The sequence below is a fragment of the Neokomagataea thailandica NBRC 106555 genome (genome assembly GCF_001598495.1).
GTDB lineage: Bacteria > Pseudomonadota > Alphaproteobacteria > Acetobacterales > Acetobacteraceae > Gluconobacter > Gluconobacter thailandicus_A.
Map to the genome: position 1 here is coordinate 1 of NZ_BCZB01000016.1, position 57,671 is coordinate 57,671.

At 50.2% G+C, this 57,671-nt stretch carries 52 protein-coding genes, 1 tRNA gene and 1 pseudogene; 28 read left to right on the forward strand and 26 right to left on the reverse strand.

The features are described from left to right. Positions 1-423 (forward strand): annotated as a pseudogene (locus NTH01S_RS11875) (glutamate racemase); the annotation flags it as partial. A gap of 1 nt (position 424) precedes the next feature. On the opposite strand, the gene serB reads toward NTH01S_RS11875, so the two are convergent. Further along, positions 425-1,309 (reverse strand): phosphoserine phosphatase SerB, encoded by an 885-nt coding sequence (gene serB, locus NTH01S_RS06655; protein ID WP_068171391.1) that lies wholly within the window; start codon positions 1,307-1,309, stop codon positions 425-427. A 63-nt stretch (positions 1,310-1,372) separates the two neighbouring features. Here serB and miaA point away from each other — a divergent pair, with 63 nt between their 5' ends. The 6 genes from miaA (at position 1,373) to speE (ending at position 7,416) form a co-directional block, all read left to right on the forward strand. Next, a complete protein-coding gene (gene miaA, locus NTH01S_RS06660; RefSeq protein ID WP_068171585.1) occupies positions 1,373-2,356 on the forward strand; it encodes a tRNA (adenosine(37)-N6)-dimethylallyltransferase MiaA in 984 nt (327 codons plus the stop codon). Between the two features lie 34 nt (positions 2,357-2,390). Then, the gene (gene ilvB, locus NTH01S_RS06665; protein ID WP_068171588.1) at positions 2,391-4,214 is read left to right on the forward strand and encodes a biosynthetic-type acetolactate synthase large subunit; all 1,824 of its coding nucleotides are present in this window, start codon (positions 2,391-2,393) and stop codon (positions 4,212-4,214) included. Further along, positions 4,214-4,771 carry an acetolactate synthase small subunit gene (gene ilvN / locus NTH01S_RS06670; protein ID WP_068171394.1) on the forward strand — a complete coding sequence of 186 codons (558 nt, stop codon included), beginning with the start codon at positions 4,214-4,216 and terminating at the stop codon, positions 4,769-4,771. Before ilvB ends, ilvN begins: the two co-directional genes overlap by 1 nt. Continuing rightward, on the forward strand, positions 4,771-5,790 hold the full coding sequence (gene ilvC / locus NTH01S_RS06675) for a ketol-acid reductoisomerase (RefSeq protein ID WP_068171397.1): 1,020 nt from the start codon (positions 4,771-4,773) through the stop codon (positions 5,788-5,790). The genes ilvN and ilvC overlap by 1 nt, the downstream gene beginning before the upstream one ends. Positions 5,791-5,956: 166 nt before the next feature. Beyond that, positions 5,957-6,433: an adenosylmethionine decarboxylase gene (gene speD / locus NTH01S_RS06680; RefSeq protein WP_068171399.1), complete on the forward strand. Its 477-nt coding sequence runs from the start codon at positions 5,957-5,959 to the stop codon at positions 6,431-6,433. A 113-nt stretch (positions 6,434-6,546) separates the two neighbouring features. Next, on the forward strand, positions 6,547-7,416 hold the full coding sequence (gene speE, locus NTH01S_RS06685) for a polyamine aminopropyltransferase (protein WP_068171591.1): 870 nt from the start codon (positions 6,547-6,549) through the stop codon (positions 7,414-7,416). 183 nt (positions 7,417-7,599) lie between these two features. Here speE and NTH01S_RS06690 read toward each other — a convergent pair whose 3' ends face one another. Beyond that, positions 7,600-8,664: a transporter gene (locus NTH01S_RS06690; protein ID WP_068171402.1), complete on the reverse strand. Its 1,065-nt coding sequence runs from the start codon at positions 8,662-8,664 to the stop codon at positions 7,600-7,602. 254 nt (positions 8,665-8,918) lie between these two features. Between NTH01S_RS06690 and ahcY the strand changes: the two genes are divergently transcribed. Together ahcY and NTH01S_RS06700 are read left to right on the forward strand one after the other, a co-directional pair. After that, the gene (ahcY, locus tag NTH01S_RS06695) at positions 8,919-10,214 is read left to right on the forward strand and encodes an adenosylhomocysteinase (protein ID WP_068171405.1); all 1,296 of its coding nucleotides are present in this window, start codon (positions 8,919-8,921) and stop codon (positions 10,212-10,214) included. A gap of 81 nt (positions 10,215-10,295) precedes the next feature. Beyond that, positions 10,296-10,676 carry a DUF3597 domain-containing protein gene (locus NTH01S_RS06700; protein ID WP_068171409.1) on the forward strand — a complete coding sequence of 127 codons (381 nt, stop codon included), beginning with the start codon at positions 10,296-10,298 and terminating at the stop codon, positions 10,674-10,676. Between the two features lie 88 nt (positions 10,677-10,764). Here NTH01S_RS06700 and NTH01S_RS06705 read toward each other — a convergent pair whose 3' ends face one another. Then, positions 10,765-11,385: a hypothetical protein gene (locus tag NTH01S_RS06705; protein WP_068171412.1), complete on the reverse strand. Its 621-nt coding sequence runs from the start codon at positions 11,383-11,385 to the stop codon at positions 10,765-10,767. Between the two features lie 11 nt (positions 11,386-11,396). Then, a complete protein-coding gene (gene mutY, locus NTH01S_RS06710; protein ID WP_068171414.1) occupies positions 11,397-12,452 on the reverse strand; it encodes an A/G-specific adenine glycosylase in 1,056 nt (351 codons plus the stop codon). A 10-nt stretch (positions 12,453-12,462) separates the two neighbouring features. On the opposite strand from mutY, the gene NTH01S_RS06715 reads away from it, so the two are divergent. Next, complete coding sequence (locus tag NTH01S_RS06715; RefSeq protein ID WP_068171417.1) at positions 12,463-12,975, forward strand: DUF721 domain-containing protein; 513 nt, start codon at positions 12,463-12,465, stop codon at positions 12,973-12,975. 9 nt (positions 12,976-12,984) lie between these two features. On the opposite strand, the gene NTH01S_RS06720 is transcribed toward NTH01S_RS06715, so the two are convergent. Next, complete coding sequence (locus NTH01S_RS06720; RefSeq protein WP_068171420.1) at positions 12,985-13,869, reverse strand: NUDIX hydrolase; 885 nt, start codon at positions 13,867-13,869, stop codon at positions 12,985-12,987. Between the two features lie 338 nt (positions 13,870-14,207). Between NTH01S_RS06720 and NTH01S_RS06725 the strand changes: the two genes are divergently transcribed. Next, entirely contained in the window at positions 14,208-15,413 is a 1,206-nt protein-coding gene (locus tag NTH01S_RS06725) for a glycoside hydrolase family 28 protein (RefSeq protein ID WP_169802055.1), read from the forward strand. Between the two features lie 17 nt (positions 15,414-15,430). Here NTH01S_RS06725 and NTH01S_RS06730 read toward each other — a convergent pair whose 3' ends face one another. From NTH01S_RS06730 to NTH01S_RS06785, 12 genes are all read right to left on the reverse strand, one after another. Then, positions 15,431-16,276, reverse strand: coding sequence for a sugar phosphate isomerase/epimerase family protein (locus tag NTH01S_RS06730; protein WP_068171425.1), 846 nt, complete (start codon positions 16,274-16,276; stop codon positions 15,431-15,433). After that, positions 16,273-17,082: an alpha/beta fold hydrolase gene (locus tag NTH01S_RS06735; protein ID WP_068171594.1), complete on the reverse strand. Its 810-nt coding sequence runs from the start codon at positions 17,080-17,082 to the stop codon at positions 16,273-16,275. Before NTH01S_RS06735 ends, NTH01S_RS06730 begins: the two co-directional genes overlap by 4 nt. A 123-nt stretch (positions 17,083-17,205) precedes the next feature. Continuing rightward, positions 17,206-18,378 (reverse strand): Dyp-type peroxidase, encoded by a 1,173-nt coding sequence (locus NTH01S_RS06740; RefSeq protein ID WP_245642245.1) that lies wholly within the window; start codon positions 18,376-18,378, stop codon positions 17,206-17,208. Positions 18,379-18,426: 48 nt separating this feature from the next. Then, a complete protein-coding gene (locus NTH01S_RS06745) occupies positions 18,427-19,587 on the reverse strand; it encodes a YncE family protein (RefSeq protein WP_068171430.1) in 1,161 nt (386 codons plus the stop codon). Positions 19,588-19,594: 7 nt separating this feature from the next. Next, on the reverse strand, positions 19,595-21,001 hold the full coding sequence (locus NTH01S_RS06750) for a carbohydrate porin (RefSeq protein ID WP_245642247.1): 1,407 nt from the start codon (positions 20,999-21,001) through the stop codon (positions 19,595-19,597). Positions 21,002-21,295: 294 nt separating this feature from the next. Then, positions 21,296-22,108: a mechanosensitive ion channel family protein gene (locus NTH01S_RS06755; RefSeq protein ID WP_068171438.1), complete on the reverse strand. Its 813-nt coding sequence runs from the start codon at positions 22,106-22,108 to the stop codon at positions 21,296-21,298. A gap of 242 nt (positions 22,109-22,350) precedes the next feature. Then, positions 22,351-22,426: transfer RNA gene (locus tag NTH01S_RS06760), tRNA-Glu, on the reverse strand. Positions 22,427-22,479: 53 nt separating this feature from the next. Next, positions 22,480-24,273 (reverse strand): single-stranded-DNA-specific exonuclease RecJ, encoded by a 1,794-nt coding sequence (gene recJ / locus NTH01S_RS06765; protein ID WP_068171441.1) that lies wholly within the window; start codon positions 24,271-24,273, stop codon positions 22,480-22,482. Positions 24,274-24,283: 10 nt separating this feature from the next. Beyond that, positions 24,284-25,285 (reverse strand): class II fructose-bisphosphatase, encoded by a 1,002-nt coding sequence (glpX, locus tag NTH01S_RS06770; protein WP_068171444.1) that lies wholly within the window; start codon positions 25,283-25,285, stop codon positions 24,284-24,286. Beyond that, positions 25,282-26,571: a homoserine dehydrogenase gene (locus tag NTH01S_RS06775; protein ID WP_068171447.1), complete on the reverse strand. Its 1,290-nt coding sequence runs from the start codon at positions 26,569-26,571 to the stop codon at positions 25,282-25,284. The genes glpX and NTH01S_RS06775 overlap by 4 nt, the downstream gene beginning before the upstream one ends. Then, a complete protein-coding gene (locus NTH01S_RS06780) occupies positions 26,568-27,806 on the reverse strand; it encodes an LL-diaminopimelate aminotransferase (RefSeq protein WP_068171449.1) in 1,239 nt (412 codons plus the stop codon). Before NTH01S_RS06780 ends, NTH01S_RS06775 begins: the two co-directional genes overlap by 4 nt. A 70-nt stretch (positions 27,807-27,876) precedes the next feature. Next, a complete protein-coding gene (locus NTH01S_RS06785) occupies positions 27,877-28,752 on the reverse strand; it encodes a hypothetical protein (protein ID WP_245642253.1) in 876 nt (291 codons plus the stop codon). A 178-nt stretch (positions 28,753-28,930) separates the two neighbouring features. Here NTH01S_RS06785 and NTH01S_RS06790 point away from each other — a divergent pair, with 178 nt between their 5' ends. From NTH01S_RS06790 to NTH01S_RS06825, 8 genes are all read left to right on the forward strand, one after another. Further along, positions 28,931-29,545: an ATP-dependent Clp protease proteolytic subunit gene (locus tag NTH01S_RS06790; protein ID WP_068171454.1), complete on the forward strand. Its 615-nt coding sequence runs from the start codon at positions 28,931-28,933 to the stop codon at positions 29,543-29,545. A 52-nt stretch (positions 29,546-29,597) separates the two neighbouring features. Beyond that, on the forward strand, positions 29,598-30,620 hold the full coding sequence (locus NTH01S_RS06795) for a ferritin-like domain-containing protein (RefSeq protein ID WP_068171458.1): 1,023 nt from the start codon (positions 29,598-29,600) through the stop codon (positions 30,618-30,620). 22 nt (positions 30,621-30,642) lie between these two features. Continuing rightward, complete coding sequence (locus NTH01S_RS06800; RefSeq protein WP_068171461.1) at positions 30,643-31,506, forward strand: hypothetical protein; 864 nt, start codon at positions 30,643-30,645, stop codon at positions 31,504-31,506. Positions 31,507-31,730: 224 nt separating this feature from the next. Beyond that, a complete protein-coding gene (gene xylB, locus NTH01S_RS06805; RefSeq protein ID WP_084367095.1) occupies positions 31,731-33,266 on the forward strand; it encodes a xylulokinase in 1,536 nt (511 codons plus the stop codon). A gap of 386 nt (positions 33,267-33,652) precedes the next feature. Continuing rightward, complete coding sequence (gene hemE, locus NTH01S_RS06810; RefSeq protein ID WP_084367097.1) at positions 33,653-34,747, forward strand: uroporphyrinogen decarboxylase; 1,095 nt, start codon at positions 33,653-33,655, stop codon at positions 34,745-34,747. Next, entirely contained in the window at positions 34,744-35,442 is a 699-nt protein-coding gene (locus NTH01S_RS06815) for an HAD family hydrolase (protein ID WP_068171464.1), read from the forward strand. The genes hemE and NTH01S_RS06815 overlap by 4 nt, the downstream gene beginning before the upstream one ends. 14 nt (positions 35,443-35,456) lie before the next feature. After that, positions 35,457-35,888, forward strand: a complete 432-nt coding sequence (locus tag NTH01S_RS06820) for a CopD family protein (protein WP_084367109.1) — start codon at positions 35,457-35,459, stop codon at positions 35,886-35,888. A gap of 59 nt (positions 35,889-35,947) precedes the next feature. Then, complete coding sequence (locus tag NTH01S_RS06825; protein ID WP_218015975.1) at positions 35,948-36,751, forward strand: glycosyltransferase family 32 protein; 804 nt, start codon at positions 35,948-35,950, stop codon at positions 36,749-36,751. A gap of 52 nt (positions 36,752-36,803) precedes the next feature. Here the strand turns inward: NTH01S_RS06825 and NTH01S_RS06830 are convergent, their stop codons facing one another. Further along, entirely contained in the window at positions 36,804-37,748 is a 945-nt protein-coding gene (locus NTH01S_RS06830) for an SDR family oxidoreductase (RefSeq protein ID WP_068171475.1), read from the reverse strand. A gap of 4 nt (positions 37,749-37,752) precedes the next feature. Continuing rightward, positions 37,753-38,334, reverse strand: coding sequence for a DedA family protein (locus NTH01S_RS06835; protein ID WP_370664309.1), 582 nt, complete (start codon positions 38,332-38,334; stop codon positions 37,753-37,755). Positions 38,335-38,508: 174 nt separating this feature from the next. Here NTH01S_RS06835 and NTH01S_RS06840 point away from each other — a divergent pair, with 174 nt between their 5' ends. Further along, the gene (locus NTH01S_RS06840; protein ID WP_068171482.1) at positions 38,509-40,419 is read left to right on the forward strand and encodes a S9 family peptidase; all 1,911 of its coding nucleotides are present in this window, start codon (positions 38,509-38,511) and stop codon (positions 40,417-40,419) included. 60 nt (positions 40,420-40,479) lie between these two features. Here the strand turns inward: NTH01S_RS06840 and NTH01S_RS06845 are convergent, their stop codons facing one another. After that, positions 40,480-41,982: a Hint domain-containing protein gene (locus NTH01S_RS06845; RefSeq protein WP_068171485.1), complete on the reverse strand. Its 1,503-nt coding sequence runs from the start codon at positions 41,980-41,982 to the stop codon at positions 40,480-40,482. 187 nt (positions 41,983-42,169) lie between these two features. On the opposite strand from NTH01S_RS06845, the gene NTH01S_RS06850 reads away from it, so the two are divergent. Further along, positions 42,170-43,216 (forward strand): aldo/keto reductase, encoded by a 1,047-nt coding sequence (locus NTH01S_RS06850; RefSeq protein ID WP_068171487.1) that lies wholly within the window; start codon positions 42,170-42,172, stop codon positions 43,214-43,216. 21 nt (positions 43,217-43,237) lie between these two features. On the opposite strand, the gene NTH01S_RS06855 is transcribed toward NTH01S_RS06850, so the two are convergent. Further along, complete coding sequence (locus NTH01S_RS06855; protein WP_068171599.1) at positions 43,238-44,545, reverse strand: MATE family efflux transporter; 1,308 nt, start codon at positions 44,543-44,545, stop codon at positions 43,238-43,240. A gap of 219 nt (positions 44,546-44,764) precedes the next feature. Here NTH01S_RS06855 and flgE point away from each other — a divergent pair, with 219 nt between their 5' ends. The 5 genes from flgE to NTH01S_RS06880 all read left to right on the forward strand — a co-directional run bounded on the left by flgE (position 44,765) and on the right by NTH01S_RS06880 (position 52,103). Beyond that, positions 44,765-46,018, forward strand: a complete 1,254-nt coding sequence (gene flgE, locus NTH01S_RS06860) for a flagellar hook protein FlgE (RefSeq protein WP_068171490.1) — start codon at positions 44,765-44,767, stop codon at positions 46,016-46,018. Positions 46,019-46,039: 21 nt separating this feature from the next. Then, entirely contained in the window at positions 46,040-47,530 is a 1,491-nt protein-coding gene (gene flgK / locus NTH01S_RS06865) for a flagellar hook-associated protein FlgK (protein ID WP_068171495.1), read from the forward strand. 2 nt (positions 47,531-47,532) lie between these two features. Next, the gene (locus NTH01S_RS06870) at positions 47,533-48,597 is read left to right on the forward strand and encodes a flagellin (protein WP_068171498.1); all 1,065 of its coding nucleotides are present in this window, start codon (positions 47,533-47,535) and stop codon (positions 48,595-48,597) included. Between the two features lie 68 nt (positions 48,598-48,665). Next, the gene (gene htpG, locus NTH01S_RS06875) at positions 48,666-50,531 is read left to right on the forward strand and encodes a molecular chaperone HtpG (protein ID WP_068171501.1); all 1,866 of its coding nucleotides are present in this window, start codon (positions 48,666-48,668) and stop codon (positions 50,529-50,531) included. Positions 50,532-50,615: 84 nt separating this feature from the next. Further along, positions 50,616-52,103, forward strand: coding sequence for a tetratricopeptide repeat protein (locus tag NTH01S_RS06880; RefSeq protein ID WP_068171502.1), 1,488 nt, complete (start codon positions 50,616-50,618; stop codon positions 52,101-52,103). Here NTH01S_RS06880 and pqqE read toward each other — a convergent pair. From pqqE to pqqA, 5 genes are all read right to left on the reverse strand, one after another. Next, positions 52,083-53,153: a pyrroloquinoline quinone biosynthesis protein PqqE gene (pqqE, locus tag NTH01S_RS06885; protein WP_068171505.1), complete on the reverse strand. Its 1,071-nt coding sequence runs from the start codon at positions 53,151-53,153 to the stop codon at positions 52,083-52,085. The genes NTH01S_RS06880 and pqqE overlap by 21 nt on opposite strands. Next, positions 53,150-53,440, reverse strand: a complete 291-nt coding sequence (pqqD, locus tag NTH01S_RS06890) for a pyrroloquinoline quinone biosynthesis peptide chaperone PqqD (RefSeq protein ID WP_068171506.1) — start codon at positions 53,438-53,440, stop codon at positions 53,150-53,152. Before pqqD ends, pqqE begins: the two co-directional genes overlap by 4 nt. Beyond that, on the reverse strand, positions 53,437-54,171 hold the full coding sequence (pqqC, locus tag NTH01S_RS06895; RefSeq protein ID WP_068171510.1) for a pyrroloquinoline-quinone synthase PqqC: 735 nt from the start codon (positions 54,169-54,171) through the stop codon (positions 53,437-53,439). Before pqqC ends, pqqD begins: the two co-directional genes overlap by 4 nt. Then, on the reverse strand, positions 54,168-55,094 hold the full coding sequence (gene pqqB / locus NTH01S_RS06900; protein ID WP_068171513.1) for a pyrroloquinoline quinone biosynthesis protein PqqB: 927 nt from the start codon (positions 55,092-55,094) through the stop codon (positions 54,168-54,170). The genes pqqC and pqqB overlap by 4 nt, the downstream gene beginning before the upstream one ends. Before the next feature lie 116 nt (positions 55,095-55,210). Beyond that, the gene (pqqA, locus tag NTH01S_RS11590) at positions 55,211-55,312 is read right to left on the reverse strand and encodes a pyrroloquinoline quinone precursor peptide PqqA (RefSeq protein WP_306307471.1); all 102 of its coding nucleotides are present in this window, start codon (positions 55,310-55,312) and stop codon (positions 55,211-55,213) included. 145 nt (positions 55,313-55,457) lie between these two features. Here pqqA and NTH01S_RS06905 point away from each other — a divergent pair, with 145 nt between their 5' ends. Continuing rightward, positions 55,458-56,747, forward strand: a complete 1,290-nt coding sequence (locus NTH01S_RS06905; protein WP_084367099.1) for an AI-2E family transporter — start codon at positions 55,458-55,460, stop codon at positions 56,745-56,747. Positions 56,748-56,910: 163 nt separating this feature from the next. Further along, positions 56,911-57,537 carry a guanylate kinase gene (gene gmk / locus NTH01S_RS06910; protein WP_084367113.1) on the forward strand — a complete coding sequence of 209 codons (627 nt, stop codon included), beginning with the start codon at positions 56,911-56,913 and terminating at the stop codon, positions 57,535-57,537. Positions 57,538-57,671: the final 134 nt, after the last annotated feature.

The following is a 57,671-nucleotide window of genomic DNA, read 5'->3' on the forward strand; positions in this document are numbered from 1 at the left end:
TTTGCAGCAGATTGCCAACTGATTATACATGGAGCACGTCAGTTAGCCGATCTAGCCGAGCAGGCATTTCTAGGAAAAGAATTGCCCCCGGAGGCTTTAGAGGCAGAGATCACTGCACTTTTGAGCCAGCCGGGTGGAGAGCGCATTGATACTATTGGTTTAGGCTGTACCCATTACACGTTCTTGCTGCCGGCATTAACATCATACGCACCGCCTGAGATGATATGGCTGGACCCAGCGCCTGCTGTAGCGCGCCATGCCTTAACGATTTTAGAAACAGCTCCCCAGCAAGAACGCATCAAATGCCCCGCAGCAACTTTATATTTGACAGCGCCCCCACACGGTGGAGACGATTTCCGTCATGCCATAAAAGGATTGCAGTTTGAGGCGTGGGATCTGTTTATAGACCCCCTGTCACTCTGACCTAGTCCGTAACAAAGTCTAACGCGCGGTAACCTTGAGCAAACAGATGGGCCCGTAGTGATGCAAAGTTAACCTGCGCATCTGTTACTTTGCGTACATTAGGCTTCGCGTGAAAAGCGAGGCCAAGCCCAGCTTCCGTCAACATCGGAATATCATTTGCGCCGTCACCTGTTGTAATACACGCTTTAAGCTGTACGCCACGCTCAGCCGCAAGACGGTGCAAGTGATCAAGCTTAGCGTCCGGCCCCAGAATCGGCCCAGCAAGACGGCCTGTTAATACATCACCTTCAAGGCCAAGAGCGTTTCCATAATGCTCATCAAAGCCGCATAGAGCCGCCACGCGCTGTGTGAACCATGTAAAGCCACCAGAGACGAGGGCCGTCCGTGCACGATGGGCGCGCATCGTCATGACCAACTCGCGCGCACCTTCCGTCAAATGAGTCGCGCTCCATACCTCTTCAAGCACGCTGGCTGGGTGGTTTTCTAAGAGGGCAACGCGCTGCTCAAGGGCTGTATCAAAATCCAACTCCCCATTCATAGAGGCACGGGTGATGGCGGCAACATCCTCTCCAACGCCAAGAATATTCGCCATTTCATCAAGCGTTTCGCTCGTGACGATGGTGCTGTCCATGTCGGCCACGAGAACGGCTTTGCGGCGGCCGCGTGTTTTGATGAGGAGAGCGTCGGTTTTGTATGGCGCGAGTGTTGCGCGAATGGTGGCGGCATTTGCAACGGTTGGAGGGCAGGGAATATCAACAGCCTCTCCCGGTGATAGGGTAATGGGCTTTTCGCCGCGTACGAGAGTGCGCGCAATGTCGATGGCCTCTGGGGCAAGCGGACCATTGCGGCGGTCTGCAACGAGGGTCAAGACATAGGGGAGAGACATGATTAAGCCTTTAGCGGTTGAACACTCTCGCCTGTGGGGCGGTGCATGTGGCAGGAAGAGGGTATGAACGCCTCAAGAATTGCAATTATTGTGGCCGGGCCAACCTGTTCCGGCAAGTCAGCTCTCGCAATGGATATTGCACGGCACCAGAATGGCGTCGTGATTAATGCGGATTCGATGCAAGTCTATCGAGATCTGCATATTCTCACCGCCCGCCCCTCGGTAGAGGATGAAGCACGCGTTCCGCACCGTTTATATGGTGTTTTAGATGCTGCGTCTCCCGGGAGTGTCGCATGGTGGCGTGAGCAGGCTTTAGCCGCCATGGAGGCATGCTGGGCAGAGGAGCATATGCCGATTTTGTGTGGCGGCACAGGGATGTACCTAAGAGCCCTTGTGGAGGGGTTAGTTGAAGTTCCTGATCCCGGGGAGAGTGCCCGGAATGAAGCACGGTATTTGGTTGAGGAGATCGGTCCAGCAGCTTTGCATGCCCGTTTGGCAGAGGTAGACCCCCATACGGCAGAAACCCTGCGCCCAAATGATGCACAGCGTATTGCGCGGGCTTGGGAAGTCTGGCGCGGGACAGGGCGCGGATTGGTCGCATGGCGTGCCGAGCCGGGTTTGCCGCCAGCACCGTGCCGTTTTGTGTCTGTACGGTTGGACCCACCTCGCCCGGAGCTGAGGGCCTCAATTAAAGTCCGTTTTGATCAGATGCTGGCGGCGGGGGGGCTTGATGAAGTGGCCGCATTAGTAGAGCGTGGGTTGGATACCGCTTTGCCAGCGATGCGCGCTCATGGTGTTCCAGAGTTATCGGCCGTTTTACGCCAAGAGCTTTCTTTGGCTGAAGCTGCTGAAGCGGCAGTGTTAGCGACAGGGCGTTACACGCGCCGACAGGCAACATGGTTTCGCCATCATGATCTGGGCCAAAAAGAAGATTCTATGGTTTTATTGCTCAGATACCCGCCAAATGAGCAAGATTCGGAAAAATATAAAGAAAAAATACAGAATTTTATATCAAATCGCGTTGACCTTCAGAGCATAGCATCCTAAACCCGGCACTCTAAACGCCATTGGGAGGATAGTGGTGACGGATCTTGCGGCGCCCAAAGCCGATGAACACACAAAAGAACTGAACACGGAAACGCTGAATGGCGCAGAAGTCCTTCTGCGCGTTCTCAGTGAACTCGGTGTGGAAGTCGTGTTCGGATACCCGGGTGGAGCAGTGCTGCCTATTTATGATGCACTGTTCAAGCAAGATCATATTCGTCATATCCTTGTGCGCCATGAGCAGGCCGCCGTGCACGCAGCAGAGGCTTATGCGCGCTCTACGGGGAAAACGGGCGTTGTGTTGGTGACGTCTGGTCCCGGTGCGACCAATGCGGTGACAGGCTTGGTTGACGCCCTGATGGATTCCATACCGCTCGTATGTTTGAGTGGTCAGGTCCCAACGAAGCTGATTGGCAATGATGCGTTCCAAGAAGCGGACACCACGGGCATTACACGCCCGGCAACGAAGCATAACTACTTGGTACGTACACCCGAAACACTCGCGCCGACGGTGCGGGAAGCCTTCGCGGTGGCACAGGGCGGTCGCCCCGGGCCTGTGTTAATTGATCTGCCAAAAGACATTACCGTTGGTAAAGCCCCACTGGCACCAGCAATGCCAACGCCTGCGATGAAGCGTTTGCAGAAAGTGGCAGCGCAAAATCGTCCAACACAGGATGCGATTGCCCGTACGCTTGAGGCGATGAAAACTGCGAAAAAACCGCTGTTTTATACGGGTGGTGGAATCATTAATTCGGGCCCACATGCGGCAGAATTGTTGCGTACCTTAGCACGGAAAACGGGTTTCCCTGTAACATCAACCTTGATGGGGCTGGGGGCTTTTCCGTCACCTGATCCGCAATTCTTGGGCATGCTGGGCATGCATGGTGCTGTAGAAGCCAATATGGCAACACATGGCTGTGATTTGTTGATCGCACTGGGTGTACGCTTTGATGACCGTGTGACGGGCCGCGTAGATGCGTTCTCACCAAACTCTTTCAAGGTTCATGCGGATATTGACCCGAGCCAGATTGATAAAATCATTCCGGTGGATATCCGTTTGGAAGGCGATGTTGGTGAAACATTGGAAGCCCTGCTGGCAGGCTGGGGTGAGACAGAAACTCCTGACCTGACGCCATGGTGGAACCAAATTGCGTCATGGCGCAGCGTGGACGGTTTTGGCTTTACGCAAGATATGGCGCCTGAAGCGGTGATCCGTCCGCAATATGCCATTCAGCGTTTGTACGAGTTGGTGAAGGAAAGCGGTCGTGACACATTTGTCTCCACGGAAGTGGGCCAGCATCAAATGTGGGCGGCACAGCATTTCCAGTTTGATAAGCCGAACCGCTGGCTGACATCTGGTGGCTTGGGTACGATGGGTTATGGTTTGCCTGCAGCCGTCGGTGCTCAGGTTGCTCACCCGGATGCTTTGGTCATTGATATTGCCGGGGAAGCATCCACTCTGATGAACATTCAGGAGTTAGGGACCATCGCGCAGTATCGTCTGCCGGTAAAAATCTTCATTCTGAATAATCGCTACATGGGTATGGTGCGTCAGTGGCAGGAACTGCTGCATGGGTCGCGCTATTCGCAATCCTATAGCGAAGCATTGCCTGATTTTGTGAAATTAGCTGAATCGTTTCATGGAACGGGTATGCGGGCCACGAATGTCGGTGAGCTGGACAAGGTGATCCGTGACATGCTGGCGCATGACGGCCCCGTGATTGCGGATATCTGCGTGGCCGAAGGGGAGAATTGTTATCCAATGATCCCATCGGGGGCGGCTCATAACCAGATGTTGCTCGGCCCAGATCAGGATTCTGCGGCCGCAGGTCTGACGGAAGAAGGGATGATGTTGGTCTAATGTCTGACACAGCTTCAACAGATATCATCCAGAATTCGGTTATTTCGGTTCTGATTGAGAATGAGAGTGGCGCTTTGGCCCGTGTGGTCGGCCTGTTTTCTGGTCGTGGCTATAATATCTCTAGCCTCACGGTCGCGCAGGTTGATGAACGTCAGGGGCTGTCTCGCATTACCGTACTGACCTCCGGTACGCCGATGGTCATTCAGCAGATCAAGGCGCAGTTGAAACGCCTTGTGCCGGTTCATGCCGTCTCGGATCTCACGGAAGAAGGCGCTTTTGTTGGGCGTGAACTTGCGTTGGTAAAGATCGTGTCTTCTGGAGAAGACCGGACTGAAGCCCTGCGCATTGCGGAATCGTTCCGTGCGCGGCGTGTGGATAGTACGGCGACGAGTTTCGTGTTTGAACTAACCGGTGCGCCGGAGAAGATCGACGCGTTTATTGAGTTAATGCGAAATCTCGGCTTGGCTGACATTTCGCGGACAGGGATTGCAGCTATTGCGCGCGGCCCTGAAGTTTTTGCACCTTTGGTATTTCACCCCAGCGAGGAGACTGTCTGATGCGGGTTTATTATGATCGTGATGCTGACCTGAACCTGATCAAGAGCAAGAAGGTCGCGATTATCGGTTATGGCAGCCAAGGCCATGCCCATGCGAACAACCTGCGCGATAGCGGCGTATCTGATCTCGTGATCGGCCTGCGTCCAACCTCTTCTGCTGTGAAGAAGGCTGAGGGCGCCGGCTTTAAGGTTATGGGACCGGCAGAAGCAGCAGCTTGGGCTGACGTTGTTATGGTTCTGACGCCGGATGAAGGCCAGGGTGCACTGTACAAGGACAGCTTGGAAGCCAACTTGAAGCAAGGCGCAGCACTGGCTTTTGCTCATGGTCTGTCTATCCATTTCCGCATCATCGAAGCACGCCCTGATCTGGACGTGTTCTTGATCGCGCCAAAGGGCCCAGGTCATACGGTGCGTTCTGAGTACCAGAAGGGTGGCGGTGTGCCGTCTCTGGTTGCTGTTGCGCAGAACGCTTCTGGTCAGGCTCTGGACATTGCTCTGTCCTACGCATCAGCTAATGGCGGTGGTCGTGCAGGCATCATCGAAACGTCGTTCAAGGAAGAAGTTGAAACCGATCTGTTCGGTGAGCAGGCTGTTCTGTGTGGTGGTGCGGTTGAGCTGATCCGTGCAGGCTTCGAAACGCTGGTTGAAGGTGGTTATGCACCAGAAATGGCGTATTTTGAGTGCTTGCATGAGCTGAAGCTGATCGTGGATCTGCTGTATGAAGGCGGTATTTCGAACATGAACTACTCCATCTCCAACACGGCGGAGTATGGTGAGTATGTAACGGGTCCACGCATCATCACGGCTGAAACAAAGGCTGAAATGAAGCGCGTTCTGACCGATATTCAAGATGGTACGTTCGTGCGTAACTTCATTCTTGAGAACCAGTCAGGCGGCGTTGGCTTTAAGGCTATCCGTGCCCGCAATGATGCGCACCAGATCGAAGAAACCGGCGCTAAGCTGCGCGCTATGATGCCTTGGATTTCCAAAGGCAAATTGGTCGATAAAGAGCGCAATTAAGACGAAGTATTACAATTCTGGGGTGGTTCGCTGACAGGTTTTTGACAATTCACGAATCATCTCAGAAAAACCTTGCATCCAGGTGGGGAGGCGCTGTATCCAGCCCTCACCTGGCCCAAGGGGGCGATGACGCCCAACAGGCCGTCTACTGGTTTGGGGGTACGTGATGAACGCACTTGCTCAACTGGGGATGGTATCGGAACACCCGAGAGATATCCAGAACAGCGAAGCTCACTCTGTTGAAGAGGAGCGCAAGGACTATTTTATCGAGCGTGACGGCGAACGTTTCGCAGGAAATCACATCTTGGTCGACTTCTGGGACGCGAGCAATCTCGACGATCCGAAGCGCATTGATGAGACTCTGTGTGAAGGTGCGATCGCCGCCGGTGCAACGATTTTGCACAGCCACTTCCATCACTTCACGCCGAATGGTGGTGTGTCGGGTGTTGTCGTTCTGGCCGAGAGTCACATTTCCATCCACACATGGCCAGAGCGTAATTTCGCGGCTGTGGATGTGTTCATGTGTGGTGATTGTGACCCGAATCTGACGATTCCTGTCATGCAGCGCTTGTTCCAAGCTGGCCGCGTTGAGGTTGACGCCGTACGCCGTGGCCGCGTGCAGGGACGTGCAAAAACGGCTTAAGGGCCGGGCGAAGACTATCGCCAATAGATAGCCGGGGTCTTTCATGGTCCCGGCTTTTTCTTATTAACGTCGCCTCAGAGCGCCTCGGATTATTCCGTAAGGAGACGATGATCATGGCCGAAAACTGGCTGAACGAAACTCTGTACCCTGACTGGGGTCAACGTTTCCTCGTGACCCGTGAACTGGCACGTGTGAAGTCTGACTTTCAGGACATTGTTGTTTTTGAAAGCAGCAGCCATGGCCGCGTTTTGGTTCTGGATGGTGTGATCCAGATCACTGAACGTGATGAATTTGTGTATCAGGAAATGCTCGCTCATGTGCCGTTGATGGCGCACCCATGTGCGAAACGCGTTCTGATCATTGGCGCGGGTGACGGTGGTGTTCTGCGACGCGTGTTGCAGCATGACACGGTTGAAAAAGCGGTCATGGTGGAAATTGATGGTGCAGTAATCGAACTGTCCAAAGAGCACCTGCCAAATATCGCTGGCGATGCATGGAATGACCCACGTGCAGATGTGATCGTCGGTGATGGAATCGATTATGTCGCAAAAGCGGCGGATGGCTCCTTTGATGCGATTATCGTTGATAGCACTGACCCGATTGGCGTTGGCGAAGTTCTTTTTACGGATGAGTTCTACAAGAACTGTGCCCGTATCCTGTCGGATGAAGGGATCATCGTGAACCAGTGTGGTGTTCCGTTTATGCAAGCTGATGAGTTGCATGACACCAGCGAACGTCGTGCAAAGTTCTTCCCGCATGTATCCGCGTATGTTGCGGCTGTACCGACCTATGTCGGTGGCTTCATGACCCTAGGTGTGGCTGCTAAGGGTCAATCCCCTAATACGCAGACCATTGAGCAAGTGCGGGCACGTGCGGAAGCGGCGAAAATTCTGGGTAAGACCCGTTATTGGACGCCAGAAATCCACGTTGGCGCGTTTAATTTGCCGCCTTATATTGCTGAGCATCTGCCTAAAAAGGGCTGATATTAAAATATCATCCTTCATAGTATTCAAGAGTTCTTATAAAAAAACTCTTGAATACCTACAATTTATAATTTCATAATAAAATATATCAAACAAATTATGTTTATAACAATCAATAAATACCACCGAGTTGTTTATATTTGTATAGAAAATTTTGATCATACAAATTTTCTAAATAATTCATCACATTAAACGAATAGCCTTAAGAAATAAAAATGTTACGGCCATGGCCGAAAAACATACTGCACCCGCTTCAACAGTTCCCCATGCACCTTGTGCAAGAAACATTCCCCCAGTGTTCATGCCAAAGAACCCTGTCACAAAAGTTGCGGGGAGCATCAATGTTGTACCGACAGAAACGATATACAGACGCCGGTTCGTTTCTTCAGCTTGGCTTGATCCTAGCTCATCTTGCAAAGAGCGCGCACGATCTTGCAGAGCAATAAGGTCATCCAAAGCCGCGTGAACTTGGCGTTCAGCCCGGTCACGCAGCGTATCTTCCGCCCATTCTGGCAGATCTAAATCTTCATCTCGTAAAACACGGTCAATCGGCGTTACGACGCGGCGTAGTTCCGTCGCACGACGGCGTACTTTACCAACAATACCACCCATGTGACCCAAATCAGCACGGTGCTCAATGGTGAGAAGAACATCTTCAGCACGGTCTAATTCATCATCTAGACGGCTAAGCTGCCGACGCACCGTACTGGTAAAGTCGCGCAAAGCACGGTCGATCATGCCTGTAGGGTTACGCGGAATTTGGTCTGCTTTCAAAGAACGGTAGGCTGCTCCAAGAACCGGAATGGGGTTACGCCGTGTCGTAATCAGCAAATCTGGGCTCGAAGCAAAGCGCCAAGCACAAATTTCACGATCTTCTTCTGACAAAGCATCGTCAAATGCAGGGAATGCTCCCCAGACAATGTCTTCATAAGCATCGAGCGTAATGCCATATTCTGTTTCAGCCAATGTCGTGCAGGCATCTTCGGGAAGGATCGGAAGATGGGCAATAAGTGAACGGGCTGAACTATGAACCGTATCAAAATGAAGCCAGTACCACCCTTCAGAGGATGGTTTGCGGTCTTCTTTAAGGAGGGCTTCCACCATATCAGAGGTGAGTGTGGAGACACCTTGCCCGGGAACCGCATGGATGGCCCATACCAGACCATTGGCAAAGGCCGGCGCGCCTTGATCTTGGTGTGCAGGATCAATCACCGTGAAGGGAAAGTTATAAGCTGGCTTTTCAGACACGGCATCCCCCCAGTGATCAAAGGAGTAAGCGCTGCATAGAGCGCTATGAAAACAAAGTCACGTTCATAAAGAACATTTGGTCGCTTGGTTCTGTCAGTTCATACAAAAACTGTAAAATGGTTTTATGCACGCTCTGCCCTACATCCATCATTTTATGGAGGATGTGAGGCTCAGTTTGAGAAGCAGCCCTTTGCGAATGGCGGGGTAATCTCTATACCTTTCCCCGTTATTCTCCCGCAGTAAGGGCATTACTCATGACCGTTCAGGACTATAAAGTTCGCGATATCACCCTCGCAGACTGGGGCCGTAAAGAAATTTCCATCGCCGAAGGCGAAATGCCGGGCCTGATGGCGCTCCGTGAAGAGTATGGCGATAGCCAACCTTTGAAAGGCGCGCGCATTGCAGGCTGTCTGCACATGACCATTCAAACGGCTGTTTTGATTGAAACGCTGGTCGCTTTGGGTGCAACAGTACGCTGGTCTTCATGCAACATCTTCTCCACGCAGGATCATGCGGCGGCAGCGATTGCGGCGGCCAACATTCCAGTATTCGCGTGGAAGGGGCTGTCCGAAGAAGAATTCTGGTGGTGCATTGAGCAAACCGTTCGCGGCCCAGATGGCTGGACGCCGAACATGATTCTGGACGATGGCGGTGACCTGACCGTTCTGATGCATGATAAGTATGCAGATCTTCTGGAAGACGTTCGTGGCCTGTCCGAAGAAACCACAACGGGCGTGCATCGTCTGTGGGAAATGGCGCGTAAGGGTACGTTGAAGGTTCCGGCCATTAACGTGAATGACAGCGTTACGAAGTCCAAGTTCGACAACTTATACGGCTGCCGTGAGAGCCTTGTTGACGCCATTCGCCGTGGTACGGACGTGATGATGGCCGGTAAGGTTGCTGTTGTTGCGGGTTACGGTGACGTGGGTAAGGGCTCTGCTGCGTCTTTGCGCAATGCGGGTTGCCGCGTTCTGGTCACGGAAGTTGACCCGATCTGCGCACTTCAAGCCGCTATGGAAGGCTATGAAGTTGTCACGATGGAAAATGCTGCACCGCGCGGTGATATTTTCGTGACCTGCACAGGCAACGTGGACCTGATCACAATCGAGCATATGCGCGCTATGCGTGACCGTGCGATCGTGTGTAACATCGGTCACTTTGACAGCGAAATTCAGGTTGAAGCGCTGCGCAACTACCGTTGGAACAACATCAAGCCGCAAGTTGATGAGATTGAACTGGCTGAAGGCCGCCGTATCATCCTTCTGTCCGAAGGCCGCTTGGTGAACCTTGGTAACGCAACGGGTCACCCATCTTTCGTGATGTCCGCATCCTTTACGAACCAAACGCTGGCTCAAATTGAGCTGTGGAACGCAAAGCCGGGCCAGTATGAGCGTAAGGTTTACACGCTGCCAAAGGCACTGGACGAGAAAGTTGCAGCTCTGCACCTGGCTAAGGTTGGCGCTGAGCTCTCCAAAATGTCCCAGAAGCAGGCTGACTATATCGGCGTGCCAGTGAGTGGTCCGTTCAAGCACGAAGAATATCGCTACTAATTGGAACAGTTACGACAAAAGCGCGTTTCGGATACGGACGCGCTTTTTGCGCTTCGTTGTTACTGTTTAGGAGTGTGACCCATGGGTCTTTTTAGCTCAATCATGTCCAAGATTTTCGGGCAAGCTGAAGCAGCAACGCCATCTGCGCCCGCAGATGCAGCACCTGCGGCTGCACCAGCGCCTGATGCACCAGCAGCTCCTGCATCCGTTGATGTGAATGCTGTGCTTGCTGACTTGGCTTCTAAGGCTGGTCAACAACTGAATTATCAGACATCAATCGTTGATCTTCTAAAGCTTTTGGGTCTGGACAGCTCTCTGGACGCACGTAAGCAACTGGCTGGTGAATTGCATTATTCTGGCAGCACAGATGACACGGCTACAATGAACGTTTGGCTCATTAAGCAAGTTTATGCTGAGCTAGCCAAGAATGGTGGTAAGGTTCCAGAAGGCTGGGCGCACTAATTTATTAGGGTCCCTTTCTGTAAGAGGGTTGGGCAATATCCCAGCCCTTTTTTGTGCCTTATGTATAATAAAAGTAACCGAAATCGCCTTATAATATCTTCACATAAAATTTTTTATCCGTCCCATCTAATGTATTAAGAGATATCTCTTTGTAATCTCCTAATTGTAAATTCCCAATATCCTCAAAAGTATTGATATTCTTTGACGTATATATGTTGTGTGTATCCATCAACCCAATGTTAGAGCGCGGGTTTATGGTGAGTGGTGCGATGATGCTCCCATGTTCTGATGTGATAGCACAGCGCTGAGGAAGCATAAGCAAAGAAAGGCCACGAAGAGCGGTGGCGGTGAAGGGGATCAACTTTTCCCATCCTTGTACAAATTCCGCCCTGATGGGCGCCTGCTCATGCTGTTCAGGTGCCGGTAAGCAGGTAAGATACCGTTGTCTGTGTGGAAAGAAGAGGGCGACGTACCCGTCTTCCGCATCAACCATGCTGCATGTCGGAAATGGTTTGGGCATAGAAGTATGTTTTATAAAGCGCACTTCTGCTGGCAGAGAACGCGGTGATGGCACTTTGGTTGTTAAGTGCGGCAATAAACCGGGGGTGAAAGGCATCAGCGAAAAGATGTCACGCATCGGGTCATGGCTAAGCAAATGACCGTGCCAATCCATGAAATACAGCGAAATATCGGCGTCAGAAATGTTCATGCAATACCCTGCTATTCTGCTGATGTTTTATAAAGTTTAAGGCATTTGGTCATAATGCCGGGGAGAGCGGCTGTTTTCAGCAGGCGAAACGTGCCGAATTCTGTATCAATCACTTGATTACGGTTTCGGGGAAGGGGAGTTCCGTAGACGGTCACTTTCAACGTGAAATGTGAGAAAATATGTGTCACTTCACCGTAGAGCGTCCAATTCGAGAGGGCAGGGGCGTGATGAAAAGCCTCTTCTGCGCTCCAAGATGTGGACCGCCACTCCGTACCGGGAAATTCATCCATCCCGCCTAAAAGCCCTTTAGTGGGGCGTTGTCGTAGTAAAAACTGCCCCTGATGGTCTGCAACGATAAAATGTACGCCATATCGGGTGGGGCGTGCTGTTTTCGGTGCGCGTTGGGGCAGGGTGGCCGCAATACCTTGAGCTTGGGCTTTGCAAGGCGTGCGCCATGGGCACGGTAGGCATGTCGGGCTGCGGGGCGTGCATATACTCGACCCTAAATCAAACAGCGCTTGCGCAAAATCTGATGGGCGTGTTTGGGCTATAGGGTCATCATTAAGGGTGGCAGCGTAGCGGTGCAGTTGTGGACGTGCCGCCGGAATAGGGTCCTCAACGGCAAAAAGACGTGCTGTAACACGCTCTACATTCCCATCGACCGGGACAACAGGCACACCAAAAGCAATAGCGGCGACGGCACGTGCTGTATAAGCTCCAATACCCGGCAGGGTTTGTAGTTCTTCGACTGTTTGCGGAAAGGCTCCACGCTCCGCAATTTTTTGTGCGCAAGCATGCAAATTACGTGCGCGCGCATAATAGCCTAGCCCCGCCCAGCGTTGGAGCACATCTTCTAATGGCGCAGATGCCAAAGCTTGAACCGTTGGATAATCGGTCAGAAAACGCTCAAAATACGGTATCACCGCTTGCACAGTGGTTTGCTGGAGCATGATTTCGCTCAGCCATACTGCATATGGTGAAGGGCGCTGTTTATCAGAGCCGCGCCATGGCAAGCTGCGACGATGCGTGTCATACCAGCGAAGGAGTTCAGTAGCGTTAAGAATCACGCTGTCTTATATGGAAGAGGATGGGACGCTGAACAAGCGCAAGAATGAGGCTTTTCCTTCAGAGAAAACACCTTTCAAACCAAAAACAACAACGTATGGCACAAAGCAGATTGGTGCGTTTGTAGCGAAGGCAACGCAGCCTGCGTTTAAGAAAAAATCACCTATTCTGATTCGTCTTGCGCTCAACTGGCCTGAGTTTGTTGGCCCTTACTTGGCTCAACAAACTGAACCCCGACGCTTATCTGCTGGAACTTTGACATTAGCCTGTGCCGGACCGGTGGCCATGGAGTTACAGCACCAGAGCACCCAGCTTTTAGAGCGGATTAATACAGCATGCGGATTGCGCGGCGTACACGCCATTGAGCGGTTAAAGTTAGTCCAAGATCATACGTTACGTCCCGTAACGCCGCGTGTGCAAAAACGCTTACCTGCTGTCTCTGTGGAGGGGGTAGAGAATGACGAATTACGCGCAGCGCTAGAGCGACTAGGCGGGCATATCAAACTCAAACGCACACGCCGATAAGAGACTACCTTACGCAACATCCAAGGCGGGAAGAGGCAAGTTCGCTCCCATTAATGAGCATGAAGCATGCTCGATATTGGCCAGTCGATACAGGCGTGCGGGACGCCCCGCACCGGCCATATCATACGTCTCCGTTTCGATGACCAAATTCTGATTTTGGATTAAGCGCCGGAAGTTTTGTTTATGCAGGTACTGTCCTGAAACAGCTTCAAGCGTTTCTTGCAAAAAGCGCAGCGTAAACTCTTCTGGAACAAGCCGGAACAAAGCAGGGGTATAACGACACTTCGCTCTCAAACGTCCAATCGCCGTCGCGAGAATACGGCGGTGATCCCCCTGCATTCCTTGCCCTGCCGAGAGAGGCTCATGGGCATGAGATGCTTCAGGCAAAAGACCTGCCTCCCACATCATTTCATAACGGTCTAAAGCGCGCTCTCCATCCCATTCATATCCATTAAGGCCAAAATGACGGGCCACACGCTCCCTGCGTGATAAGCAATCTCCGGCCCAGCCCTTCAAACGCTGCACAATTGTCTTCAGCAAAACATCTGCTGAAACGGAACGGCGATCTTCCCACGGGAAATACCGATACCACCCCCCCCAACCGACATGGGCCGCCGTCTCACGGGTCAAAGCCATATAGGATACGCGCAGTAAACGCATTTGATCGGCCGTAACTTCATCTCCAAACGTATAAAGCTGCTCTATATGGCCGAGCTTCACGCCTGTTTGACGCTCAACCCAGCTCCGCATTCCTGCCTGCAATGTACGATGTGTTGGCTCCAAGGGGCCAGAAGGAAGAGATGCTTTTGGGCAAACCGTTAAAACCTCAGGTTTTCCACCCTGTACACGCAACAATGCCGCCACAAGTTCAATCTGACATCCTGCCTGCATCATACCTCAACTCTCTGATCTTCTTATTCTTTTTAAACCGATACTGATTTAAACTCTATACTTTTTATGATGTTGTCTCTTTTTGTATTAAGTAATTTTAATTAATCCTTACTCACTAAAATAGTGTACATATATACATACCAACAATACTTATAAATCATCAAAAGTTTAGAAAAATTATCCGTTCCACTTCGCTGAAGGACATAAGATATATGCGTTACATTCTACGCATCTCTTCCAAGAAGAGAAAAATCCTCTCTCTTATGTCCATCACATATCTCTTTTTCTGTTCTTTATTTTTATATTGTTCTACCCCAACATACGCTCAAGACCGCCGCATAGTGACTGAGCCTTCGCTCCCCCACACTCTTTGCGGAACCTATACTCCCTCTTCCTCTGCCTCGCTCCAATCAGCACTGGATTCATGCCCTGAAGGCAGTGCCCTGCACCTCAGCGCTGGGCACTTTGAGAGTGGCCCACTGATCATGCCCTCTGGTGTCTTTCTATGGCTCGACCAAGGCGCCGTCTTAGCCGCGTCCACAAACCCGGCGCGGTATGATCAGGGCAAAAACCTCTGCGGCACCATTGATAGGCATGGGCATGGGTGCCGTCCCTTTATTCTCTTTAGCCAAACCTCTGGTGGTGGGATTTTTGGCCCGGGCGTTATTGACGGCAATGGAGGCCAACCCATGGCCGATACCGACGAAACATGGTGGCACTTAGCCCGGCGCGCGCAATACGAAGAAGGCAAGCAAAACATACCGCGTCTCATCGTTGTACAAGATGCACAAAACATTACCTTTGCTCATCTTACACTGCGGAATTCACCCAATTTCCACGTCACACTTGACCATGTCTCAGGGGCTACGTTCTGGGATGTCCGTATTGATACCCCAGAAGATGCCCGCAACACGGATGGGATCGACCCCGGCTCATCTGAAGATGTTACCATCACACATAGCTTCATCCGTACTGGTGATGATAACATTGCCATTAAAGCTGGGCGAAACGGCCCCAGCCGTTATATCTCTGTGCTCGACAATCATTTTTATGCTGGCCACGGCATGTCTATCGGTAGTGAAACCTTCAACGGCGTCAGCCACGTTCTTGTGCGGAATCTTACCTTAGATGGCACAACGGCCGGGCTAAGGATCAAAAGTGATAGCTCTCGCGGGGGGCTGGTTGATGATATTCAGTATGACCATATCTGCCTACGCAACAATAAATGGCCCATCATGCTTGATACGCATTATGACCCGCACGCCTTCGGCTTTGATACGCCCCGTTATCGGACAATCAGCTTCAAAGATGTTTATGGCGCAGGTGGTATTCTTCTTATGCACGGCATTGACGATTCAAACCCGATAGACGCCACGCTCTATAACGTAACCTTCTCCAGCTCCGCAGCATGGGATCTGCAATATGTTAACATCACCGAGAACAACGTTACCCCCGCCTTAAGAGAACCCAACGCACAGCCGCAAATGACCCAAAACCCTTGTGCAACTCAATGGGTCCCCTTCCCTGCGTCACCTCCTGAGAAATGAGTGCGTGGAATACGCGTTCATTCTCCCCATGCGCGCAACAAGCCCTCACGACTTTTGCGCACAACATCCACTAAATTATGATCATACACACTGTCAGGCACATCATTTGAGAATATCTCAACAGTACATGCCCCACGAAAACCGGCTTGATGCGTAGCGTGTAAGAGTTCTTTGAGGGGAATAGATCCCTCTCCCGGGATGAGCCGATCCATCCCAGAATAAGGCATGCGCCAGTCTGACACCTGTAAGACGAATATTTTATCGCCTGCTGCGATAATGGACTGGGCGCAATCATTTTGCTGCCAGATATTCCAATAATCTAAGCATAACCCAAAAGCTGGGTGCGCAACGCCCTCTATCATCTCCAGCGCCTGATCAATCGTCCAGATCGCAGTCTCAATGTTCACAGATGTTGGGTTTAATGGCTCGATGGCAATTTTTACACCAAGATCATAAGCAATTGGCGCAAGGCGACGTATATGCCTAACAGTTTCCTCAACCGTTTTCCGCATATTGCCATTCTGTGGTGCGCCCGTATTCATCACAAAGGACGCACCCTCTGCATATGGTGCTAAGCGGTGTAAACTCTGCTCAAAAGCCTTGACCCGCGCCTCAACATCCGTTGGTTCAGGAGCCATTTTACTGCCAAAAAATGTTCTGATTTTTGGTTGTATCGCACTGATGTTAAGACCTGATTGGCGCGCATGCTTCAATTGCTCCACCGCCCGATAAGAGTCCAATTTCGCTTCACAAATCTCAATCGCATCGACACCCAAAGACGCATAATTCTGCACGTCTTCTTCGAAGGACCAAGGCTGCGTTGTGAATTCGTTCATACCGAATTGAAATGGAAAAGTGCTCATTTCTTTAAGAACCCAATGACCGTTTCATTGAACTTTTCTGTCTCATCAATAAAAATCATATGAGAGCTTTCCGTAAAACGAACCTCTTCACAATTCGGCATATTCTCCGCCACCCATGTCGGACCAGCAGGCACAAGAACCTGATCTTTTTCCGCAACCATCATCATACTCGGCAACGTCACATGCGGCAGTAAATCCCGCCAATCATGCACCGTATGATCTGCCATCATCGCTGCCCGCGCATAATCTGGACTAAGGGCCATCTCTGCTAAGAGCATGGTCTTTTCATCGTCTAACAGCGTGCTCGCACAACAGGCTTCCAAATTGCCTATATCAAACATTTTTGGATCGAATGTTAATTTTTGAATGGTTTCCGCCAACCCTGCTTGATCATAACAGGCCGCATGACCATGCTTCCATTCCGATGAAAAATACTGGCGCGGCGTCTGCTGAACAAAAATCGCACTGCGTAGACGCTCTGTGCCGAATAACTCAAGGTACGACCATATAATTGGGCAACCAATGGACCAACCCAAAACCGTCGCGTCCTCAATGTTGAGTGCCGCCAAAACATCGCGCAAATCAGCAGCTAAGCGCGGAATACGGTATCCATGGTCTGGTTTATCGGATTTTCCATGCCCTCTTAAATCAACCGCGATCACCTGAGCATGTTTGGCGATTTCTGGAATGTTTCGGTGAAAGAAACGCCCCGAGAACGTCCACCCATGCAACATAACCAGTGGGCGCCCTGAGCCAAAAATCTCATAATAAATATGCGTATTATCATTCGTCTTGATGTAGGGCACTGCGCGTAATCCTTCATAATCAATGACGGAAACGAAAGCGCTTAAACACGCGCTAGGTTGCGTGCCCAATAATCAAACTTATGGGCTGCTTCATCATATCAAGCAGCCCATAAGCGCCTTCTGTCAGGACAGAAGTTCTTCACCAATATAATGGCCTTTACGGCGGCCCGGACACGCGAACAAACCACTGCCAATATGGGTTGTGAATTGGTTCATCATATCGAACTTAGCCATACGTTCAAAAATTTTTGAGAAACCAGTCCGTGGGTCTTGTTGGTAGGACAAAAACAACAAACCAGAATCAAACTCATTGGCCTGACGCCAAGGTGGCCACCGTTCAGCGATGACACTCAAGCCATTCTCATAAGAATACGCCCGACGCAGCATCTGTGCGCCACCGTTCTCTTCTGGTGCCGCCAAACGAGCATGTGAGTTTTGCGCCGTGATAGGGTTTCCATCATGATCCATTTGTTTGAGCGTCAACGGCTCAAACTCATGCTTCCCACCCATTGGTGCGCCACTGATTTTTTGCCGCCCCATTGTCTGCTCTTGGAACGGAACATTCATCCGGTCCCAATGCTCTAGCGCAATACGGATGATACGCGCCACCAGGTAGCTGCCACCTGCCATCCACGCCTCATCATGCGGGCCTGCCCAAATATACTGATCCTTAACCTTAGAATCCGTCATATTCGGGTTGATGGTACCATCCTTGAACCCCATAAGATTCCGGGCCGTTTTGCCTTTACCAAAGGACGGCAAAAACCCAGACTGCGCCCAGCGAGGTTCCGCAATATCATAAGCAAGGCGTGCGATTTGTCGGGCCGCATGAAACGCCGATTGCGGGTCATCAGCACAGCACTGAACGGACAAGTCCCCGCCAGTTTTTGCCGCAATCAACTGATCCCCCGTAAAGCGCGGCAGATCCGCCAAAGGCGCCGGACGGCGTGAGGCCAGACCGTAACGGTCTTTCCCATCCTTCACAAAAACACCCGGCCCAAATCCAAAAGTGATCGTCAGATCTTTCTGAGACAAGCCCAGAGTATCTTCAGAATCTACCATTCCTGGGATTGGACGTCCTGCCATGAGCGCATCTGCGGCTTCTGTCCAGCGCTTCATAAGCGCCGCAACATCGGCTTTTTTCTCAGCAACCAAATCAAACGTAATAAAATACACAAATGGCTGCTGCGGCGTGTCAATTCCTGGCTGATGCAGCACAGGAGCGCTCTGCAACTCCCCAGCCTCACCACGCACAATAGGGACCGCTACAAGAGCCGCCCCTAACGTCGTTTCCAAGAAAAAACGCCTCGATAGTATTGGTTTCATAATCGAGACTTCTTCTCCTTAAGGGGTACTGATGTTCAACGTATTCATGTCGTCTTCGACATAATAGAAGCTTTTCCCATCGGGGGTCATAGCCAACCCGAAGAGATCTCCATTACCCGGCGGCTGTTGTGCTTGATCATTATCAATCCACTGCGCATAAACTTGCTTTTTTGTGGCCGGATCAATTTCAACAACCTGACCATTACGCCCATTAGACACCAGCAAATGATGCCCCGGAACCCACATCATCGCCAATGGCCAGTTGAGCAATCCACCACGAGAAATAATACGCCCAACAGCATCCCCACTACGGGTCACTGCGTCTGTACGTGTCAGAGCATTATCAATGGCCGTGACTTCTTCGTCATAACCATCCGTGACGTATAATGTGCCATCCGTATCCAACGCCAAGCCGGTTGGGCCAAACAAAAAGTTGTCACGGTCAGCACGCGCAGAGAACCCACTTGCAACAACGGTTTGCTTATCCAAAATGGGAGGCTGACCTTGCGGAATACGCAGATCAAGGCGCAGAACCGTCGCTTTATGAATAATCGGCGGATAATGCGTTACGGGGTCTTTATAGTACGGACCCGGCAAATCATAACCAGACATTGAAATAAACAGTGTTGCGCTATCCCCGCGATCTAAAGCGGCAATATCACCCCAAGGGGCATTAATCAGCGGCCCCTTCCACGCGGTAACGTATTTTCCCTTTGTATCGAGAACAATCAAACAGCCATCACCCTTCGTCAGAGTGGAGCCATCTTTACTCGGTGCGCTACCAACAATCACCCAGCCGCTTTTCAAAACGGTAAGAGCGGTCGTCAAACCAACACCACCGGGACATGCTGGCAAATTAGCCGGCAAACTCGCAAATTCCGAGATATTTCCCGTTTCTGGATGGTAGGCTACAATCGTTGTGCCTGTGCCCTGCAAGTTCGTGATGTTGTTGAAGTTCGTCACCAACACATCATTTTTATGCAGCACACCACTATCCTGCGGCATCACAAAAATAGCGTAGGGATTTAGGTCACCATTCCCGGGGCTGGTTGATGCCAGCGTTGCATGCCGGTGAATACTTTCCAAAAACCCGCGCGGCTCTGCCTGTGCCGTTCCCAGAAAAGAGGAGCAAGCGAAACCAACAGCCGCTAACGTTTTAAACGATAAAAAACGCATCATAAAATCCTTACAGAGCAATGTTCGTGCGGAGACCAAAAATAGCCGCATCATGCACACGGCGGTTCGGGTTATTCACGTTCGGCACACCACCAGAAGGATTAAAGATATACTGGAAGTCTGGTTGTATCTGTAACCAACCCGTATATTGGAATTGATACGTCGCTTCTACGTAGGTCTCACCTGTTTGTGCAGGAGAGTATATCCCTTGATAATACGCTACAGCTTTATCATTCTTAGCTAAAGCGTGACTGACATGCGTATAACCCATGCCAATGCCGAATGTATCATCCGTACGGTACGGCAGTGGGTCCTTAAACGTAAAACCAAAGTTCATGCTGAAATCAACAGGAACACGTGAGGATTGCGGCGTTCCCATCACACGACCAAACACGTTGAACGTACGGTTCGGATCAAAATGACTGCGCCACAGCATTTGATCCATGACAGCATAGAGCGAAAACGCACCACGATGCGCTAAAGCATTACCGTTACTATTCGGTGACGCCAGAGGCGTGTATGTATTGTCCAAATACTGATCTGCAAATGGCTCCGAGTTATACCACCCACCTAAACGATAGACATGAGACAGTGGCTCTACCTCATCAGGGGAGACCATCGCACCGAGGGCTGGATAGACATATTGCAACTCTGCAATAGCCATAACACCCTTATTCAATGGGAAACTCGTGCCGGATGCGTTCGTCTGCTGTGGATCACCATCCAGATTACGCGTTGGGCTGCCACTATATACGCCACCAATCAAATAAAGAGGTGTAGCCAGCCAGTAACGTCCACGCACACCAAGAGCAGAAAGCGGATAAGCTGGGCCACCACCTGGCAAATCAGCCGATGGCAGCATAGGCCAGCCAAACATTGTGTTGGCAAAAACGAGCGCATTGCTGCTGACCATATATTCTTGATCAAGGCTCTGCTGACCAATTTTAATGTCGAGCTTTTGTTGGTCTAAGAACTTTTGGTCGAACCACAATTCCCACAAACGGGTTGAACGATCTGCTTCGATACCACTCACCGTTTGCAAAACTTGCAGATTATCAGCACTCAAACTCCGCCCGTGAATTTGTTCCATACTGACGTTGAACGTGCCACCGTACCAACCAAAAGCACGCTGCGTATTCACCTGCAAAGCCGCTTGAAACAAGCCATTATAATCAGCACCGCGACGGCTACCACCGCTCACATTGCCGAAAACTTCTGACGTTTCCTGCATAGCCAAAACAGCACCATATTTCCCAAGCTCAGGGCGTAAACCCCACATATCGCCTAAGAAATTGGCTGTACGACGCCAATTAGACAAAAACCCAAAAACACCATTGGAAGATTCATCAGCAGCTTCAGCAGCATTTCCAATGTTCATGCGCGGCGGTACGGCACGTGCTGTCTGTCCAGCGAACATAACTAAAGCCGTACCCGCTAAAAGCATCCGTCCAACGTGAGAAACATATCTCACCGGGGCACGCCTCTTTAAAATTGAATATGTCATGATCTCTCAATCTGTGAAAATGAGAATAACTCGCATATGTTTCATACATAAAATTTTCGTGCATTCCAGAAATATTTTGTTGTGAATTTGTTGCTTATTGAAAATAATTCACAACAAAAATACAAAAAAACCCGCATACAAGCTGCATGCGGGCGAAAATGTCACAGTGTCTAAAAAAAGCTAATTACGCTCTATAACAAAAAACTCTTAGCCAGCTGCTCGTGTCGTTACACCTAAACGATACCCTTCAGCCTTCAATGCTTTGATCGCAGCCTCAGAATATTTCGCCGTCAGACCACTCACTGAGCCAGCAGCACACCAGAACTCCAACGTCACAGCAATATTCCCCGGCTTTGCTTGGAAAGACACACCGGCAGACGCTGGATCCAAAATCTGGTCATCCCCCTGCAACAACCCTTCCAAAATAGAACGGGCCTTATCCGTATCATCCGTATAATCAATCATCACAGAGACTGCTGCCAAACGGCGTTCACCCTGCGTATTATTGATCACGATATTGTTCGATAGCGTACCATTTGGCACATAAATGACGGCATTGCTGGAATCACGCAGGACTGTACGGAACATCTCAATAGAGATCACCTTACCCGTACTTCCACCAGCTGTAATGGAATCACCAATTTTAAAAGGCCGGAACAGCAGGATCAAAACACCGCCGGCAAAATTCGCCAAGCTACCCTGCAAAGCCATACCAACAGCCAAGCCGGCTGCACCCAACACAGCAACGAATGACGTCGTGGCGATACCAACCATTGATGCAACGCTGATCAAAAGCAGCGCCTTTAACAGCATCCCAACAACGCTATTCAAAAACCCACGTAACGTTGGCTCAAGGTGACTTGCCGCCATCATCCGATCCATGGTCCGCGTGACCATGTTGATAATCTTCCAACCAATCAACAAGACAACAAGAGCGAGAGCCACTTTACTGAGATAGCTTACGATAACAGGGATCCATTCGTGGAATTGATCCCACAATGAAGCAACATGATTTCCCATAAACTTTCCTCATATTCTATGACAGACGGCAAATACGTATCTGCTGAAAACGCATCTACGCTTGGCTTAACCAGCTCTCCGCACCTTTTTTCACAAAGGCCGCCATACTCGTTCATGGAGTAGAAAGTTTTAAGAAGCAAAATGTTGCATTCAAACGTTACTCTAACGCGTAAACGGTATATATTTTACTGCTTTGAGGATTTATCCTCATAGTCATAAAGTCATTTTACAGACTATTATGATGGTGTCCCGTACGGGATTCGAACCCGTGTTGCCGCCGTGAAAGGGCGGTGTCCTAGGCCTCTAGACGAACGGGACTGGAGGCGTGAGTGGGTGTATAAGGGGATCACCTGACCCCGTCAAGCACTATTTTAAACTTTTTCCGCATCAACGATAAAAAAGGTGACACTTTCCCGCCCTTGCCAGTTTTCCGGCCGTAATTGACCCGCCACATGCAGCGACGGCATGCTCCGATCCTCCAACACAGACGCAAAATCTGCATCACCAGCACGAAACACCAGCCCCTTAAGGGTCACGTGACCATCTTCCCCACGCAAAAGCACACGCATTGTGTTCCCATCTCGGCCAATACGGTCTGCTTTCACGCATCTCACATTTTGCACCACCAAAACGGGTTCTTCATTTCCTGGACCAAAAGGGGAAAGGCGGGATAATTGCTTCGCGACATCCAAAGAGGCCCCGTGCACGGTCAAAACCCCGTCAATCCGCAGCGCCTCCCTCGGCGGTAACAAACGAGCATCCGCTAATGCTTCATCCAAAAGAGCATGAAAAGCGGCCACATTCTCCTCAACGACCGAGAACCCAGCCGCCATCGCATGACCACCCCCCGTCAGGAGCACCCCAGCTTGTCGTGCAGAAATAATCGCCGCCCCAAGGTCTAGCCCCGGCACCGAACGGGCTGACCCTTTAATCACGCCATCCGCTAAAGCTCCCACCAAAGCGGGCCTATTAAACTTCTCTTTCAAACGCCCGGCGACAATGCCCACAACTCCAGGATGCCAACCGCCTTGGTGTAGAAAAATAACCGCATGCCCCGCTTGAACCTGGTGCGCGGCATGCTCCATGGCATATTCAAGGATATCCCCCTCAACCGTTTGCCTCTGACGGTTGACCTGATCCAGTTCCTCAGCCAATTGCCGCGCGACTTCCGCATCTTCTGATAAAAGAAGGTTCAGCCCCAAATCAGCCTTAGCAATACGCCCACCCGCATTAATCCGTGGGCCCAGCGCAAAACCACAGGACATAGCACTCGCATCTTCTCGCACCCCCGCGACTGAAGACAGAGTTGTCAAACCTAACCGCTCTCCTCGGGCCATAACCTTTAGGCCCTGCTGCACAAAAGCACGGTTCAGGCCGACGAGTGGCATCACATCACAAATCGTCGCCAATGCTGTAAGGTCTAATGCTTGGATCAAGCTTGGCTCTTGATGGTTTTGAAACCACCCTGAACGCCGTAAAACACGAGACACAGCCGTCATGGTCATAAACGTAACGGCTGCTGCACAGATGGACCCTAATCCTGAATCACAGTCCAAACGGTTTGGGTTCACCACAATACATTTCGGCAGCACTGCGCCATCAGGCTTATGATGATCCAGAACAATCACATCCGCCTTCTGTGCCAACTCATCCAAAACATGAACCGCAGCCGTGCCACAATCAATGCACACAAGAAGACGAGCCCCTTGCTCAATCATCTTATCTAATGCGGGCACATTCGGCCCATACCCTTCGGTAATACGATCCGGGATATGCGTCTGCACCACACAGCCTAACTGGCGCAGGAAATCAGCCATAAGAGCCGTGCCACAGGCACCATCAACGTCATAATCACCAAACAGCCCGACAGGTTCTTGCTGACGCACCGCATCCGCCAAGCGCTCTGCCGCACGGTCCATATCTTTCATACAAGAAGGATCTGGCATTAACGCGCGCAAACGTGGCGTTAAAAAGCTTTCAGCCGTCTCTACGCTAATCCCGCGCGCAGATAAAATACGCGCCAATAACTCCGGTATTCCAAGGCGCTGTGCCATCCCGAGAGCCGCACGGTGTTCCACGTTCCCCAAAGACGCGTCACGCCATATCCATTGCCGCCCTCCTGCGCTGTATTCAACGCCGAGAACGCAATTTGGTGTCTCTGTCATGCTTTACCGTTCAGTCTAAACCATGCGCCCCAAGACGCCGATCATGTAAGCTCTCAATATAACGCACTGTGCCAGTCAACGAACGCATCACCAATGAATTCGTCCTCACCCGATGCGTGCCCACACCTTGCACACCACGCAATAACGGCCCTGTCGTCACACCTGATGCACAAAACAACACCGGACCAGACGCCATATCATTCAAAAATAAACGCCGCGCAGGGTCCCGACCATGCGCCATATCTTCCGCCCGCTTTCGCTGCGCAGCGTTTTCAAACAGCAAACGCCCCTGCATTTGCCCACCAACACACCGCAATGCTGCTGCCGCCAAAACACCCTCTGGCGCACCACCTGACCCCGCGTAAAGATCAACGCCACCTTCTGGCAGGCATGTTGCAATAGCCGCCGCAACATCACCATCCGTCACCAGCATCACACGCGCTCCGGCTTCACGAGCATGCGCGATCAAATCCTCATGTCGTTCTCGATCCAGAGCACACAAAACCAGCTCCGAAATATCTTTACCTTTCGCCTTTGCCAGCGAACGTAAATTCGTACGAATAGAGGAGTCTAAATCAACAACATCATCTGGCAAATCAGGGCCAACGACAATTTTTTCCATGTAAACATCGGGAGCATGGAGGAAACCGCCACGCTCAGCCAAGGCTACAACCGTTAAGGCGCTGGGCAGGCTCCTCGCACATAAATTCGTGCCTTCCAACGGATCAACGGCAATGTCCATCGCTGGGCCACCACAGCCAACACGCTCCCCAATATACAACATGGGGGCTTCGTCCATCTCGCCTTCACCGATGGTCACCACACCATCAATCGAGACTGTATCAAATGCCGCACGCATCGCCTCCACTGCGGCCCCATCTGCCTCATTTTTACACCCGCGCCCCGTCCATACGGCGGCAGCGATGGCGGCGGCTTCCGTAACACGCACCAGTTCGAGAGCTAGGTTACGATCTTTGGGATACTCAGGGGGAGCGATGCGCGCGGCACTCATTGCAAACTATCCTCAATTTTCAGCACCAATGGTTCACCATTCACGGCTGACAACGCTGCCAAGCCAGCCGCCGCAGCACGCACTGTCCGCTCCATCACACGATGCGTAACGATCGCGACATGGGCACGCCCCGGAGCGGCTTCATGCTGGGAAACCAAATGCACAGACACATCATGGTCACGCAAAACTGAGGTCAAATCAGCCATCGTTCCTGAACGGTCAGCAACATCCAGCCGCACATAGAAAGCACTCTCCACGTCATCCAATGGCGCACAATCAACCACTTCAGGAACAGAGGACACCCCCCATACTGGCAGAGAAGCACCACGCGCTAGATCCACCAAGTCCGCAACCACAGCACTGGCGGTCGGCCCTTCACCGGCACCACGACCAGAAATCGTCATCGGGCCGGAGAAAGGGCCAAACGTTGTGACGGCGTTAAATACACCTTCAACAGATGCTACCGGCACCGATACAGGCACCATGCACGGACGTACCCAAGCCTCAAGCGGCTTACCCTCTTGCTGACGTGCCAGCCCTAACAGCTTGATGCGATAACCAAGTTCCGTCGCGAAGCGCAAATCCGCCGACGTCACGTCCCGAATACCGTGCACCGAAAGACTATCAAACCGGATTGGACGGAAAGCGATACCCGCCAAAATAGCCAGTTTATGCGCAGCATCCCATCCATCGACATCTGTGGAAGGCTCTGCTTCTGCATAACCTTTAGCCTGTGCCTCAGCCAGAACATCCGCGAAGTCACGACCTGTCGCACGCATTTCGGTCAGGATGTAATTACACGTCCCGTTCAAAATACCACCGACACTCTCCAAACGGTCTGCTGCCAAAGCTTCACGCACCAGCTTAATCGCGGGGATACCGCCCGCAACAGCAGCTTCATAAAATAACGTTGTATTGTGCTTTGAAGCCAATGCTGTGAGGGCACCACCATGCAAAGCAACCAAGGCTTTATTGGCTGTGACAACAGGTATCCCACGTGCGAGCGCAGCTTCGACCATCGCACGAGCAGAACCTTCTGAACCGCCAATCAATTCAACAGCAACATCGATCTCTGCATCTTGCGCTAAGGCAACAGGGTCATCATACCACCGCAAACCATCCAGCGAGACACCACGATCCCGCGTGCGGCTGCGTGCGCTCACAGCCACAACCTCAATCGAGCGGCCACCACGCGCCGTTAACTCCGCAGCATGCGCCCGCAGAAGTTTAATAACGCCAACACCAACCGTGCCAAGGCCCGCTAGGCCAATACGTAATGGTTTCATGATGATACCACCTTTGATCCTGTATCTGCCGAAGACATGTCCGCTGGGCGGCTTATTCCATGTCGGCTCATAAATCCTTTGATGGAGCGCGTTGCTTGACGCAAACGCTGCGTATTTTCCACCAACCCAATGCGCACAAAGCCTTCGCCATACTCACCAAAGCCTAAACCCGGTGCAACGGCAACGCCGGCTTCCTTCATCAATAATTTTGAGAACTCAACACTGCCCATTTCGGTGAATTTCTCCGGAATAGGCGCCCATGCAAACATGGACCCTTCTGGCGTTGGCACATCCCAACCCGCAGCATGCAACCCACGCAACAAAACATCACGCCGGTCACGATAGAGGTTGCGCATATCATTCACGTAATCTTGCGGCCCATTCAGCGCAGCAACTGATGCCACTTGAATGGGGGTAAAGGCGCCATAGTCCAAATAAGACTTAATCCGCGTCAGTGCCTGAATAAGCCGAGGATTACCAACAGCAAACCCCATACGCCAACCCGCCATAGAATACGTCTTAGACAGTGACGTAAACTCTACTGCAACATCCTTTGCGCCGGGCACAGACAAGATCGAAGGCGGTGGCGTATCACCAAAATAAATCTCGCTATACGCAAGATCAGAGAGGATCCAGACCCCTTCACGGCGAGCAAAGGTGACCAGTTCTTTGTAAAAATCAATATCTGCTAAAAATGCCGTCGGGTTAGACGGAAAATTGACAATAAGAGCTGTAGGCTTTGGTACAGAATGCTTCACAGCACGATACAACGCCCGCAGCATATCCTCATCTGGCGTTGCCGGAATAGAACGCACAGAAGCACCCGCAATCATAAAACCGAACTGATGAATGGGGTATGATGGGTTCGGCACCAGAATAGTATCACCCGGGCTGGTGATCGCCGATGCCAGATTAGCCAGCCCCTCTTTGGAGCCCAGTGTCACGATCACTTCCGTTTCCGGGTCAACCTTCACACCAAATCGGCGTTCATAATACGCTGCCTGCGCGCGCCGTAGCCCAGGGATCCCTCGGCTCACTGAATAACCATGCACACGCGGATTATTCAGTGTTTCCACCAATTTCTGCGTTACGTGTTCCGGCGGCTTTGAATCCGGGTTTCCCATCCCAAGGTCAATAATGTCCTCACCGGCCGCACGGGCGGCTGCCTTGGCCTTGTTCACTTCAGCGAACACATAAGGGGGCAGGCGGCGGATACGATGGAACTCTTCAGTCATGACCAGCTCAAAGTTAACAAATTGAATGGATCAACGACGATAGACAGGTTTTCACAGAAGCGAAACAGCCTTACTTTACAATGCGGATCCGAACCCCATCACCAATCGCTTCGCCTTCAATATCAATCATTGTTTGCGGCACACCTTGTACGACCAACCCGCGTGCTACAACTTGTGCACGTAACAGCCCTAAAGCAACCTCACGCACTTGGTCAGATACGGATAAACCCGCATCTGCGCTCATCGCGGCACCAAAGCCTATAATTTTTATTCGCTGCCCATTTCTCTGACCAGCAAGACGACGATATGCCGCCGTCGGATTACCCACAGTTTGGTCTGAGGCCACTTGGAAACGAATAAGCGTCCCCTCTGGGGTGGATGCATCAATATCCGGGGTCACAGCCTCTGACGCACCAGTAGACGCTGGCACAGAAAAACCGGGGAAAGAAACAGATACTGGCGGCGCATTCATCATCTCCGGCAATGTACCTGAAGAAATTGCGCCTTTCATCACGACCTGCGGCATGGCCAGCTCGGCTGTCACATGCGGCTTCACGGGTACTGGCACTGTAGGCTTCTCGTCTGTCGTCCCCATAGTCGCATTATTCGCCGTCACGATAGGAGCGGGCGGCACCGCCTTTGGCACAGTCGGAAGAGGCCCCTGAGCCGCACTCTCACGCTGGGCGAGATTACGGTCCATTTCCAACTGTTGCGTTTGAAGCTCACGCGCGGCTGGAGAAGGTAAATCTGGAGCTTCCATCGGGGTTTGACTAACATGCGGGTAAGGCACGCTTTGTCCCGGCGGTGGCGGACGCAACTGCGCAATTTCTCCACCTTCAAAACTATGCCACCACTGGTTGGTCGTCTCAACACCATCTTGGTGTGCACACCCCGCCAGCCCTAACAGGAGACCACCGACCACAATTCCGTGTTTTCGTCCAAGCACCGCCGCGACCCCGCTCTTGTTTTGGCCCAACCAAAAGATGAAATTCTATGAAACCTAGCCTCTCTTGCTCTCTATGGCGAGACTTCGTGCACTGTCGGGCTTGGCACCGAGGCAAACGAGGCGCAGGATAGGGGAAGAAGACGCTGGACCACTATAATCTATCAAGGACATCACACGCATGACCTTCCGACGCTTTGACGAAGAAACCGACGCCCCCGAAAAAGAGGACATCAAAGCCTCAACCGGGCCCGAACTCGAAAGCCGGTTGTTTGACCAACGCAAAGTGCTGATTTTCGGCGGGATCAACGATAAGCTTGCCCGTGAAGTCACCGGCCGCCTCTTGGCTCTCGCTGGCGATTCCAACAAACCCATCGACGTTTATGTCAATTCACCCGGCGGCCATGTCGAGAGTGGTGACACGATCCATGACATGATCCGTTTTGTGGATTCTGTCGCTCCCATCAACATGATTGGCACGGGCTGGGTCGCTTCTGCTGGTGCGCTTATTTATGCGGCTGGCCGCCCAGAGCGCCGTGTCTGCTTACCCAATACACGCTTTCTGCTCCATCAACCGATGGGTGGCGTGCGCGGTCCAGCAACGGATATCGACATTGAAGCCCGCGAAATCATCAAAATGCGCGAACGCCTCAACCGCCTCTTCGCGCGGGAAACAGGGCAAGAATACGCAAAGGTTGCGAAAGATACAGACCGTAACTACTGGATGTCTGCCGAAGAGGCGATCGAATACGGCCTTGTAAACCGTATCATTTCTTCTGCAACCGACCTTACCTAACGCTCAACGACTAGGAGCACGGCGCATGAACAATGCGCCGCGAAAACACGCCATGACTAGCGCGCCTCAAACGTCACTCAAAAGCGCCAAATCGATCGAAGAGATCTATTCTCATCTGCCTGATGCCCCATCGCAGAAAACGCTCGAACGCGTTGATTATGAGGCGCGCCACTGGAGCAGTGACATCCCTGGCCCGTTAAAGCCCGGCACGGATGAACATAAGCGGGCAACCGCGCAAATGTTCCGCGATACATTTAATCCTTACAAACCTTCGGTCATTCCTTGGCCGGATCTTGACCCCGTTACATTGCACCGCATTACCTCTCTCCCCATCTGGGATATCGCCGTGCAAACGGAGGGCAAAGCACGCTTACGCATGGCCGCTTATGCCGCCATGATTGATGACCCAGAGATGAAAGACGCACTCTCCCGCAATGCGTGGGAAGAAAACCGCCATAAGGAAGTGCTGTCCAAGCTGGTCGAAGCCTACAACATTAAAATGGCCCCAGAGCCAGAATATAAAGAACCTAAAGACACAGAATGGGCCTATCTGGTCACAGGCTTCTCCGAATGTGTTGATAGCTTCTTTGCGTTTGGCCTTTTTGCACTCGCCGAACGCTCAGGCCTCTTCCCGCTTGAACTGATCGAAACATTCGAACCCGTCATGCAGGAAGAGTGCCGCCATATTCTGCTCTTTGCGAATTGGCTTGCATGGCATCGTGCCGTGATGCCTTTCTGGAAGCGTCCATGGTTTGAACTACGCGTTATTGGTGTCTGGCTGTTCCTTGCCTATGAACGTATGGGCCTTGCCCGCTCCATGGATGAGAACGGCGAGGAACACACACAAGACAACAACTTCACCGTCAACGGCGCCAAAGATGTCACCAATATCGACATTAAAGTGCCTGAATTGATGCAGCTTTGCCTGGATGAAGATGCGCGCCGCTTCTCTGGATATGATTCGCGCCTGAGACGTCCCACAACGACCCCAGCCATTGCCCGCACCTTTATCAAAGCAGCGAAGCTATGGGACACGCTACACACACGCTTTAACAAGCGTAAAGCGACTGCCTAAAGAGCCATCAGGGAGAGCGCCAATGTCCATTATGGAAGCCGGTTCAGACGCGCATAAGCGTTTTTTTTGCCAGCAATTCATCGACACTCATCAAGTGTTCGACCCGGACAGCCTCCCTTGGCCTGATTTGTCCGAAGGGGACCTCGCAAAATTACGGGCCGTCCCTTTCTGGCAAGAAGTATACCATACCGAGCGCCGGGCCGGTGCTATTGTCGATGCTTTCACCCCGCAGATAACCGATCCTGTCGTGCGCGAAGCTGTAGCTCTGCAAGGCTATGAAGAAGCACGACACGCCAAACTCATTCACGTCATGATTGAGCGCTATGGGCTAGATGCCCATCCGCAACCATTGGAAGACTTCCCCGAAGACCTTGAAACGGCCTTTATTGATTTCGGATTTGGTGAATGTCTGGACGCCTTTTTAGGCTTTGGTGCCTTCAAAACGGCTCGTCAGTCTCGCTTCCTCCCTGAAGCAATGTTTGAAATTTTTGACGTGCTGATGTTTGAAGAAACACGGCATATCGTCTTTTTCATCAACTATATGGCATGGCGTGAACGGCGGAAAGGCTTAGGCCGCACCCGCCGGCAGCTCAAGACGCTCCGTTTTTACGGACGCGCAGCAAAACGTTTGCTCGGAATGGCCAAACGTGGACAAGATGCTCATGACGGCAAAGATTTCGCGGTCACGCAAACTAATCTTTTCCTCGACGGTTTTTCGTTCCGTGGTTTCGTAGACGATTGCTACCGCGAAAATGCCCGGCGTATGCAGGCCTTTAACCCAGCCCTCATGCAACCGCGCTTACTACCGGGTATTGCAGACCTTGCACTGCGTGGTCTAAAAGTTTGGGATACAACACGCCCCTTTCTCAGACGAAAACAGACGTAAAATTCTCTCTTTCCCGATGGCACACACAAGGATGGTCACCATTGATTTTTAATACTCATGGCCATCTTCCTCATCCTTTATAATCCATACCGCAGAACAATGCTGGCGCGACCGACCAACTCACTCGCGTAATCGTGCAGCGCCTCACAAAAATCGTGATCCCTGCACCCCAGTCATGAGGCGTAACAAGGCCATCTAAGCGAAGGCTGAAACGGATTTCCCTCATGTATATTGGTATTGATGCTGGCACCTCCGGTTTAAAAGCCATTCTGGTGGATGAGCAACAGCACGTTCTTGCGGACCGCACCGTCAGACTCTCCGTTCAGTCCCCACAGAGTGGATGGAGTGAGCAAGACCCTGAACAATGGTGGAAAGCCCTCTTAGAGGCGCTTGACGGGCTTAAAAACGATGCCCCGCACGCAATGGCACAGGTCAAAGGCATTGGTCTTTCTGGGCAACAGCATGGCGCCGTTTTACTCGATGCTCATGATCAAGTGCTTCGCCCCTGTATTCTGTGGAATGATGTGCGTTCAGACGAGGAATGCCTGGATTTTGAAGAGAGCTTTCCACAAAGCCGTGCCGTATGCGGCAATATCGCAATGCCCGGATTCACAGCTCCAAAAATTCTATGGGTTCGTCAACACGAGCCAGAAATTTTCAAAAAAATCCGTCATGTCTTGCTGCCAAAAGCTTGGCTCCGTTTCAAACTCTGCGGTGAGAAAATCGAAGATATGTCCGATGCATCGGGCACGCTCTGGCTCAATGTAGGTCAACGGCGATGGTCTGATGCCGCATTAAACGCTACAGGATTAGACGTAAACGCCATGCCCCGCTTATGCGAAGGCACGGATGCTGCGGGCACCCTCTCTACCACCCTGACCACGCGCTGGGGGATGGAGCGCTCCCCCCTTATTGCGGGAAGTGCGGGAGATAATGCAGCCTCTGCCGTAGGGTTAGGGGCCGTCAATACAGGAGATGCATTCTTATCTCTCGGTACGTCTGGCGTATTATGGTGCACTACAGACCGTTTCCGCCCTAATACCAACAGCGCCATTCATGCGATGTGCCATGCTCTCCCACACACATGGCATCAAATGGGCGTCACGCTTTCTGCGGCCTCATCCTTAGCGTGGTGGGCAGAAATCAACCATTGTGATGTCAGCACACTGTTATCAGAACTTCCTGATCACATTGAGCGCCCCTCCCGTGCATTGTTTTTGCCTTACCTCAATGGTGAACGCACACCCTATAATGATGGGCATGTTCGCGGCGCATTTCTGGGCTTAGATCGTGCATTGCACCGTGCTGAGCTTACACAAGCTGTCCTCGAAGGGGTCGCTCATTCATTCCGTGATGCACTTGATGGCCTGCATGAAGCAGGGTCTATCTTACAATCAGCCGATGTTATTGGCGGTGGGTCACGGAGCCGTTTATGGATTTCTATCTTAGCCTCAGTCCTAAACCTTCCCTTGAACCGGTTATCTCATGGTGAGCAAGGGGGCGCTTTTGGTGCCGCACGGCTGGCACGGCTCGCCGTAACGCACGACACGCTTAGCACGATCTGCACACCACCTCTTCGTGCCGAAACGCTTGTACCTCACCCAGGACTGGTTGAAGCTTATGCTCAATCTCAAGAGCGTTACCGAGCTGCTTATCCACTACTCAGGGACATTAGTACGGCTGACCATGGTGTACCACACCATGCAGGGCCACATGGCCATCATTATGGCCATAGCTATGGACGTCGTACAGATCACTAAGGGTTTTGGTACATCCCTAACAATCGCCAAGAGGGTCAAAAGAGACTATGGCTCCATCAAAAAGGAATCGAGTGTCTTATGGCGAAAACCCTGTCAGTACAATGTTCGAGTACTGGGGTACATGGGGACGGTACTGTCTTACCACAAAGGAGTACCGAGTACCGGGGATGAGTAGGTACACCTTCTTGTAATGGGGATTGTACACAACCTCTCTGTGGGTAAAACGGGATAGAATCATGCAGCCCATGTTTTCTCTATCATATGGAGTTGTACACACTGTGCGTAAGCTGGGGTACATTCTCTGAAAGCCGGGTACCCCAAGTACCACAGGGTTCTATAATCCCAACAGGATTTCTTTCTTTTATTATTCATGGTTAGTGAGCGTTATGAATTCACTTCGTCCTTCTGATTCTGCATTGAAAGCCTGTGATGTGACTGGTTCAGACACTGCCAATAAAAAGCTCCTTAAAACGCTTAAGGGCGAAGCAGTATGGCCGCCACCAATGTGGTTGATGCGGCAAGCCGGGCGTTATTTGCCAGAATTCCGCGCGTTACGAGCACAAGCAGATTTTTTAACACGGTGTACAACACCAGACATCGCTGAAGAGCTGACGTTACAACCAATCCGGCGTTATGGCATGGATGGTGCTATTTTGTTTTCAGATATTCTCATTCTGCCTTGGGCTATGGGACAATCTTTGGAGTTTATTGACGGTCGTGGTCCCGTACTAGAACCTATTCGGTCTGAACAAGATTTGGCACGTTTAGATCCGGCACGTATTGCAGATATTACAGCGCCTATTCGTGAGACATTAACGCGTTTAACACAGTCCCTTCCTCACGAAACAACCTTATTAGGGTTTGCTGGAAGCCCGTTTACTGTTTCGTGCTATATGGTTGAAGGTAGCGGGTCACGCGATTTTGCAACAACGCGTAAAATGATGTTAGAAAACACATTATTATTTGAAAGATTGATTAATACATTAGTTGAACAAACGGCTGAAATGCTTTTTGGTCAAATTGAAGCTGGCGCTGAAGCCGTTATGCTCTTTGATTCATGGGCCGGTTTATTGCCACCATCATCTTTTAGACGTTTTGTGATTGAGCCAACCCGTCAAATTGTTTCCTTATTACGCGGTCGTTATCCAGAAATACCCATTATTGGCTTCCCGCGTTTGGCAGGTATTATGGCTGTTGAATACGCGCAAAAAACAGGCATAGGGACTTTGGCACTTGATACAAGTGCAGACCTTGTACAAATCGCAGATCTTTTGAATAAGCATGCCCCTAATGTAACGCTTCAGGGCAATTTAGATCCAACGATACTGTTCTCCGGCGGAGAGAATTTGCAGAAAGAAGCACGGTCTATTTGCCATTCTTTGCGTCATCGTCCACATATTTTCAATCTTGGGCATGGTGTTATGCAGCATACACCACCTGAACATGTGGCGGAACTTGTTGCAACAGTGAGGTCTTTATGACGGCACTTGACCCTTCGGGGTGTTTAAAACTCATCATCTTTGATTGTGATGGTGTTTTAGTGGATAGTGAAGTTGCATCATGCCAAGCTACAGCGCAATTTGCGCGTAGTTTGGGCTTATTCATCTCAGATGATGAGGCTCATAAACGTTTTATGGGTATGGCTTTGCCTGATGTGGTGCGTGATTTGGAAGCGGAATTAGGGTACTCGCTTCCAGAAAATACGGCGCTTATTTTGCGTCAAAATCTCGTACAGATTATGCAAAAAAGGGCAGAACCTGTAAGTGGTTCTCCCGAAATGCTAAAGGAAATACGGCGCTTACGAGTGCCGGTTCGTGTGGGGTCAAACTCTTCTATGCAAGAGATGGAAGCAAAGTTTACTCGTACGAATATGACGCAATTTTTCCCAGAAAACCGCATACATTCAGCAAATGATATGGGAGAGCCTAAGCCATCTCCTGCGGTCTATCTGTACGCAGCGAAACAGGAAGGACAAGCGCCAGAAAACTGTCTTGTTATTGAGGATAGTGACCCCGGAGCAGAGGCTGCGTGGAAAGCAGGAATGAGTTGTGTTCTGTTGCGTGAGGCCAATAAGCCTTTGCCTTCTTTTTGGCCGCAACCGGGTTTTGTAAGGATCTCTCATTTGTCTGAATTGGCTCCAATCGTGGAGCGCGTACTACAAAGCCAAATCTCGTGATCAGGCATTTCGTGATGGACCATATGCAGTGGCTCTTATCGCTGCATATTATGGCTTTTACGGCATGGATGGCGGGGCTATTCTATCTGCCACGTCTTTTTGTGTACCATTGTCAGACAGAGCCTGGATCTGCAGAATATGAACGCTTTAGCGTTATGGAGCGTAAATTACTCAAACAGATTATGAATCCTGCTATGATTGTGACGCTTGTGGCGGGAGGGGTACTCGCCTCTTTGCCCGGCCTCATTGAATGGGGAGCTGTTTGGTGGTGGAGTAAACTGATAGCCGTATTGGGTTTATGCGCTTTTCATGGAATGTGCTCAGTATGGCGAAAACAATTTTTTATACAGAAAAATAACCATACAGAGCGCTATTATCGGATAGCGAATGAAATACCGACCCTATTCATGATGATTGTTATCATTATGATCATAGTCAGACCGTAAACTACTTTGGGCTATGAGTTGTGAGGGGCTATACCCCTTAAAGTCAGGAGATATAAACAGTGATAAATAAAGCCCCGCAATCACTCCATAATGTGTACGCTGGTGAGAGAATGCCATGCTTTGATCTGCTTGCCTCAGGTATTGAAACGGGTTGGTTGCCGCAAATACCCGCAGGGCTTTCAGGGGATATTCCGTCATGTATTCCAAAGCGATTAATTCAATTTTGGCATTCCAAACACATCCCTGAAGAAGTTCAGAAAAACATAGAGAGTTTTAAAGCCTTTAATCCTAATTTTACACATCACATGATTGATGATGAAGAAGCGCGAGCCTTTATTCATACTCATTACGGGCAAGAAGCTGCGTCTTTATATGATGCGTGTTTTCATGCTGCGATGCGCTCTGATTTTTGGCGCATTTGTGACCTCTATCACAACGGTGGGGTCTATGTAGATGTCGATACGTTGGCGCATGGCCCGATTACGAAGGTAGGAGCGGGGGCAGATTTTAATTGTTTGCTGACATACTCTATTGGTAAACCGTGGTGCATTGATAACGATTTTTTCATGACGGAAGCGCGGCACCCTTTGCTCCACGCTATTTTAGGGGGGCTTTTTGAGAATGTTGATCGTTTTGTCAAAACGAAAATTTTTGAAAACATTTGGGTAGAGACGGGCCCCGGCGTCACAACAATTAAGACGGCGGGTTGGTTGGCCCATAAAGCCCTTGATGCAGGGGTTTCTCCGAAAGAGACAGGGGTGATTTTCCGTCATCACCATGCTTTGGGAGAGGCATTTTATCATGCCGAGATGCAATATAAGAATTCTGTAGAGGGAAACTGGCGTATTGCTACGCCCTCTTAAGCACCGTTCGATTATGGGTATCGGTTGATACCCATCATGTTGTTTTCGGCCTCTATACGAGGGCGTATTTTACGCCTGTCATCGTTTCGGACACAGTCCATAAGCGCCGTGCATTCTCAAGGTCATGCGCTTGTGGTGGTATAAATGCCTCTGCTGGTGGCCCACGGCGTTCTTCGCGGTCTTTGGGGCCATAGTAAGCCCCGTCTTGTGCTTGGGGGGATGTGAGGGCGTAGAGCAGTGGTTCTGCGCCCTGTATGACGTCTTGGCCCATAAAGGTGAAAATCCTCCATCCGACACGGCGCAGTGTATGACGTGCGATACGGGTGATCTTGGCGCTGTGGCGATCAAGAGCAGCATTATTGCTCATGATGTTACTTGCAGCCCAGCCGGGATGCGCCGCACGTGAATGAATAGGCCATGGTGCGTTACGCGCCCGGCGGTCAAGCTCTAAAGCAAAGAGTAAATTTGCGAGTTTACTTTGACGGTAGCGTTCAAACGCGTGATAGCAGTGGCGTGCGTTAAGATCACCAAAAGGCAATACGCCACGTTTTGCAGCAAGAGAAGCAACGGTCATAATACGGGCTTCTCCTTTGGCTAAAAGAGGGAGGAGGTGCCCGGTAAGAGCAAAATGCCCGAGGTGATTTGTGCCAAATTGCAACTCAAAACCATCTTTGGTGGTGAGGCGCTGTGCGGGGGCCATAACCCCTGCATTATTGGCTAAAAAATGCAGGGGTTCACCTTGTCTGTGTAAGAGACCTGCAAAATCAGCGATAGAGGCAAGAGAGGCAAGGTCAAGCACTTCAAAGCGTGCTTGTGCTGTTGGAACGCGATAGCGCAATCGCTCCAGTGCTGCGTGCCCTTTTTCTAAGGACCGTCCACTGAGAATAACGGAGGCACCTTGTGCAGCGAGAGATACAGCCGTTTCAAAGCCAAGTCCGCCTGTTGATCCGGTTATGAGCGCTGTTTTCCCGATCAATGAGGATGGTGTGGACGCCATGTGCTTACCTCTTTGTAGAGCCGTGTGATGTTGATTTTTCGTCAAGGTGGGCTTGTTTGAGAGCGTCTTCCGTGAGGCGTTTTTCATTCTTTTTGAGAAAAAGAAAGCCACTGACGAGGCATAAGACACCTAAAACAGCGAGAGTAATACCAACAGGGCCGGTAATTTTCTCAATTTGTTTTCCTAATTGGTAGGTAATGATGGCGTAACCGCCGCCCCACGCTAACCCCCCTAGGGCATTATAGAAGAGAAACGTCATCCATGGCATACGGTTTGCGCCTGCCAAGAGGGCCACGAATACACGCAGAATAGCGACGAACCGCCCAAGAAAAACGATGATGCCGCCATGTTTCTTGAACAGATAACGCCCGAGCAAAAGGCGTTCTTCGGTTAACCCGACTTTGGTGCCGTGTTTGCGTAAGAGACCAAATCCAAAGCGATGCCCGATGAGATAACCCAGATTATCGCCCATAATAGCGCCAATGACGGTCGCCACGACAATCCACTGGATTTCAAGGTGATGCGTGCTTCCTGCATAAAGCGAAGAGGCAATGATGATGCTCTCTGCTGGCAAGGGAAGTCCCATGCTTTCGAGCATAACCGTCAGGCCAATGACGCCATAGCCATAACGTTGCAGTAAGTCGTCGAGGAGAGGAGATAGATGCAGCAGGGCTTTGGTTCCGTTTGAAAGCGGGTCGGTTGTTGGTTACGGCCGGTAAGCTTGGTATGCGTAGCATACGGCATACCCACAGGATGGAAAATGATGGATTTACATCACCAGAAATCATCAGGCACTTCAAAGGCAGGGTTCTGGCCATCTTGGGTCTCCCCTGCGCTGGTTGCAGGGAAAACACGTGGTTTTAACGAATTGCGTACTGCAGGGCATTGGGTTGCGTGGTTGGAAACCCGCCCAGAAGAGGCTGGGCGTAGTGTGGTAACGGCGTATAGTCCCGGTGGTGGCATTGTTGATCTTTCCGCGCGTGATGTGAGTGTTGGCTCGTCTGTCCACGAATATGGTGGTGGCGCATGGGATATGCGCCTTGGTGCTGATGGTGGGCCAGAGCTGGTATTGAGTGACCGTAAAACCGGCGCTGTATGGTTTGATGAAAAACAAGCATGTTTTAACCCACTGCATCGTTATGCGGATCTGACATGGGCGCCTAATGGGCAAGGTGTTTTTGCCGTGCGTGAAGTGCTGCAGGATAATGCAGAGCCGGTCGCGGCCTTAGTGTATGTGTCTCAATTGGGGGTGGAAACGCTTTTGGTGGAGGGCGCAGATTTTTATGCGGCGCCGCGTCCATCACCCGATGGAAAATGGCTGGCATGGTTTACGTGGCAGCACCCCAATATGCCATGGACACAAACCGCCTTATATATTGCTGAGATGCTTTATGACGCGGATGGCCAGCCTTATTGTGGTGAGATACAAAATATCAGTGGGTCAACGCCGTGCAGTATTATCGAACCACGCTGGAGTTCTGATGGCGCTTTATATGCAACGGAAGATTCATCTGGGCTTTGGACGCCTGTGCGTTTCCAGTGGGTTTCTGAGCAGTGGGTGCGTGTTGCCTTGCCGTCCTGCGGGATGGAAATTGGCCTGCCGCATTGGGTTTTTGGTCAGAGAAGCATAGCACCGCTTTCAGCAAACCGCGTGATGGCCTTAGCGGTGCGCAATGGCTTTAATCATGTTCAGGTGTTTCAAAATGGGGCGTGGAGCAGTGCGGCATTCGGTGTGCCAGTTCATGTGCCAGAAATTTTAGCTGATGGGCGCTTTGCATGGATTGATGCACCGCCCAATAAGCCGCAGCGTATTATGATCGGTGATGATAACGGTCATCATACCATTATTCGGCAGAGTGTAGAGTTACCCGATACGGTGACGGATGCGGATATAGCGGTTCCTTTGTCCATGACGTATGAAACAACAGGCGGTGCATGTGCTCATGCCCTGTATTACGCACCGAGCAGCCACAAGAATACTCTGTCCGAAGGGGAATTGCCGCCATTGGTGGTGATGGCCCATGGCGGACCTACAGGCCGCGCAAATACGGGCTTTGCGTTTAAAACTCAGTTTTGGACATCCCGTGGTTTTTCGGTTTTGGATGTCAATTATCGTGGGTCTACGGGGTATGGGCGGTCGTATCGTGATGCCTTAAACGGGCAGTGGGGCGTTCTTGATATTGATGACGTATTGGCCGCCGTGCAAGCGGTGGTGGATCATGGGCAGGCTGATCCAGAACGTTGCGTCATTCGTGGTAGTAGTGCAGGCGGCTTAACCGTTTTGGGGGCTTTGGCACGGTCAAAACGTTTTGTTGCGGGTACGGTTTTGTATGGCGTAACGGATTTGCGTGGTTTGGTGGAGGAAACCCATAAATTTGAAGCACGCTATTTGGATGGTTTAATTGGCCCATATCCTGATGCAGAAGATGTGTATTTACAGCGCTCTCCATTGACTTTTGCACAAGATATAACGGCTCCAGTCCTGTTCTTGCATGGTGATGCTGATAAGGTGGTCGCGCTCTCACAAGCGGAAGATATGGTGGCGTGTTTAGAGAAAGCTGAGCTGCATATTTATGCGGGAGAGAAGCATGGTTTTCGACAACAAGAGACGGTGATGGATGCTTTTTCTCGTGAATTGGCTTTTTATCAAGCCGTATTTGCGGCGCAATAAGCCATAAAAAAACGGGGCCTGAGACAGACCCCGTTTTTCACTCATACCGCTTAAGAGTAATTAGGCAGCAGCTTGTTTTGTCAGATAATCGAGTGTTTCGTTTGTTGAGCTTGCCAAGTATGGGCCACCAGACACGATTTCGATGGAGAGAACGCCATTTGCACCGACGGTACGGTTGTTAAGAATAATTTCTGCACAACCTTTCGTCCAACGGCGGCTTTCTTCGTCACGGTGTTCCCAGCCGTTCATATCATCTTGGGTAAGATGTGATGTTATTTTTTGAGTGGAAGCACCATCAAACAGCGTGATGTTACTGACCATAACGCCGAGTGCACGGCGGTCATCAACATAAGGACCAATTAGATCGCGTGGGCTGATGGTGCGTGATGTCAGATAAACACGCTCAATGCCTGCGGGCACTTGGAAAACAGCATGTTGGCCCGTGCGGCGCAGTAGAGGGAGTGTCTTACCTTCTGCTGTGATCAGTGCGAGAGCAGCATCTTCGGTCAATTCAGGTGCGTTTTTTTCGAGAGAAAAGCCCAGTGCTTCAGCTCGTGCAGTGAGTTCTTTATGGAGAGGCTCCACGAATTCACGGCGTACTTCGAGAGCAGAAGCTGCGTCGTTTTCCCATGTTTTAGGAGTATCGAAACCACCAACGACGACTTTATTGTCAGTTTTGAAGCTGTGTCGGTTACCGGTGTCGAGGTAGCTCTCAGCCAGAGCGCCGTCTGCCATGATAACGGAGTGTTTGTTTGTTTCGATGTGATAGATTTCGAAAGACTTCTGCTCATCAATAACAATAGAGCGGTTATTAACAAGCAAACGAGCCGGAACGAAACGACCATTTAAGAACAAGCAGTGTTCTGGTGTGACGAGAAGGTCTTTGAAAGGCACGCCTTCGCTCAGAGCATTTGCTTTGATACGGATAGCGTGTTCTTCAGTCGTTGAGGCATTGATTGTCTTATGACCAGCCCAACGAATTGTGTCCGTATGACGGGTGCCATTTTCAAAAACGTAAATTTCGTCACCTTCAGAGAGGCTCTCGACAGCGACTGCACCTTTAGGTGTGTCAATCAATGTTCCCGGTAGGTAGCAGACACTCGCTGTCGTTGCTCCGAGAGTATATGTTTGATTTGCAGTATAATTATAAGGATTTCCAGGTATACTAATCAGAACAGTGACGCTACTGCTGTAAGTGTTCGTGAAAGGGTTATAAGTTCCACCATAAACACGAGCAGCTAGTGTTGTATATCCGTTTTGATATAGTGCCTCAATTGTACTTGATCGTCCAGAAATATTGAAATTTACTAAAAATTTATTTGACGGTGTATTTGTTACATTGAGAGAATAAGTCTGGTTTCCGCCAAGTAGGTTAAAAATACTTGAGCTGATATTGACATCAACCTCACCATTAGCTGAGCCGATGGTTGCGTCAGAAGTAGTGGTCCCGTTGTTTCCAATGAGAAAGCTTCCAGGATCAATGTTGAGAATACCGCCATTGATAACAAATGCAGTATCATCGCTATAATTAACCGTTTTTTTATCAGTGACTGTGGTGACCATGGTGTGCGCTCCATTATTTTTCACGGGAAAGAAAACAAAGTATAGGAATCGCAAGTCTTTGTTTTCTTTTTAATAACCCATATTGTTATCGAAAAAACATTATTTTTCAACATAAAAGTTATGCGTTGTTGGTATTTTATTTTATAATAATAGAGTTGTCGCTTTTTTAAATGTGAGTTTAGTTATTATGAAAAAACGTGAAATTTCAAAAACAGGTATAATGGTGAGTGATATATGCTTGGGGACCATGACATTTGGTCAGCAAAACACACAAAAAGAAGGGCATGAACAGCTGAATTTGGCACTCGAACATGGCATTAATTTCATTGATACGGCTGAATTATACTCTATTCCTCCCCGTGCGGAAACCTATGGCGCTACGGAAACCATCATTGGAAACTGGTTTAAAGAGCGTGGAAAACGAGATGACATTATTTTAGCGAGTAAAGTGGTTGGGCGTTCACAAAATCCATGGTTCCGGCCCGACGGAGAAGAAGCGCGCTTAACATCACGGCAAATTCGATATGCTCTGGAAGGATCTTTGCGGCGTTTACAAACGGATTATATTGATCTGTATCAGTTGCATTGGCCAGATCGTTCTATCGGTTTATTTGGTGAAGGCGGAACGACTTTTAAGGGACTGTCTGAGGTAGATGAGGTTTCGATTGAAGAGACATTATCGGTACTTGGAGATTTGGTAAAAGAGGGAAAAATTCGTCATGTTGGTCTTTCTAATGAGACTTCATGGGGTTTTTCCAAGTTTCTTGAAGCATCAAAAACAGGGTTGCCGCGCGTTGTTTCCATTCAAAATGCTTATAATTTGTTGAATCGTACCTTTGAAATTGGTTTGGCAGAGCAGTCGTTAAGGGAGCATGTAGGGCTTTTGGCGTATTCGCCTTTGGCTCAGGGATATTTAACAGGAAAATACTTGGATGGCGCACGTCCTAAAGGGGCACGCACTACGTTATTTGATCGTGGTCAACGCTATGAAAAACCGGGCGTTGATACGGCCATACGATCTTATTTGTCGATAGCGCATAAGTATAATGTTGATCCTGTTCAAATGGCTGTTGCATTTGTAACATCCCGCCAGTTTGTAACGTCTAACATTATTGGTGCGACAAGTATTGATCAGCTCCAATCTGTGTTGGGTTCTGTAAATGTAGATATTACGGATGAAATGGAAAAAGATATTGATGCTGTGCATCAGTTGAATGCTAACCCTGCACCATAAAAATTTCAATCTGGAGCGCTGTTAAGGCGCTTCAGATTGAGATGTCTGGCCCAATTTACGGATAACGTGGAAAGCCGTTAGAATGGCAGATGTACCAAAAATAATGGCACCGAGCGCTTGTCCGCAGATAATACCGAGTGGACCAAAATAATGTGCACCAACCCAAACTAAAGGAATGGTGCCAAGTGTAGCCCGCCCCCAGTTGAAACCGGTTGAGTAGAGCGGGTGTCCCAAATTATTGAATGCTGTATTTGCGACGAATAAAAGTCCGACAAACATATAACTTAAAACTAACCAGCAGCAGAACCATCGAACAATCTCAATACCAATACCATGAACAGTAAAAATATCTAAGATAAGGTTGTGGCCAAGAGCGAGTAGGGCCCAAGTTGATATGACGCATAAAGCCGTGAGCTTCAGGGCAGAGATAAGCGTTTCTTTGACACGGTCAAATTTTTGTGCCCCGAGATTTTGCGCCATAATGGGCCCGACAGATCCCGTAAGAGCAAAAACCAAAGCAAACGCCACGGGAACAATACGCTCAATCGTTGCTTGACCTGAAACAGCATCAAGGCCGAAGCGTGCCATAGCATGTGTGACGAAGAGGGATCCGGCAGGTGTTGCGAGGTTGGTTGCTATAGCCGGTAATGCAATGCTGCCTACTTTTTGAATGGCGGGGCGTATGGCTTTAAGGTTTGGCCATTCCAGCATATTGTGGCCACGTAAGTTTATAAAACCACTCGCGGTTATGGCTGCGCGGGACAGGATGGTACTTATCGCTGCGCCTTCCAGTCCTAAGTGAAAGCCAAAAATCATAATCGGATCAAGGCAGGCAGACACTGCTGCGCCGGTCAGCGTCATACGCATAGACCGGCGCGCGTCTCCCACAGCGCGCAGCAGTGCAGATAAGGCCATACCGAGGCATACGAGAGGGAGTGCAGGCGCTGTTAAGCGCAAAAATAATGTGGCTTGGTTGAGCGCAACATCTTTTGCACCGAGTACCCTTAAAAACTCTGGTGCAAACACGGCTGTGATAACACCAAGGATTATGGCCATACCAACCATGACAGCGAGAAAGGCAGAGCCAATGCGGCGGGCTTCGTCATGTTGGCGCGCGCCAATCAGGCGGCCAATGCAGGCACCAAGGCCAATTGTGAGGCCGATGGAAACGGAGACTTGTAGATAGCTGATGGATGTTGAAAACGCGATGGCCCCTGTTAGGGCAGGGTTGTGTAGTTTGGAAATGTAGAAAAAATTAAGCAGATCAACCGCGAAGACAGCCATTAACCCAATAGCCCCCGTACCGGCCATTGTAATGACATGCCGCATAATGTTGCCATGAACAAACCGAGCCGGGCGAACCGGTGAGTTGTCGGGGATGCGCGGTGCAGCAGTGATGTCAGGAGCAGGAGCCATGGCGTTCATTCTGCCTTGTTCACTTTAAAAGTGCCAGAGTGGAAAAGCGTTTGTTTGTAAGCAGTTTATTAACCAAGGGGCGGGAGTATGGTGGGAGAATTTTAAGAATGGTAGAGTGAGCGGGGAGTGTGCATGTCTATTTTTAATGCGTTAAATACGGCTGTGAGTGGACTCAATGCACAGTCACACGCGTTTAGTGATTTATCGAATAATATCGCGAATAGTCAGACCATTGGTTATAAAGAAACAAACACAAGTTTTTCGGATTATGTGACGTCACAAAATAAAGAAAGTATGCAAGGTGCTTCAGATAGTGTTTTGGCGAGTACGAATCAAAATACTGAATATCAAGGAAGTATAACATCTTCTAATAATCCCTTAGGGATGGCCATTTCCGGGCGTGGTTTTTTTAGCGTTGTATCTGCAAGTGGTGCTGCTTCTTCTCAGGGAGGGGTATCGTTTAACCCTCAGAGTTTATATACACGGAATGGAGATTTTTCTGAAAATAAAGATGGTTATTTAGTCAACACATCAGGCTATTATTTGCAAGGTTACCCCGTTCAAAGCGGAGGGGGGCTTAGTTCTACTGTTTCACCTATACAAATTCCCAATACAATATCATTCCAGCCAACAAAAAGTACACAATTGACGGTGTCTGGAAGTATTGGAAATACAATATCAACGGGGGGAACAACAACGTCTTCGGGAGTTGCTTATGATTCTCAAGGAACGGCACAAAACATTACGTTAAATTGGCAGCAATCCTCAACTGATCCTTTGTCTTGGACAGTTTCAGCAGGAAATGGGGTAAATAGTTCAACGCATGTGATGTTTAACACTGATGGGTCTTTAAAATCGGTAGGGGATGTGGCGCAGGCGAGTGGTTCTTCTGCTACCTTTAATTATACGGGTAGTCCTCAAAATATGACCGTTAAATTGGGTCTTATTGGTAGCTCCAGTGGTGTGAATTTAAGTACAACAAGTCATACGGCACCTGTATCTGTTATGACGTCTGATAGTGTGACGTCAGGAAATTATATAGGTTTAAGTATTCAAAAAGATGGGTCTGTTATGGCGGGTTTCGATAACGGCTTGTCTCAAATCGTCGCTAAAATCCCGTTAGCGACTTTCGCGGATTCTGATGCACTCGCCGCTCAAAATGGACAAGCCTATACAGCGACGTCAGGCTCCGGTGGTGCCAGTTTTAATGATGTCGGGACGAATGGCGCAGGGTCTTTGGTGACGTCATCTCTAGAAAGTTCAACAACGGACCTGACAGGGGATTTGACGAAATTGGTGGTTGCTCAACAAGCATACGGGGCGAATACCAAAGTTGTATCAACATCTGATCAGATGTTGCAGACGACGCTGGCTATGATTCAATAACGCGATTGAGAGAAACGATCAGTGGGATTGAATAATGCTCTCTCGATTGCATCAACAGGCTTGTCTGCGGTGCAATATGCAATGTCGGTTTCATCCCAGAATACGGCAAATGCAAGCACTGCGGGTTATATTGCAGAACAGCCAACAGTCATGGCGAGTGCAAGCGGAAGTGGCGTGATCATTGCGGGAACACGCCTTACGGTTAATACTCAGGTCCAATCGGCTCTTTACGCTCAAAATAGTGATGTTTCGTATGAAAATACCAAACAAAATTCTTTATCAATTATTTCTTCTCTGCAAGGGTCAACCTCTTCTGATCCGGGAGCGAGCGGAACATTATCAGATTTATTAGGGAATGTTCGCTCATCATTACTGTCATTATCCTCTTCTATCAGTAGTAGTGCAGCACAGAGCACAGTGGTGTCGTCATCGAATAATCTTGTGCAGATGTTGAATGGTTTGAGTTCTGGTATTCAACAGCAAAGACAAAATGCACAGGATGGAGTTGTCTCTTCCGTACAAGATATCAATACAAACTTAACCACCATTGGGGCCTTATCAAGCAAGATCATGACTCTAAAAACGGCTGGAAAAGATACGGCTGATCTGGAAAATCAGCGCTTTACGGCCCTGAATTCACTTGCGAATGACATAAACATTTCGTGGAAAGTGTCATCTAATGGAGATATGAGTATTTCAACGGCAGATGGCCTGGCGCTACCAACGCGTATGGCACCACCATCTGGGCAGGGGGTAGTCTCAAATAATTTCCCTCTTATGACATCAAATGCCGCAGTCTCGGTCAGTTCATGGTATCCTGGGCAAGGCAATAAAAATGCTCTTCCGGGCATTATGTTGAATGGAGTTGATATCACACAGAGCCTTAAAGGCGGCTCAGTGGGAGCAAATATAGAGTTGCGGGACAATATTTTGCCAGTGATGCAGGCACAAAGCGATTCATTTGCATATAGTTTAGCGAGCCGTTTTCAAGCGCAGGGTATGCCGCTTTTTACGGATTCTTCAGGGTATGTTCCAAATGCTGATCAAACAAACCTTCCACCACAAGGGAGTTTGGGGTTTGCGCAGTCTATACGTGTTTCAGCGCAGTATCAGATGACACCGTCTTTGCTTGGGGCGGATATGACAGGGGGTGTCCTTAAAAATGTTCTATCCAATACGTTTGGCTCGTCTTTGGCGAGCGCCCCTAGTGAAGGGTTGGGGGCGTCTGGCGCGTTAAGAACAGGATATAGCGGGCAGAACGACATTATTGGACTAGCAACAGCTCTGACCTCTGATCAAGCCGCGCAGGCAGCAGATGCAAGCAGTAATCTGTCCTTGGCAAAAACAACGCAGACAAGCCTTGCTTCGCAGTTTTCCAGTACATCTGGTGTATCGGTCGATAAAGAGATGGCCAATGTGGTGGCATTGCAGAACGCTTATTCTGCTAATGCAAAGGTTATTTCTGCTGTTCAGACAATGTTTACGTCATTGCTTAGTGCTATTGGAGGGTAACCATGACCGGTATTGTAGCGGATATGGGGTATGGTACTTCTTTTTATGGAATGGCAGCAGCAGTTAATACATTGTCGGCGCGGCAAGATGTTTTACAGGCGGAAGTATCGACTGGGGTAAGAGCACAGGACTATGCGGGGCTTGGGGCATCTCGGACGCAAGCATTGGCTTTGCAGCCTGCTATGACACAGGTGGCAGCGTGGACAACAAACGTGCAAGAAGCGCAAGCTCAGTTATCGTCTAGCCAGAATGCGCTGAAACAAATTTCGGATATGTCATCACAATTTACAAAGACTATAGAGACTTTGGTGGGAACGCCTTCTGCATCGTCCCTTGAAGCTGTGTCACAATCAGCACGGGATTCTTTAACGGTTCTGGGCAATGCTTTGAACACGAAGTATGGAGAACATTATATTTTTTCAGGAAATACGGGAGAACCTCCTGTAAATGGAGATTTATATTCTTCTAATATGAGTAAAGATATTGCGAGTATAGTAAGCTCATTGGGTGAACAGGGTGGGCAGGGAGTGTTGCAGTTGTCGTTGCAACAGGCGTCCGCAGCAGGAAAAAACTCCCCCTTTTCTCAAGCGCTTTCGAGCGCGCCACAAGATGTAGCCGGACGTGCAAACCAAGTTCAAACGGGGCCATCTGGAACGCAGATTGTTGGGTGGGTTGCTACGCAAGGTGGAGTACCTTCTGCTGAAACGACCGGCTCTCCCATTCGAGATTTGATGAGAAATTTAATGGTTGTTTCGTCTTTGGGGCATGTGTCCGTGGGGAGTGATGGTTATAAATCCCTTATTGCGGGTATTCAGGTGTCAAATAACACTGTGAATACAGGGTTGGCTAATGCTGCGGCGGATATGGGCATTCAGCAAAATACATTAACAATACAGTCATCTTTTTTGACGCAGATGAACTCATCTCTCATGAGCCAGCTTGGTCAAGCAAAAGATGCTGATATTGCAATGGTTTCTACACAATTGACAGACACACAAAACCAATTGAAAGCATCGTATAGTTTGATCGCGGATATGAAGGGTATGATGCTCGCAAATTATATTTGAAAGCGTTGAAAAAAGAATGCGCTCATCGCATATCTACAAGGAACATCTCATTAAGGAGGTTTATCGGTATGAGTGATGCGTCTGGTCATGTTGAAAAGCGCGCTTTTAGCGCAGAAGTTGGGCGTTTGCTCGATTTGGTTGTGCACTCCCTGTATTCAGATCGGGAGATTTTTCTTCGTGAACTGGTCGCTAATGCTGCGGATGCGACGGATAAGCGCCGCTTTGAAGCATTAACGAACGCCTCTTTGGCACTGCCGGAGAATGCATCTATCCGCATCGCTCCGGATAAAGACGCTAAGCGTCTGGTGATTGCTGATGATGGTATAGGTATGTCACATGATGAGCTTGCTGAAAATTTAGGGACGATTGCACGTTCAGGTACACGCCAATTTGGTGAAAAGCTGAGTGAAGCGAAACCAGAAGAACGCCCGAGCCTGATTGGTCAGTTCGGCGTTGGTTTCTACGCGGCGTTCATGGTGGCTGATCATGTGAATGTGACGTCGCGTAAGGCAGGCTCTGATGAGGCATGGACGTGGTCATCAGACGGTAAGGGTGATTTCACACTTGCACCTGCAACGCGCTCTACGCCGGGCACAGAAATTGAGTTGTCCTTTAAGGATGACGCTGTTGAGTTCCTTGATCCATTCCGCCTTCGTTCGATTATTCGTAAATGGGCAGATCACATCTCATGGCCGATTACGTTGCAAGAAATCAACGAAGACGGTACGAGCGAAGAGAAGCCTGCGAACGAAGGGACTGCGATTTGGCGTAAGCCAAAATCAGAGATCACCTCTGAGCAATATACGGAGTTTTACCGTCACGTTGCCCGTGCGTTTGATGAGCCTTATGTAACACTGCATTGGAGTGCAGAAGGCACGACAGAATTTACGTCGCTGCTGTTCATTCCAGGTGCGCGTCCGTTCGATTTTATGGAGCAATCACGCGAGAGTCGTGTGCATCTTCATGTTCGCCGTATGTTCATTACGGATGAAGCAGAGTTGTTGCCAAATTGGATGCGTTTTGTTCAGGGCGTTGTTGATACAGAAGACCTGCCACTGAACGTATCGCGTGAAATGCTTCAGGCAACGCCGACGTTGCAACGTATCCGTAAGGCTGTGACCAAGCGCGTTCTGAACGAAATTCAGAAGCGTGCAAAAGATGCAGCACCAGAATTTAATACGTTCTGGGAAAACTTTGGCCCGGTTGTAAAAGAAGGTCTTTGGGAAGATGCGGAATATCGTCAAGAAATTGCGAAATTCGCTCGTTTCCACTCAACGCATAATGACGAACTAACAACACTGGATGCGTATATTGAACGCATGAAGGATGGTCAGGACGTTATTTACTACCTGACTGGTGATAACCTTGATGCGCTGCGTAGCTCAGCACAGTTGGAAGGTTTTCGTGCTCGTGGTTTAGAAGTTCTGTTGTTGGCTGATCCGGTTGATGCTTTCTGGCCGGAGCGTTTGCACGCCTTCAATGATAAGGCATTGCGTTCTGTCGTGCAGTCTCATGGTGACTTGGAAAAGTTTGAGACTACCGAGGATGAAGGTGAGAGCCCAGCGGATTTGGACAAACTTCTTCCTGCATTGCGTGAGGCTCTAGGGGATGCCGTTAAGGACGTGCGTGGCACGGTGCGCCTGACGGGGAGTGCTGTGGTGATGACATTTGAAGGTGGCCCAGACTTGGCGATGCAGCGTTTGATGCGTCGTTCCGGTCAAGGTATGCCGGAGATGCCACCTGTGCTGGAAATTAACCCTCGCCATGCTTTGATTCGTACTTTGGCAGAGCGTGCGGAACGTGATGCTGATATTTCAGAATATGCTCATATTCTGCTGGATCTTGCACGTGTGCAGGAAGGGGAAGCCGTGCCTGACCCAAGTGGGTTTGCGCGTCGTTTGTCCGGTGTTTTGGCGCAAGGTGGAGCAGTATAAGTTTCATGAATGCGTAGGTGCTGAGTGTAAAAGCTTAGCACTTTGTTAGTGCTCTTTCGGCCATGCTTTCCTGAGGAGGAAGGCATGGCCGAAATTGTAATGAGTTCAGTCTTTTTAGACAATATTCAGGCGGCTTTCGCAGCAGGGCAGCGTGGTGAACCGCAGAATGCTCTGTGTCATCTACACATTGCTCTTGAGCAGATGCCAGAGACGGCACGCGCAGCTTTTTTGGTCGCTGGTGTGTATGAGCACTGCGCGGCATGGCGAGAGGCGGCGAAGTATTACGTAAAATCGTTGCAATATGATGTGACAGACTTGCGGGTGTGGCATCGCCTTGGGGTTGTACGGTTGGCTTATGATGACTTTGAGGGGGCGCTCGCGGCTTTACGTTACGTATGCGCAGCAGCACCACGAGAAGGGCATTATGCCGTTGATTACAGTATGGCGCTTGCACGTGTGGGGCAGTTTGAGGAAGCGCTGCAAGCAGCTGAGCACGCTTTGGTGCTCAATCCAGATGATGTGTTCGCCCTTAATAATGCGGGTCATGCATTGCAAAGCCTCAACCAATCACAACGAGCTTTGGCGTATTATGATCGCGCTGTGGCGCTGGCGCCGGAACAGCCGTGTGTTCGTTTTGGCCGAGCGACGGCTTTGTTGAAATCAGGTGATTTCCAACAGGGGTGGCGAGAGTATGAGTGGCGCTGGAAGGATTGCCAAAACGTTAGAACGGACGTGATGGCCCCTGTATGGGAAGGGGAGTCTTTAGTAGAGAAAACGATCCTTGTGCATCATGAGCAAGGCTATGGTGATAGTTTACAGTTTCTACGGTTGATTCCGCTTTTAGCACAGACTGGCGCATGTATCATTTTACAGGTACCGCCAGCATTGTTCCGTTTAGCTGAGTTGGTGGAGGGTGTTGCGGATGTCTGTGCGATACTTGACCCGGGGCAGCATGTAGATGTGCATTGTCCTTTGCTTAGCTTGCCTGCTCGTATGGTGTCTGCGCCTGTAGAGAACTCCAAACTGCCTTACTTGAAGCTGAAAGCAGAAGATAATCTTGTAAAATCGGTGGTCCCATACCGGAAGCTTGTTGTGGGGCTAGTTTGGGCCGGAGATCCGCGGCCGCACGATACGAAGGCGCGGCAGACGGATTATAGGCGCAGCCTTTCCTTGGATATTTTGGCACCGTTATTTGCTTTTGATTCGGTGGAATATGTGAGTTTTCAAATGGGAGAAGCGCGCCATCAACGTCTAAAATACGCCCATTTTTTAGCAGATGGCACGGAAGGTATTACGGATTTTTATGAGACGGCCAGGCGTTTATCAGGGGTAGATCTTTTGATTACGGTGGATACGTCTATCGCTCATCTTATGGGAGGGCTTGGGCGGCCTGTATGGCTGTTATCGCGCTATGATGCCTGTTGGCGTTGGGGGGAGTGTGGTGAGGAGACGGAATGGTATCCGTCGATGCGTATTTTTAGACAAGCTAAGCCGGGGGAGTGGGCTCAGCCTGTGCAGGATGTTGTGCGGAGTTTACACGAAATGGTGCGGTTAAAAGCGGCGGTAGAGTAGATCTGTTGGGTTTTTACCGGCTTCTTTAAGGGCCTGATCCACCGTATGGTGCAGGGGAGATTTGGAGCAAATAGGGTCCGTATTGGCGGCATTACCTGTGAGGGCGAGAGCCTGACAACGGCAGCCTCCCCAATCTTCTTCTTTCTTCGGGCATGAGCGGCAAGGTTCTGGCATCCAATCCGTGCCACGGAAGAGATTAAACAATTCAGAATCGAACCAAATCTCATTTAGAGATGTGTCTTCTACATTAGGGAAGGCAACATTTGGAATAATTTCAGCAGCATGGCAGGGCAGAACGCGCCCGCTAGGCGTGATGTTTATGAAACGCCGTCCCCAGCCATCCATGCAGGGTTTGGGGGTTTCTGCGTGATAATCTGGGGTGACATAATCAATGGCTAAGCCACCCTTGCGTTGTTCATCTTCAACAAAGCGCGTGGCATCGTTCAACTGCTCACGGCTGGGTAGGAGAGCAGAACGATTTTTGAGGCCCCATCCGTAATATTGTGTGTGTGCAATTTCGACGCGCTGGGCTTTCAGGTCACGAGCAAGGGTAAACATGTCCGGGATGCGTGCGATATTTTCACGGTGCACAACAAAATTGAGGGTGAGAGGAATGCCTAGTTCGTTAATGAGCCGTGCAGCCTCTAATTTGCGGGGTTGAGCATTTTTCAGGCCGCCAATGCGCTCTGCGCCTTCATTGGTGACGTCTTGGAACGAGAGTTGGATATGGTCCAAACCCGCATCGTCAAGGGCTGCTAATGTGTCTTTATTGAGTAAAATGCCAGACGTTATGAGATTGGTATACAGGTTGAGAGAGCGAGCATGGCGGATAAGCTGTGGCAGATCCGGACGGGCCATGGGCTCCCCGCCGGAGAAGTGCACTTGTAAAATGCCCATTTCAGCAGCTTGATCGAGTGTTTTGAGCCAACCTTCCGTGCTCATTTCGGCTGCACGGCGCTCTAACTGGAGCGGATTGGAGCAATAAACGCAGGCAAGGGGGCAGCGATGTGTCAGCTCAGCCAGAAGGCTCATAGGGGCTGCAATGGTCACGCCCGCAATGCTCTTTTTTCCGTCAAATCATTCAAGAGCGTAAGGACATCGTTGGTGATGAGGTCGCGGGGAGCATCATAACGTACGCTGAGCGTATCAATTATGGTCGCAATACTACGCTCTCCATCGACTAAACGGAGAATTTCAGGCGCGGCACCTTCGAGGATTAATGCTTTTTCAGGTGCTTGAATGAGCCATAAGTCACGTACTTTATCGTGTTGTAGGCGGTACCCGCGTGCGAGAGATGGGACGCGCGTTTGCGCGTCCTGTGGTGGTGGTGTGGTCATGGAATAAAGGCACCAGGAGGAATGTTGCCGTTAATATAGGCATGATCGAGGGCGTCGAGCATGGTCCAGAGGACAGAGCATTTGAACTCAAGAGCTGCCAGAACGGCTTCTTGCTGTTCAATGGTTTTTGCGTGTTCACGGACATAGGCGAGTGCGAAGTCTGAATCACGTGGTGCTTGGGTCAGGCGTGGGGTGAAGTAAGCGAGTGTATCGTGGGAAATGAAGTCGTAATGCTGGAGCATTCCCGAGACGCGTTCGCTGATGATGGTCGGCGAGAAGAGTTCTGTGAGAGATGACGCAATGGCTTCCAGAATGGAGCGGTCCCGTACAAAGTGGATATAGGCTTCGACGGAGAAGCGCGTGGCCGGAAGTAGGCCTTTCAAGCTTTCCACATAGTGCCGGTCAAGGCCGAGGCCGTCTGTCAGAACGAGCCAGCGGGCAACGCCTCCGGTGCCGGGTTCGGTGCCGTCATGATCTTCAATACGGCGGCGCCATTCACGCCGTAATTCGGTGGTTGGCAGACGTGCGAGAAGTGTCGCGTCTTTTGCGGGGATGCTTGCCTGATAATAATAGCGGTTAAGAGCCCATGCTTGCACTTGCTCTTTGTTGAGCAAGCCATCGTGTAATTTACGGTGGAAAGGGTGCTTGTTGTGGTAGCGCTCAGCGCCGATTTGGCGCAGGCGGTCTTCAAGCTGGTCTGGTGTCAGGCTGGCCGTGAGGGGGGCGGTCATGGGGTTTCCAATCTGAAGGTCATTCCGTCTGCAGCGATGGTCCAACCCGCTTGGGTTACGGCATCGCGCTCTGGGCTGTTGTCCAGCAGGATGGGATTTGAGTTATTGATATGGATCAGCACTTTTTGAGGTTTTGCGCAGTCTTTGAAGCTTGCCATTGGTCCGTCCGGGTCAGCGACGGAAACATGGCCCATGCGTTTCCCTGTTTTTGGACTTAATCCTGCGCGGATCATTTCATCATTGCGCCATAATGTGCCATCAAACAGGAGCAGGTCTGCTTGCTCCGCGCGGTGTATAATATCGGCTGTGATATCAGCACATCCGGGGATGAAGAGCAGGGTCTGTGTACCATCAGAGACACTTAGCCCAAGCGTTTCATCGGGGCGTGAGCCTTCAGCTTCGGCGTAGAGAGGTGCTTTGCCTGGTACGGCAAAAGCGGTGAGTGTCAGGCCGCTCTCACTGCCATCTTTGTGGTGTAGCGGGCAGGGTTCATCAAGCTGTAGAGCAATGCGCGGCACGATGGCGGGGTCAAGAGCGCCAAAAATAGGGTTGGCGTTGAGTTGCTCCAAGGTCGAGGTGCTGGCCATGAGCGAAAATGGTTCACGCTCACGCAAGGTGAGGAGGCCTGTAATCGCGTCAATTTCGCCGCATGTGAGAATAACAGATTGAATTGGTGTGTGACGAAATTGCCCGTCTTGCTCAGGTGCGGGGTGCAGAGCAGGATTTTCGTTGATTTGCTGTCGTATGTCAGGCGCGGCATTAAAGAGAAACCAACGTTTGCCATCACCACTAACGGCAACAGAGGCCTGTGTGCGTGGGGATGTCCCATTGTGTTGGCGTGCTGCAATACAACCGGGTGCAGCCGAATTCCATTGAGGAAAGCCGCCGCCAGCTCCCGAACCGAGGACGAGGAGATCAATCATAAGATAATGGCCGCTGCAAAAGGTGACATCACCTATACCGCATGCCGTGCTTGGTGTGTGCCGTCAACATAACCGGCTCCTTCTATCCAGAAAGAACCGGTTTTTCTGCGAAAACCTTACTTGGTTTTGCCGCAGACATAAGAGTTGATTTCTGCGCCCAGTGGGATTTCGGTAACTTTAGGTGTGTTCCAAGCCATGATGTGTTCCATTCCTGTCATGGGAAAAGAGAGAATGCACTCCCGATATGTGGGCAGAATGTCTGTTCTTGGGGGGGGAGTTCAAGAGTAATTTTGTATAGAACACAAAAACGTGTAGTCGCTTAGATGGTTCTTTTCGATTAATTTGCTCATCTTTAGGCACTCTATGTCAGGCTCTAAGACTGAAAAAATGCTCAACGGGTCACAACAAGGTGCTGAAACCGCCGGAAGCGCGCCGGGCAAAACCACCGCTAAACCGAGAAAAAAGCCATCTTTTCGTTGGGATGGTGATGATGCGTCTTTGCCGCATTATACCTTGCCGGAGAGTGCGTGGCGTAAGCACATTAATGTCCGGGATATGTGCTTAATTGTCTTGGCCGTTCTTGCGGTATTTTATTCTTTATATTTTACGGCACCGATTCTTTTGCCGTTTGTGTTTGCTGTTGTGTTGAATCTGCTCATGTTGGCACCGATGCGTTTCATGACACAAAAACTTCATTTTCCACGACATTTAGCCGCTTTATTGTTGATTGTTGCGATGTTTGGGATTGTTGGTGGTATTGCGACGACAATTTCCGTGCCCGCCGCAGGGTGGTTGTCGCGTGTGCCACAAGCCTTGCCTGCCTTGCAGCAGAAAATGGCCCTCTTACGCGGGCCAATTGATGCATTGCAGTCTGATTATGTGCGGTTATCAGCGCTGTTTAATGGGCATCATGTTGTGCGTGCTTTGCATGCTAATTCATCATTGGGTGGTGATGGCGCTTTATCACGCTTTGGTTCATCCGTTTTGGCTGGCACGCGTGATTTTGCTGATGGATTTTTTTCCATGCTGCTGATGCTGTTTTTCCTGATGACGGAGGGTGACACGCTGTTGCGGCGGGTGGTCGAAATTATGCCGACTTTTGCAGAAAAGCGGCGTGTTGTGCAGATGGCTTTGCAGATTGAGCGTAATGTTTCCGTGTATCTGGTAACGGTTACCATTATGAATGTTTTGGTGGGCGTTTTGAATGTTATTCAATGTTGGTTAACAGGTGTTCCTAATCCATTATTATGGGGGGTGCTTGCATTTTTATTGAATTATATACCCATTATTGGACCACTTACAGGAATGGTGGTTTATTTTGTTGTAGGTCTGTTTAGTTTTTCATCTGTGGTTCATGCACTTATTCCGCCGTTGATTTATCTTTTTGTACATATTTTAGAAGGCGAAACGATTACGCCGATGCTGTTAGCGCGGCGCTTTACGTTAAACCCAGTATTTGTGGTTGGATCATTGTTATTTTGGGATTGGATGTGGGGTATCTCGGGGGCAATTTTGTCGGTGCCGATGCTTGCCGTCTTTAAGATCATTTGTGATCATATCGAGGTTCTTGCTCCTTTTGGGCATATTCTCGGCGGGCCTCCACGGCGCAGTTTGGGCAATACTTTGGCAGCGCAGTTGCAGCATGAGTCGTAATATCGGCTGTAAAATAGGATGGCGTTCCGCAGAGAGGCTGGGCAGAGGTTCTGGCTTGGGGGACTGAGAGGGCTGTTTTCAGGGCGACAGTTTTCAGGCATGAAACAGGGCAATCATGATGCCGCCCTGTATTATGGGTGGCGAGCGTAACAAGGAGTTCCTTATGACGCGCCCGTCTCGCCGTGGGGTTTGTTTTATTATTTCGGCGCCATCAGGTGCCGGAAAATCCACGATTGCCAATGCTCTACGCGCTTCCGAGCCTTCTTTGAAGCATTCTGTGTCGGTGACAACGCGTCAGCCACGCCCTGGGGAAGTAGAGGGCGTTCATTACCATTTTCGTGATTTAGAGACATTTCGTTCCATGGCAGAAAATGGTGAACTGCTTGAATGGGCGGAAGTGTTTGGCCGTGGGTATGGGACGCCGCGTCAGCCAGTAGAAGAGGCTTTGGCTGCTGGTTACGATATGGTCTTTGATATTGATTGGCAGGGGCACCGCTTGATGCGTGCGGCTATGCCAGAGGATGTTGTTAGTTTGTTTGTCCTGCCGCCTTCTTTGGAAGAGTTGGAGCGGCGTTTGCACCGCCGTGCGTCAGATCATCCAGAAGAAATTGAAAAGCGGATGCGTGCTGCTTTGGACGAGATTTCGCATTGGTCTGAGTTTGATCATGTGATTGTTAATAATGAGCTGGATTCCGCGATTGGTCAGGCGCGTTCGGTTTTACAGGCAGCGCGACAGGTCACGCGCCGTCAGACGGGGATTGCGGAAATGGTAAAAACATTTTCGCGTTAAAGTGAGTCATGGCGTTTACACTCATGTGTAGACGCCTTTTTTGTGGGCGGCTTGTGTGGGTTGGTGTCGTTGGTGAATTTTAAGAGCGGTGGACTGTCTGTCGTTGCTCTGCAAAAGCAGTGCGTTGCAGATGT

What these genes read in the sequence shown, in the direction of transcription:
- pqqC (WP_068171510.1), bottom strand. Translation starts at nt 54,171, where the DNA reads ATGACCGCCCCCCTCACGGCCAGCCTGACACCAGACCAGCTTGAAGAC.
- NTH01S_RS06745 (WP_068171430.1), bottom strand. Translation starts at nt 19,587, where the DNA reads ATGATGCGTTTTTTATCGTTTAAAACGTTAGCGGCTGTTGGTTTCGCT.
- NTH01S_RS06750 (WP_245642247.1), bottom strand. Translation starts at nt 21,001, where the DNA reads ATGTTCGCTGGACAGACAGCACGTGCCGTACCGCCGCGCATGAACATT.
- ahcY (WP_068171405.1), top strand. Translation starts at nt 8,919, where the DNA reads ATGACCGTTCAGGACTATAAAGTTCGCGATATCACCCTCGCAGACTGG.
- hemE (WP_084367097.1), top strand. Translation starts at nt 33,653, where the DNA reads ATGAATTCACTTCGTCCTTCTGATTCTGCATTGAAAGCCTGTGATGTG.
- recJ (WP_068171441.1), bottom strand. Translation starts at nt 24,273, where the DNA reads ATGACAGAGACACCAAATTGCGTTCTCGGCGTTGAATACAGCGCAGGA.
- NTH01S_RS06755 (WP_068171438.1), bottom strand. Translation starts at nt 22,108, where the DNA reads ATGGGAAATCATGTTGCTTCATTGTGGGATCAATTCCACGAATGGATC.
- NTH01S_RS06905 (WP_084367099.1), top strand. Translation starts at nt 55,458, where the DNA reads ATGTCAGGCTCTAAGACTGAAAAAATGCTCAACGGGTCACAACAAGGT.
- NTH01S_RS06700 (WP_068171409.1), top strand. Translation starts at nt 10,296, where the DNA reads ATGGGTCTTTTTAGCTCAATCATGTCCAAGATTTTCGGGCAAGCTGAA.
- miaA (WP_068171585.1), top strand. Translation starts at nt 1,373, where the DNA reads ATGAACGCCTCAAGAATTGCAATTATTGTGGCCGGGCCAACCTGTTCC.
- serB (WP_068171391.1), bottom strand. Translation starts at nt 1,309, where the DNA reads ATGTCTCTCCCCTATGTCTTGACCCTCGTTGCAGACCGCCGCAATGGT.
- pqqA (WP_306307471.1), bottom strand. Translation starts at nt 55,312, where the DNA reads ATGACAGGAATGGAACACATCATGGCTTGGAACACACCTAAAGTTACC.
- NTH01S_RS06705 (WP_068171412.1), bottom strand. Translation starts at nt 11,385, where the DNA reads ATGAACATTTCTGACGCCGATATTTCGCTGTATTTCATGGATTGGCAC.
- NTH01S_RS06815 (WP_068171464.1), top strand. Translation starts at nt 34,744, where the DNA reads ATGACGGCACTTGACCCTTCGGGGTGTTTAAAACTCATCATCTTTGAT.
- pqqD (WP_068171506.1), bottom strand. Translation starts at nt 53,440, where the DNA reads ATGACCACACCACCACCACAGGACGCGCAAACGCGCGTCCCATCTCTC.
- NTH01S_RS06800 (WP_068171461.1), top strand. Translation starts at nt 30,643, where the DNA reads ATGTCCATTATGGAAGCCGGTTCAGACGCGCATAAGCGTTTTTTTTGC.
- ilvN (WP_068171394.1), top strand. Translation starts at nt 4,214, where the DNA reads ATGTCTGACACAGCTTCAACAGATATCATCCAGAATTCGGTTATTTCG.
- NTH01S_RS06835 (WP_370664309.1), bottom strand. Translation starts at nt 38,334, where the DNA reads ATGGGACTTCCCTTGCCAGCAGAGAGCATCATCATTGCCTCTTCGCTT.
- xylB (WP_084367095.1), top strand. Translation starts at nt 31,731, where the DNA reads ATGTATATTGGTATTGATGCTGGCACCTCCGGTTTAAAAGCCATTCTG.
- NTH01S_RS06850 (WP_068171487.1), top strand. Translation starts at nt 42,170, where the DNA reads ATGAAAAAACGTGAAATTTCAAAAACAGGTATAATGGTGAGTGATATA.
- flgE (WP_068171490.1), top strand. Translation starts at nt 44,765, where the DNA reads ATGTCTATTTTTAATGCGTTAAATACGGCTGTGAGTGGACTCAATGCA.
- NTH01S_RS06820 (WP_084367109.1), top strand. Translation starts at nt 35,457, where the DNA reads ATGGACCATATGCAGTGGCTCTTATCGCTGCATATTATGGCTTTTACG.
- speD (WP_068171399.1), top strand. Translation starts at nt 5,957, where the DNA reads ATGAACGCACTTGCTCAACTGGGGATGGTATCGGAACACCCGAGAGAT.
- NTH01S_RS06840 (WP_068171482.1), top strand. Translation starts at nt 38,509, where the DNA reads ATGATGGATTTACATCACCAGAAATCATCAGGCACTTCAAAGGCAGGG.
- NTH01S_RS06730 (WP_068171425.1), bottom strand. Translation starts at nt 16,276, where the DNA reads ATGAGCACTTTTCCATTTCAATTCGGTATGAACGAATTCACAACGCAG.
- ilvC (WP_068171397.1), top strand. Translation starts at nt 4,771, where the DNA reads ATGCGGGTTTATTATGATCGTGATGCTGACCTGAACCTGATCAAGAGC.
- NTH01S_RS06790 (WP_068171454.1), top strand. Translation starts at nt 28,931, where the DNA reads ATGACCTTCCGACGCTTTGACGAAGAAACCGACGCCCCCGAAAAAGAG.
- pqqB (WP_068171513.1), bottom strand. Translation starts at nt 55,094, where the DNA reads ATGATTGATCTCCTCGTCCTCGGTTCGGGAGCTGGCGGCGGCTTTCCT.
- NTH01S_RS06855 (WP_068171599.1), bottom strand. Translation starts at nt 44,545, where the DNA reads ATGCGGCATGTCATTACAATGGCCGGTACGGGGGCTATTGGGTTAATG.
- speE (WP_068171591.1), top strand. Translation starts at nt 6,547, where the DNA reads ATGGCCGAAAACTGGCTGAACGAAACTCTGTACCCTGACTGGGGTCAA.
- NTH01S_RS06880 (WP_068171502.1), top strand. Translation starts at nt 50,616, where the DNA reads ATGGCCGAAATTGTAATGAGTTCAGTCTTTTTAGACAATATTCAGGCG.
- glpX (WP_068171444.1), bottom strand. Translation starts at nt 25,285, where the DNA reads ATGAGTGCCGCGCGCATCGCTCCCCCTGAGTATCCCAAAGATCGTAAC.
- htpG (WP_068171501.1), top strand. Translation starts at nt 48,666, where the DNA reads ATGAGTGATGCGTCTGGTCATGTTGAAAAGCGCGCTTTTAGCGCAGAA.
- NTH01S_RS06720 (WP_068171420.1), bottom strand. Translation starts at nt 13,869, where the DNA reads ATGATGCAGGCAGGATGTCAGATTGAACTTGTGGCGGCATTGTTGCGT.
- NTH01S_RS06870 (WP_068171498.1), top strand. Translation starts at nt 47,533, where the DNA reads ATGACCGGTATTGTAGCGGATATGGGGTATGGTACTTCTTTTTATGGA.
- NTH01S_RS06795 (WP_068171458.1), top strand. Translation starts at nt 29,598, where the DNA reads ATGACTAGCGCGCCTCAAACGTCACTCAAAAGCGCCAAATCGATCGAA.
- NTH01S_RS06715 (WP_068171417.1), top strand. Translation starts at nt 12,463, where the DNA reads ATGGAAGAGGATGGGACGCTGAACAAGCGCAAGAATGAGGCTTTTCCT.
- NTH01S_RS06775 (WP_068171447.1), bottom strand. Translation starts at nt 26,571, where the DNA reads ATGAAACCATTACGTATTGGCCTAGCGGGCCTTGGCACGGTTGGTGTT.
- gmk (WP_084367113.1), top strand. Translation starts at nt 56,911, where the DNA reads ATGACGCGCCCGTCTCGCCGTGGGGTTTGTTTTATTATTTCGGCGCCA.
- NTH01S_RS06780 (WP_068171449.1), bottom strand. Translation starts at nt 27,806, where the DNA reads ATGACTGAAGAGTTCCATCGTATCCGCCGCCTGCCCCCTTATGTGTTC.
- NTH01S_RS06830 (WP_068171475.1), bottom strand. Translation starts at nt 37,748, where the DNA reads ATGGCGTCCACACCATCCTCATTGATCGGGAAAACAGCGCTCATAACC.
- NTH01S_RS06845 (WP_068171485.1), bottom strand. Translation starts at nt 41,982, where the DNA reads ATGGTCACCACAGTCACTGATAAAAAAACGGTTAATTATAGCGATGAT.